This window comes from Pseudomonas sp. NBB (assembly GCF_032701105.1).
Classification (GTDB): Bacteria; Pseudomonadota; Gammaproteobacteria; order Pseudomonadales; family Pseudomonadaceae; genus Aquipseudomonas; species Aquipseudomonas asiatica.
This window is the reverse complement of sequence record NZ_CP103994.1, coordinates 2672866-2730536: the sequence shown is the minus strand read 5'-3', so window position 1 is coordinate 2730536 and position 57671 is coordinate 2672866. Positions and strand designations below refer to the sequence as shown.

General features: G+C 55.5%; 49 protein-coding genes (2 of these 49 only partly in view). 23 read left to right on the top strand and 26 right to left on the bottom strand.

The window, feature by feature from the left end:
- Positions 1 to 536, top strand: partial view of a tyrosine-type recombinase/integrase gene (locus tag NY023_RS12675; RefSeq protein WP_044047250.1) — the 3' end only. It extends 712 nt beyond the left edge of the window; 536 of the gene's 1248 nt are visible here — the last part of the coding sequence; its start codon lies beyond the left edge, outside the window; it ends in the stop codon at positions 534 to 536.
- Positions 537 to 888: 352 nt separating this feature from the next.
- Here NY023_RS12675 and NY023_RS12670 read toward each other — a convergent pair whose 3' ends face one another.
- The gene (locus NY023_RS12670) at positions 889 to 1080 is read right to left on the bottom strand and encodes a helix-turn-helix domain-containing protein (RefSeq protein ID WP_148265637.1); all 192 of its coding nucleotides are present in this window, start codon (positions 1078 to 1080) and stop codon (positions 889 to 891) included.
- Between the two features lie 203 nt (positions 1081 to 1283).
- Positions 1284 to 1970 carry a DMT family transporter gene (locus tag NY023_RS12665; RefSeq protein WP_238531267.1) on the bottom strand — a complete coding sequence of 229 codons (687 nt, stop codon included), beginning with the start codon at positions 1968 to 1970 and terminating at the stop codon, positions 1284 to 1286.
- A 68-nt stretch (positions 1971 to 2038) separates the two neighbouring features.
- Between NY023_RS12665 and NY023_RS12660 the strand changes: the two genes are divergently transcribed.
- On the top strand, positions 2039 to 3019 hold the full coding sequence (locus tag NY023_RS12660) for an IS5-like element ISPa26 family transposase (protein WP_024086516.1): 981 nt from the start codon (positions 2039 to 2041) through the stop codon (positions 3017 to 3019).
- Between the two features lie 698 nt (positions 3020 to 3717).
- Here the strand turns inward: NY023_RS12660 and ctlX are convergent.
- Entirely contained in the window at positions 3718 to 4656 is a 939-nt protein-coding gene (ctlX, locus tag NY023_RS12655) for a citrulline utilization hydrolase CtlX (protein ID WP_013972363.1), read from the bottom strand.
- Positions 4657 to 4688: 32 nt separating this feature from the next.
- The gene (locus NY023_RS12650; protein WP_013972362.1) at positions 4689 to 5741 is read right to left on the bottom strand and encodes an ornithine cyclodeaminase; all 1053 of its coding nucleotides are present in this window, start codon (positions 5739 to 5741) and stop codon (positions 4689 to 4691) included.
- Between the two features lie 183 nt (positions 5742 to 5924).
- Here NY023_RS12650 and NY023_RS12645 point away from each other — a divergent pair, with 183 nt between their 5' ends.
- The 3 genes from NY023_RS12645 (at position 5925) to NY023_RS12635 (ending at position 8351) form a co-directional block, all read left to right on the top strand.
- The gene (locus NY023_RS12645) at positions 5925 to 6347 is read left to right on the top strand and encodes an Lrp/AsnC family transcriptional regulator (protein WP_038409465.1); all 423 of its coding nucleotides are present in this window, start codon (positions 5925 to 5927) and stop codon (positions 6345 to 6347) included.
- Between the two features lie 344 nt (positions 6348 to 6691).
- Positions 6692 to 8107, top strand: coding sequence for an amino acid permease (locus NY023_RS12640; RefSeq protein WP_013972360.1), 1416 nt, complete (start codon positions 6692 to 6694; stop codon positions 8105 to 8107).
- A 10-nt stretch (positions 8108 to 8117) separates the two neighbouring features.
- Positions 8118 to 8351 (top strand): ribbon-helix-helix protein, CopG family, encoded by a 234-nt coding sequence (locus tag NY023_RS12635; protein ID WP_038409464.1) that lies wholly within the window; start codon positions 8118 to 8120, stop codon positions 8349 to 8351.
- A 49-nt stretch (positions 8352 to 8400) separates the two neighbouring features.
- Here NY023_RS12635 and NY023_RS12630 read toward each other — a convergent pair whose 3' ends face one another.
- Positions 8401 to 9378 carry a LysR family transcriptional regulator gene (locus NY023_RS12630; RefSeq protein ID WP_013972359.1) on the bottom strand — a complete coding sequence of 326 codons (978 nt, stop codon included), beginning with the start codon at positions 9376 to 9378 and terminating at the stop codon, positions 8401 to 8403.
- Between the two features lie 156 nt (positions 9379 to 9534).
- On the opposite strand from NY023_RS12630, the gene NY023_RS12625 reads away from it, so the two are divergent.
- The 8 genes from NY023_RS12625 (at position 9535) to NY023_RS12590 (ending at position 17700) form a co-directional block, all read left to right on the top strand.
- Positions 9535 to 10830 (top strand): MFS transporter, encoded by a 1296-nt coding sequence (locus NY023_RS12625; protein WP_013972358.1) that lies wholly within the window; start codon positions 9535 to 9537, stop codon positions 10828 to 10830.
- Between the two features lie 13 nt (positions 10831 to 10843).
- Positions 10844 to 11599, top strand: coding sequence for a class II aldolase/adducin family protein (locus tag NY023_RS12620; protein ID WP_013972357.1), 756 nt, complete (start codon positions 10844 to 10846; stop codon positions 11597 to 11599).
- Positions 11596 to 12525 (top strand): 2-hydroxyacid dehydrogenase, encoded by a 930-nt coding sequence (locus NY023_RS12615; protein WP_038409461.1) that lies wholly within the window; start codon positions 11596 to 11598, stop codon positions 12523 to 12525. The genes NY023_RS12620 and NY023_RS12615 overlap by 4 nt, the downstream gene beginning before the upstream one ends.
- Before the next feature lie 28 nt (positions 12526 to 12553).
- Positions 12554 to 13780, top strand: a complete 1227-nt coding sequence (locus tag NY023_RS12610) for a Zn-dependent hydrolase (RefSeq protein ID WP_038409460.1) — start codon at positions 12554 to 12556, stop codon at positions 13778 to 13780.
- Positions 13781 to 13919: 139 nt separating this feature from the next.
- Positions 13920 to 15245: an MFS transporter gene (locus tag NY023_RS12605; RefSeq protein ID WP_044047001.1), complete on the top strand. Its 1326-nt coding sequence runs from the start codon at positions 13920 to 13922 to the stop codon at positions 15243 to 15245.
- A gap of 73 nt (positions 15246 to 15318) precedes the next feature.
- Entirely contained in the window at positions 15319 to 16626 is a 1308-nt protein-coding gene (locus NY023_RS12600) for an OprD family porin (protein ID WP_038409458.1), read from the top strand.
- Positions 16627 to 16684: 58 nt separating this feature from the next.
- The gene (locus NY023_RS12595; protein WP_038409457.1) at positions 16685 to 17074 is read left to right on the top strand and encodes a RidA family protein; all 390 of its coding nucleotides are present in this window, start codon (positions 16685 to 16687) and stop codon (positions 17072 to 17074) included.
- Positions 17071 to 17700 (top strand): RraA family protein, encoded by a 630-nt coding sequence (locus NY023_RS12590; RefSeq protein WP_013972351.1) that lies wholly within the window; start codon positions 17071 to 17073, stop codon positions 17698 to 17700. The genes NY023_RS12595 and NY023_RS12590 overlap by 4 nt, the downstream gene beginning before the upstream one ends.
- 277 nt (positions 17701 to 17977) lie before the next feature.
- On the opposite strand, the gene NY023_RS12585 is transcribed toward NY023_RS12590, so the two are convergent.
- The 3 genes from NY023_RS12585 to NY023_RS12575 form a co-directional block, all read right to left on the bottom strand.
- A complete protein-coding gene (locus tag NY023_RS12585) occupies positions 17978 to 19282 on the bottom strand; it encodes an aspartate aminotransferase family protein (RefSeq protein WP_038409455.1) in 1305 nt (434 codons plus the stop codon).
- Between the two features lie 243 nt (positions 19283 to 19525).
- Positions 19526 to 21022 carry a CoA-acylating methylmalonate-semialdehyde dehydrogenase gene (locus tag NY023_RS12580; protein ID WP_038409454.1) on the bottom strand — a complete coding sequence of 499 codons (1497 nt, stop codon included), beginning with the start codon at positions 21020 to 21022 and terminating at the stop codon, positions 19526 to 19528.
- A gap of 64 nt (positions 21023 to 21086) precedes the next feature.
- Complete coding sequence (locus NY023_RS12575; RefSeq protein WP_013972348.1) at positions 21087 to 22433, bottom strand: aspartate aminotransferase family protein; 1347 nt, start codon at positions 22431 to 22433, stop codon at positions 21087 to 21089.
- A 101-nt stretch (positions 22434 to 22534) separates the two neighbouring features.
- Here NY023_RS12575 and NY023_RS12570 point away from each other — a divergent pair, with 101 nt between their 5' ends.
- The 3 genes from NY023_RS12570 to NY023_RS12560 all read left to right on the top strand — a co-directional run bounded on the left by NY023_RS12570 (position 22535) and on the right by NY023_RS12560 (position 25959).
- The gene (locus tag NY023_RS12570) at positions 22535 to 23455 is read left to right on the top strand and encodes a LysR family transcriptional regulator (protein WP_013972347.1); all 921 of its coding nucleotides are present in this window, start codon (positions 22535 to 22537) and stop codon (positions 23453 to 23455) included.
- Positions 23456 to 23696: 241 nt separating this feature from the next.
- A protein-coding gene (locus tag NY023_RS12565; protein WP_085982917.1) for an IS5 family transposase occupies positions 23697 to 24553 on the top strand; the annotation gives its coding sequence in 2 pieces (ribosomal slippage) (positions 23697 to 24038 and positions 24041 to 24553; 855 coding nt in all).
- Between the two features lie 518 nt (positions 24554 to 25071).
- Positions 25072 to 25959, top strand: coding sequence for a LysR family transcriptional regulator (locus tag NY023_RS12560; RefSeq protein ID WP_080563776.1), 888 nt, complete (start codon positions 25072 to 25074; stop codon positions 25957 to 25959).
- A 132-nt stretch (positions 25960 to 26091) separates the two neighbouring features.
- On the opposite strand, the gene NY023_RS12555 is transcribed toward NY023_RS12560, so the two are convergent.
- From NY023_RS12555 to NY023_RS12510, 10 genes are all read right to left on the bottom strand, one after another.
- Positions 26092 to 26928 carry an ABC transporter permease gene (locus NY023_RS12555; protein WP_044047000.1) on the bottom strand — a complete coding sequence of 279 codons (837 nt, stop codon included), beginning with the start codon at positions 26926 to 26928 and terminating at the stop codon, positions 26092 to 26094.
- 2 nt (positions 26929 to 26930) lie between these two features.
- The gene (locus NY023_RS12550) at positions 26931 to 28217 is read right to left on the bottom strand and encodes an ABC transporter permease (RefSeq protein WP_013972344.1); all 1287 of its coding nucleotides are present in this window, start codon (positions 28215 to 28217) and stop codon (positions 26931 to 26933) included.
- Positions 28202 to 29257, bottom strand: coding sequence for a polyamine ABC transporter substrate-binding protein (locus NY023_RS12545; protein WP_038409451.1), 1056 nt, complete (start codon positions 29255 to 29257; stop codon positions 28202 to 28204). The genes NY023_RS12550 and NY023_RS12545 overlap by 16 nt, the downstream gene beginning before the upstream one ends.
- Before the next feature lie 69 nt (positions 29258 to 29326).
- Positions 29327 to 30412 carry an ABC transporter ATP-binding protein gene (locus NY023_RS12540; RefSeq protein ID WP_080563775.1) on the bottom strand — a complete coding sequence of 362 codons (1086 nt, stop codon included), beginning with the start codon at positions 30410 to 30412 and terminating at the stop codon, positions 29327 to 29329.
- Positions 30413 to 30507: 95 nt separating this feature from the next.
- Positions 30508 to 31686 (bottom strand): acyl-CoA dehydrogenase family protein, encoded by a 1179-nt coding sequence (locus NY023_RS12535; protein ID WP_013972341.1) that lies wholly within the window; start codon positions 31684 to 31686, stop codon positions 30508 to 30510.
- Between the two features lie 62 nt (positions 31687 to 31748).
- Positions 31749 to 33086: a phenylacetate--CoA ligase family protein gene (locus NY023_RS12530; RefSeq protein WP_038409449.1), complete on the bottom strand. Its 1338-nt coding sequence runs from the start codon at positions 33084 to 33086 to the stop codon at positions 31749 to 31751.
- A 13-nt stretch (positions 33087 to 33099) separates the two neighbouring features.
- Entirely contained in the window at positions 33100 to 34092 is a 993-nt protein-coding gene (locus NY023_RS12525; RefSeq protein ID WP_013972339.1) for an MDR family oxidoreductase, read from the bottom strand.
- Positions 34093 to 34104: 12 nt separating this feature from the next.
- Positions 34105 to 34890, bottom strand: coding sequence for an enoyl-CoA hydratase/isomerase family protein (locus NY023_RS12520; protein WP_049798445.1), 786 nt, complete (start codon positions 34888 to 34890; stop codon positions 34105 to 34107).
- 20 nt (positions 34891 to 34910) lie between these two features.
- On the bottom strand, positions 34911 to 35759 hold the full coding sequence (locus NY023_RS12515; RefSeq protein WP_049798444.1) for an amidohydrolase family protein: 849 nt from the start codon (positions 35757 to 35759) through the stop codon (positions 34911 to 34913).
- Positions 35760 to 35818: 59 nt separating this feature from the next.
- Positions 35819 to 36553: an SDR family NAD(P)-dependent oxidoreductase gene (locus NY023_RS12510; RefSeq protein ID WP_013972337.1), complete on the bottom strand. Its 735-nt coding sequence runs from the start codon at positions 36551 to 36553 to the stop codon at positions 35819 to 35821.
- Between the two features lie 461 nt (positions 36554 to 37014).
- Between NY023_RS12510 and NY023_RS12505 the strand changes: the two genes are divergently transcribed.
- Complete coding sequence (locus NY023_RS12505; RefSeq protein ID WP_013972336.1) at positions 37015 to 37488, top strand: acyl-CoA thioesterase; 474 nt, start codon at positions 37015 to 37017, stop codon at positions 37486 to 37488.
- Positions 37489 to 37891: 403 nt separating this feature from the next.
- Here NY023_RS12505 and acnB read toward each other — a convergent pair whose 3' ends face one another.
- The 4 genes from acnB to prpB all read right to left on the bottom strand — a co-directional run bounded on the left by acnB (position 37892) and on the right by prpB (position 45460).
- The gene (acnB, locus tag NY023_RS12500; RefSeq protein ID WP_038410410.1) at positions 37892 to 40492 is read right to left on the bottom strand and encodes a bifunctional aconitate hydratase 2/2-methylisocitrate dehydratase; all 2601 of its coding nucleotides are present in this window, start codon (positions 40490 to 40492) and stop codon (positions 37892 to 37894) included.
- A 133-nt stretch (positions 40493 to 40625) separates the two neighbouring features.
- Positions 40626 to 43220 carry a Fe/S-dependent 2-methylisocitrate dehydratase AcnD gene (acnD, locus tag NY023_RS12495; RefSeq protein ID WP_044046999.1) on the bottom strand — a complete coding sequence of 865 codons (2595 nt, stop codon included), beginning with the start codon at positions 43218 to 43220 and terminating at the stop codon, positions 40626 to 40628.
- Positions 43221 to 43388: 168 nt separating this feature from the next.
- Positions 43389 to 44516 (bottom strand): 2-methylcitrate synthase, encoded by a 1128-nt coding sequence (prpC, locus tag NY023_RS12490; RefSeq protein WP_060483892.1) that lies wholly within the window; start codon positions 44514 to 44516, stop codon positions 43389 to 43391.
- Positions 44517 to 44572: 56 nt separating this feature from the next.
- Complete coding sequence (gene prpB / locus NY023_RS12485) at positions 44573 to 45460, bottom strand: methylisocitrate lyase (RefSeq protein WP_044046998.1); 888 nt, start codon at positions 45458 to 45460, stop codon at positions 44573 to 44575.
- Between the two features lie 1097 nt (positions 45461 to 46557).
- On the opposite strand from prpB, the gene NY023_RS12480 reads away from it, so the two are divergent.
- Entirely contained in the window at positions 46558 to 48501 is a 1944-nt protein-coding gene (locus NY023_RS12480; RefSeq protein ID WP_013972331.1) for a methyl-accepting chemotaxis protein, read from the top strand.
- Positions 48502 to 48635: 134 nt separating this feature from the next.
- Here NY023_RS12480 and NY023_RS12475 read toward each other — a convergent pair.
- Positions 48636 to 49798 (bottom strand): IS3 family transposase gene (locus NY023_RS12475; protein WP_085982910.1). Its coding sequence is split into 2 segments (ribosomal slippage): positions 48636 to 49543 and positions 49543 to 49798, totalling 1164 coding nucleotides; the frame shifts between segments, so codons are not numbered across the junction.
- 854 nt (positions 49799 to 50652) lie between these two features.
- Here NY023_RS12475 and NY023_RS12470 point away from each other — a divergent pair.
- Genes NY023_RS12470 through NY023_RS12455 form a run of 4 tightly spaced genes read left to right on the top strand, consistent with a single transcriptional unit; the run spans position 50653 to position 54073 of the window.
- Positions 50653 to 51720 (top strand): LLM class flavin-dependent oxidoreductase, encoded by a 1068-nt coding sequence (locus NY023_RS12470; protein WP_013972330.1) that lies wholly within the window; start codon positions 50653 to 50655, stop codon positions 51718 to 51720.
- Positions 51717 to 52247: a flavin reductase family protein gene (locus NY023_RS12465; RefSeq protein WP_013972329.1), complete on the top strand. Its 531-nt coding sequence runs from the start codon at positions 51717 to 51719 to the stop codon at positions 52245 to 52247. The genes NY023_RS12470 and NY023_RS12465 overlap by 4 nt, the downstream gene beginning before the upstream one ends.
- Positions 52244 to 52546 (top strand): EthD family reductase, encoded by a 303-nt coding sequence (locus NY023_RS12460; RefSeq protein WP_013972328.1) that lies wholly within the window; start codon positions 52244 to 52246, stop codon positions 52544 to 52546. The genes NY023_RS12465 and NY023_RS12460 overlap by 4 nt, the downstream gene beginning before the upstream one ends.
- A 24-nt stretch (positions 52547 to 52570) precedes the next feature.
- Positions 52571 to 54073: an aldehyde dehydrogenase family protein gene (locus NY023_RS12455; RefSeq protein ID WP_013972327.1), complete on the top strand. Its 1503-nt coding sequence runs from the start codon at positions 52571 to 52573 to the stop codon at positions 54071 to 54073.
- Positions 54074 to 54165: 92 nt separating this feature from the next.
- Here NY023_RS12455 and NY023_RS12450 read toward each other — a convergent pair whose 3' ends face one another.
- From NY023_RS12450 to NY023_RS12440, 3 genes are all read right to left on the bottom strand, one after another.
- Positions 54166 to 55176 carry an Lrp/AsnC family transcriptional regulator gene (locus NY023_RS12450; protein ID WP_080563773.1) on the bottom strand — a complete coding sequence of 337 codons (1011 nt, stop codon included), beginning with the start codon at positions 55174 to 55176 and terminating at the stop codon, positions 54166 to 54168.
- Between the two features lie 62 nt (positions 55177 to 55238).
- The gene (ribBA, locus tag NY023_RS12445; protein WP_013972325.1) at positions 55239 to 56354 is read right to left on the bottom strand and encodes a bifunctional 3,4-dihydroxy-2-butanone-4-phosphate synthase/GTP cyclohydrolase II; all 1116 of its coding nucleotides are present in this window, start codon (positions 56352 to 56354) and stop codon (positions 55239 to 55241) included.
- 41 nt (positions 56355 to 56395) lie between these two features.
- Positions 56396 to 57349, bottom strand: a complete 954-nt coding sequence (locus NY023_RS12440; RefSeq protein WP_013972324.1) for a CobW family GTP-binding protein — start codon at positions 57347 to 57349, stop codon at positions 56396 to 56398.
- Between the two features lie 239 nt (positions 57350 to 57588).
- Here NY023_RS12440 and NY023_RS12435 point away from each other — a divergent pair, with 239 nt between their 5' ends.
- Positions 57589 to 57671: the 5' end (the start) of an amidohydrolase gene (locus tag NY023_RS12435; protein WP_013972323.1), read on the top strand. It continues 1576 nt past the right edge of the window; only the first 83 of its 1659 coding nucleotides appear in the window; its start codon is at positions 57589 to 57591; its stop codon lies beyond the right edge, outside the window.

The window sequence follows — 57671 nt, the reverse complement described above, 5'->3', positions numbered from 1 at the left end:
CAACTGCGGTGAAGTTAACCGTACTGTGCGCTTTACGCACAAGCGAAGTGATAGGTGGGTATTGGGAAGAAGTTGACCTGGACGAAGAAATTTGGACTATTCCGTCTTCCCGAATGAAAGCCGGGCGCCAGCATCGAGTACCGTTATCTAAAGCCGCCCTTCATACGCTCAGATGCCTGAAGGCTGAAAGCAAAAGCGGGTTGCTTTTCCCAGGTCGGAGCATTGGTCGACCGCTCTCGAACATGGCAATGCTACAAAAAATACGCGGTATGGATGAGAAATCCTTAGCCAACGACGGACCAGGCTGGCGCAACGAAGCTGGCGAAGTCATCACCATGCATGGTTTTCGATCAAGTTTCAGAGACTGGGCCGCCGAGACAACTAACTTCGCCAACATCGTTCCTGAAATGGCCTTGGCGCACAAAATCAGTAATGCGACTGAAGCAGCGTATCGACGAGGCGATCTGCTAGAAAAACGAAAACAGCTTATGGAGGAATGGGCTCGCTATGCACTGTCAGGTTGCAAAGAAACCTGACAAAGGCAAGGTGCTGCCCGAATTGAATTAGGGGATGGAAACGAGACTCGCATCGGGCTTGCGAGCTGTTGAAATCTAAGAGCTTTCAGCCATCCCAAAATTGGGAATGGCCTTAATTCTGGACTCATTCTTTAAGGGTTGCAACAGGAGCGCATATGGTGCAGGGGAAGCTCAGGACTGAATACCCGTCTCACGGCTCAAAGGGCGCTTACCCCAGTGACTGGAATCATCGGATACCCTGCAATAACTGATTTATCACTTGCTGAACCAACTCATCCGACATAGTGCAAGGACGGCTAGAACGCGGCTCATCGTTCAAACGTAGCAGTCCCTATATTGAGAAGCATTGTCATCAGCGTAACACCACATCCTTGCTGGCACCCAAGCGCTGAGCAATGTCTTTGTCTGACCTGCCAGCCGCATACGCAAGGATTATCTCAGCACGCAGGCGAGTATCTTGGGCGCCCCTGCGGAGCTTTACCCGGCGTAACAGGTCCGCTTTTTCGGATTTAGAAAGAACAATAACAATTGCTGGTCGACCCATGTCGATACACAAATCTTGATGAATTATTATCTACAGAGCCCAGCTAAAAATTTTCAGCAGTATTTCTGAAACACCACATTAGGGTTTGGAAAGCTTCACCGCATTGGCGAGCATGTATACGAAGGATATGCCGAAGTTCCCAACGACAATAGATGACCATGGCCTTGAAACCCTAACAGAGTCAAGCTGCCGTAAGTTCAGCCTCAACTTGGCAAACGGCGCTTTCGACCAGGTACCAACCCCAGAACCAGAACACAGCCCAGCAGAATTACTAGGCCGCCTACCATTTGAAGCAGGTTCAGTGCTTCGTTGAGGAACAGTGCACCAACCAAGACCGCAACCAGTGTTACAACGAACTCGACGCTGATTGCCCGGGTGGCGCCGATGCGCTCTACCAATCCGAAATACAGCACATAAGTGGTGGCACTCATCAAGCAGCCACTGACCAATAGATACAGCCAGTCAATAGTCTGAGGCACCTGCGTAATGGGCACCAACAGTAATAGTGGCAGCGTCAAAACCCCTCCGCAGAGGAAAGCTCCGCCCGTCACCGTCCACGGGTCATCACCCCGCAAGTGCAGGCTTGCATAGTTACTACCGTATGCCGCGCTGACACAACCGAGAAGTAAAGCAATGCAGCCGTGAATGAAATCAGCGGTGACTGCTTGGGCCGGAAAACCGACCAGCATGACGATTCCTACTAAACCCAAAAGCAACCCTACTAGGCCTTGGGAAGAAATCTTCTCCAACCCCCATATGCGGCCGATGATCATCGAGAATAGCGGAATGGTTGCCACAAAGATTGCCGCCATGGCTGTACCAACACGTGGAGTACCATAGGACAGGCCGATCAGTTGCCCTGCCACAGTGGTTGCTCCGACTACCAGCAAGGGAAATCCTGAAAAAGACTTCCTGATTTGGCAAAATCCCCGGACACCAATCGCCGAGCTTTTCGATGATGAAACAAATGACCTTCGCCGATGCCGAGTACGCCGGTAAGCGCAAGCAGACCCGCAAGGAGCTGTTCCTGATAGAGATGGATCGGGTCGTACCCTGGGAGGGTTTGATTGCTCTGATCAAACCTCATTACCCAAAGGGCGAAGGGGGCCGTCCAGCCTATCCGCTGATGGCGATGCTGCGGATTCATCTAATGCAGAACTGGTTCGGTTACAGCGATCCGGCGATGGAAGAGGCGCTGTACGAGACGACGATCCTGCGCCAGTTTTCCGGTCTGAGCCTGGAGCGAATCCCGGATGAAACCACCATCCTCAACTTCCGTCGCCTGCTGGAAAAGCATGAGTTGGCCACCGGTATTCTCGGCGTGATCAATGGCTATTTGGGCGACCGTGGCTTGTCACTGCGACAAGGCACCATCGTCGATGCCACTCTGATTCATGCGCCCAGTTCGACCAAGAACAAGGACGGCAAACGCGACCCGGAAATGCATCAGACCAAGAAGGGCAACCAGTATTACTTCGGTGCCAAAGCTCACATTGGTGTCGACGATGAGTCCGGGCTTGTGCACAGCGTGGTGGTCACTGCGGCCAACGTCGCGGACGTAACCCAAGTCGACAAACTGCTGCACGGTGGTGAGAACGTGGTCTGCGCTGATGCGGGCTATACCGGTGTAGAGAAGCGTGAAGAGCATGAGGGGCGCCAAGTCATCTGGCAGATTGCAGCCCGGCGCAGCACTTACAAAAAGCACGGTAACCGCAGCGCGTTATACAAAGCGATACGTAAGATCGAAAGAGCCAAGGCCCAGGTTCGCTCCAAGGTTGAGCATCCATTTCGGGTGATCAAGCGCCAGTTTGGTTATACGAAAGTGCGCTTCCGAGGCTTGGTGAAAAACACTGCTCAGATGGTGACGCTGTTCGCCCTGTCGAACATTTGGATGGCGCGTCGACATTTGCTCTCCAATGCAGGAGAGGTGCGTCCGTGAAGAGTGAAGTGACTGCTGCGAGGTGCTTGCAGCGGCAAAAAAGGCTGAAATAGACGGCAGGTTTGACCGGGATTTGAGCGGCTACCGTTTTTTGAAAGTGTCGATGGCGAAGTAGCCGGAAAACAGGGGCTACTTCAGACCATCCCAAGGGTTTGAGCAGCGCTCGCAGGCGCAATGCTCGTCCAAATAGGAACCCGATGATCGCCAAAGTGCTGCCGGCAATCAGCGCACGTAAACTGACCGCACCAACCCATCCGAACGCATGCACGACCTTCAATATAACCAGAAAGGAAAGTCCCCAGGCGATGGCTAGGAACATGTAGGTGGCGATATCGCGCTGTTGCATTAAAAAGAGCCTATACGGTGGAAAAAACGCGTAGTTTACCACGATTCGCTTTTTGGGGTTGCCAGTCGGTTGGGATGTAGGCAGAGATCCCTGCAGAATAACCTTCTACGCATCGAGCCTTTTCTCGCACCGTACTGACCATCGGATTAGGGCAGGCAGTACTATTTCGGTATAAAGGCCCATATCGGCACCAGTGTCGGTGCCGATGCTCAGTCAGATTGAATGAACCGCACAATGGCTGCTTGGACTCCGGAGTTCCGCCCCAATTTCGGAGAGTTTTGGCGACAGCCCACTTCAGGGCTACGAAAACCTAGTGCGGCGCTCAAAAAAACACCTCGGCGTTTTTTGTGGATTAGTCACGAGGAGAAAGATGAATTCCAGCGATCATGCATCGTACCGAGCCGCCAGCCATCTCGATGGTAGGCACTTGTAAGGGAACCAACCTGGCCGAGTGTTCGATTCGCTGCTTCTGTGCATGCGTGAGGCTGTTGAACGCCCTGCGTGACAGAGCCAGGATTCGGCCGTCACGCCCTGAAAGCTCGATAGCGTTACCAGCAAACTCGCCGATCTGCTGGTGAGTCAGGTCGATGACATCTCGCCCTGATTCCATCAGTCGCATGCGCACTTCTTCAGCACGTGCTTTGTTTGTGAACGTCTCGAAGCCCACCAGCGCGAACTCGGTCGCCACGCACATCAGCACGTTGGTGTGGTAGATCGGCGCCCCCTTCACGTCCGCGGTATCGAACACCATCGGCTCGAAATTGAAGTGGGTGCTGAACCGTTCCAAGGCAATCGGGTCAGCTCGGTTCGAGCGAGCAGTGTAAGCGACCCTGGACATGTGGTCGAACACCATGGCCCCAGTGCCCTCAAGGAACAGTTCATCCTGCTCAAGCCCCGAGTAGTCGATCACATCCTGAACCCGGTACTCCTGCTTGAGCATCTCAATGACGTCCACTCGTCTTTCCCTTCGACGATTCGGGGAGTACATGGAGTAAATCGCCACATGGCCGCCTGGGTGGGTCGAGAACCAGTTGTTCGGGAACACGGAGTCAGGGGTGTCGTTCTCGCCAAAGTCATCAAACAGGTGAACCCGCACACCCTCAGCTTCAAGTCGGCGAGCGGCCTGCGTGACTTCGTCCCGAGCGATCTCGGAGAGTGTTTGAGCGGCGATATCTGAGTTGATGCTCTGGAACGAGTTATCTGCTGCCGTTTCCGGGTTGGGGGTGAAGGCATGTGGCCTGACCATCACCACCGCTGCAGGTGCTTGAATCGAACGCGTAGGAAATGCCATCTCGAAATTCCGATGTGTGTCTGATCTTGGAGTTATGCAACGCGTCGGATGCGTTTCTTGGCAGCGCGACCGCGGGTGTGGCTGAACAGATCCTTGGGGTCATCCTCAACCCAAGGCACGAGATCGATCTTCGCTCCCGCACCACGCTGCTCAGCCTGCTGCAGCACGTAGCGCAGTACCGAATAGTCCTCGAGCGCAAAGCCCACGGAGTCGAACACCGTCACCTGTTCAGCGCTCTGGCGCCCTTCCTGTTCGCCCGTTAGCACTCGCCACAGGTCGACGACAGGCGAGTCCGCTTCAAGTTGCTGGATATCGCCTTCGATACGGGTCTGGGGCTCGTACTCCACAAAAACCCTGGCCTTGCGCAAAACGTCGGCATGGAGCTCGGTCTTACCGGGGCAGTCACCACCTACGGCGTTCAGGTGCATGCCCGGTTCAAGCATCTCCGGCGTGATGATTGTTGCATAGGCCTTATCTGCAGTCACAGTGGTGACGATGTCCGCACCCCGCACTGCTTCAGCAACGCTCTGGGCACGCGTGATTTTGAGCTCTGGGTATTCCTGAAGGTTGCGAATCAGCTTCGCGGTGGCGAGAGGGTCGGTGTCGAAGGCGACGATCTCCTGGATGCCGAGATGCTTATGGAACGCCAAGGCCTGGAATTCGCTCTGGGCACCATTCCCGATCAACGCCATCTTGCGAGCGTTCGGGCGAGCGAGAGCCTTGGCCGCCATCAGCGAGGTCGCAGCGGTACGCAGAGCCGTTGCAATCGTCAGCTCGGACAGCAACACCGGATACCCCGTATCGACATCGGCCAGCACCCCGAATGCCATCACCGTGTGGAGATCCTTGAACGTGTTGGATGGGTGCCCATTCACATACTTGAAGGCATATTGGCTGGTATCAGCCACAGGCATCAACTCGATCACCCCAACATCAGAGTGGCTGGCGACACGGGCAGATTTATCAAAGTCCGGCCAACGCTTGAAATCGTCGCGGATAACCTCGGAAAGCTCTCCCAGAAACTGGACTACGCCAATGTCATGAACCAGGTCTGACATCGTTGGAACGTCGATGAAATGCGTCATTGTTATGCACCTTGTGAGTGCGCCCGCTTTCAATCAGTGCATAGCGAGCGTCGAGTGTAAATTCTTGCCACCTCCAAAAGTCTGATGAAATAGTGGTACAAATTGAAGCATACAGGTTGCCATATTTATCGGTTTTTTAGACACTTTGCTCACCCAATCTAGCAGTATGGATAGCGTAGTATCATGGATAGCATTGATCGAGAGCTCATCGCCCTCCTGAGGGACAACGCTCGAACCCCCGTCATGACCTTGGCCAAGAAACTCAAGGTCGCTCGCGCGACTGTTCAAAACCGCCTCACCAGACTGGAAGAGAGCGGTATTATCATGGGCTATACGATTCGCCTGCAGTCAGATGCGATTGAGCGCGGGGTCAGGGCAATCACAAGTATCGGTATCAGTGGCCACCATGCTTCCGAGGTCAAGCACGCGCTGCGCGGGCATCCCAACGTGGTCGCCATCCACACCACCAATGGCCGCTGGGATCTCATGGCAGAGCTTCGCGCCGAGACGCTCGAGGCCTTTGACAAAGCGCTGAACACCATCCGATCCATCCCACACATCGAGAACACCGAGACCAGCATCCTGCTGTCGACCTTCAAGATGTAGGGGAAAGACCTGGCTTTTGCACCATGACTGTGCACCCAATCAAAATGCTCCATAGGGTGCGCAAAGTGCTAAAAGATGCCCTGATAGCTGACATTTTGTAACGTTCCTGTTGACAACTACGGCTGGCAAAATGGCAACTTCCATACCGCCAAGGTGGATGCCAACAAGAAAGACAACCATATAGCGCTTCCAAATTTATTATCTGACAACTTGGTCAGATTATTCTTTCTGGATTTACTTTTCCTCGTCTGCGTATCAACCGACCCATCCGCCTCGTGCCTATAAACAACCTTCCATTAGGAGGGATGGGACAGGTTTCACAGAAAAAGAATAAGAGGTCATTTATGAATCAATCGTGCAACTCGCAAGACGCGACTCATGGCGACGGTCGAACACTTAAGCGACGGCTGGAAAACAGACACATCCAGCTGATTGCCATCAGCGGCGCCATCGGCACAGGCCTGTTCATGGGATCCGGGAAGATGATTGCCCTCTCCGGATCGTCAATCATCCTGGTCTACGCGATCATTGGATTCTTCGTTTTCTGCATCATGCGAGCGATGGGCGAGATGCTCCTCGCCAATCTTGAAATGGGCTCCTTCGCTGAGCTCGTCCACCACCACCTGGGCCCACGCGCCGGCTTCATCCTCGCCTGGTCATACTGGCTCAGCTGGGTGGTCACCGCAGTCGGTGATGTGGTGGTGGTCGCCGGATTTCTTCAATACTGGTATCCAGATCTTCCCACCTGGATTCCGGCATTCGGCGCGATGTTCATGCTCTTGGCGCTCAACATGCTCGCCGTCAAAGCATTTGGCGAGGTGGAGTTCTGGTTCGGCCTGATCAAGATCATCGCCATCGTTGCCCTCGTGCTCACCGGTCTCTACATGGTTGCCACCTCCTACACCTCTCCAGGCGGTGTGACTGCGTCGTTCAGCCACCTGATTGAGCCGGGCGTGATGATGCCGCACGGCGTGCTGGGCTTCCTGGCCGGTTTCCAGATCGCCATCTTCTCGTTTGTAGGCACCGAGCTCATCGGTACTGCTGCAGCTGAGGCCCACAACCCCGAGAAAACGCTCCCCAAGGCCATAAACACCATCCCGCTGCGGATCCTGCTGTTCTACGTCGCTGCGCTCGCCTGCATCATCAGCGTGATCTCTTGGGCCCACGTACCTGCGAACCGAAGCCCTTTCGTCGAGCTGTTTCTGCTGGGTGGCTTGCCAGCTGCAGCCGGGATGATCAACTTCGTGGTGATGACATCTGCGGCCTCCTCGGCCAACAGCGGCGTATACTCAGGTTCTCGCATGCTCTACGGCCTGTCGCACAACAAGCAGGCTCCCCAGTCCTTCGGACGTTTGTCAGGTTCTGGCACTCCCATCCGGGCACTGATGTTCTCCGGCCTGTGCATGACTATCGCGCTGACGTTGCTGTTCGTGATCCCTGACGTCATGGCGGTCTTCACCCTGGTCTCTACCATCTCGGCGGTCATGGTGATCGTGACCTGGTCATTAATCTTGCTGTCGTACCTCGCCTACCGCCGCAGCAGCCCTGAAGCCCATCAGCGATCAACCTTCAAGCTCCCCGGCGGTAAGCTCACTGCGGTGACGTCACTGGTGTTCCTGATGTTCGTCCTGTGTCTGCTGGCACTTGAAGCAGATACCCGCACCGCCCTGTATGTGATGCCTGTCTGGTACATCGGCTTGCTGCTGGCCTATCAGCGCAGCGCGAAGGCATCCGGCCCTGTAGCCGTATCGGCGTTGTGAGGGGGCGCCCGTGAGTTCGACTACAGGCATCAAACTTGACGCGCCGACCAAGGAGCGCATCAGGGAAGCAGCAGGCTCGCTTGACCGGACGCCTCACTGGTTCATGAAAAAGGCCGTGATGTACTGGCTGGAGCGAGTTGAAGCAGGAGCCAGCGTTGCTGACATGCTGAACGAGGTCGAGCTCAAGGACGATCATCGGCTGAACAGCGTACTGACCCGGCAGCGATTGCTGAACGCCGACTAGCAAAAGGTAACGACCGCAGCCAGTGCTGCGGTCGTCTCACTTGGACCCCTCAAACGAGCGAGGCCTGAGCGAGACAGTGCTGAAAGCTCTCCAAGAACACCGTCTCCGCCATGGTCATCCTTTGCTCCCTGTTCCAGAGCAGGTGCAAGTCCACATCGACAATCCCTTCGTAGGGCGGCAGCCGCCAGAGCAAGCCTTTCTCCAGATCCTCATGGAGAAGGTGCTCAGGCATGCAACCCACTCCGTAGCCGGCACACACCAGCCTCTGGACTTCCTCAACGCTCGGCGAGGAAGCAACGATGCGCCCGGTGAAACCATGCTGATCGCGGAACATCGCAAGCGGCGAAAGGTTGCCGCCCAATTGGTCGCTTACGAAGCTCACAAAGTTCTCCCCACGCAGAGACTCGAGGCTGACATCGGTGCGCCCGAACAGCCGATGTCGCACACCACAGAAGAACGCATAGCGCTGATTGAGCAACAGGCGCTGCTCCAGCTTGGGCTGGGGTATACGACACAGGCCAACACCTGCCGTGGCGGTCTTCTGCAGCAGAGAACTGATGATGTCGGCACTGCGCATGACATCAATCTCCAGCTCGACTCGTGGGTGGGCCTCGTGGAAATCCCCCAGAAAATCGTCATATACCCGCGACTGCACGCGACTGACGCTCAGGATCCGCACCTTCCCGACGACCTCATCGCTCTCTTTTTCAACAGCCGCACTGATGCGCGACACGTCGCCATAGATATCGATGGCGATACGCAGCACCTCCTCCCCGGCAGCCGTCAGGTCGAAGCGCGGGCCACCTCGAAGAATGAGGGCACAGCCAAGCTGCTCTTCAAGACGCCTGAGCGCCTGGCTAACCGCTGACTGGGTCACGTGCAACCTTGCTGCAGCCCTGCTGATGCTGCCCTCTTGGCCAATCGCAAGGTAGGTACGCAGCAGGTTCCAGTCCAGGCGGTCGTTCAGAAATCGACGCCCTTCCCATTTGTTGACCAAAGCATCAGATCTTGAAGTTGGCGGATTCATTTACGGGCCCATTAGTAGCGCTGCTAATACGACGGATAAGAATTAGCAAATTGACTAATCATAGCCCCAAGGCGATAAATCTCGAAAGCGCCGAACAGAGCGCGACCGGTTTAGCCAACCCTGCCCACCTGCCTATAACTCTAAGAAGGGCCTTGCATGCATACGTCAAACCAGCCGCGTCGTGCTGCGGCTGCCGCATTTGTCGGCACCACCATCGAGTTCTACGACTTCTACATCTACGCCACGGCGGCTGCACTCGCACTGGGTCAGGTGTTTTTCCCGAGCAGCAACCCCTTGCTCAGCACCTTGGCGGCATTCGGCACGTTCGCCGTAGGCTTCGTTGCCCGACCAATGGCAGGCATGGGCTTCGGCCATCTGGGCGACCGTCTGGGTCGCAAAAAAATGCTGCTGGTCACCATGGTGCTGATGGGCCTGGCCACCACAGGCATTGGCCTGCTGCCCAGCTACGCCACTGCTGGTATCTGGGCCCCCATCGGACTGATTGCCCTGCGGATTGTCCAGGGGATCTCCGTCGGTGGTGAGTGGGGAGGTGCCGTCCTGATGGCCAGTGAGCATGCGCCGGCCAAACGCAAAGTGTTCTACGCCTCGTTCGCTCAGCTCGGCAGCCCGGCTGGCCTGCTGCTCGCGCTGATCGCATTCCGCCTAGTGTCTTCCTTAGAGCCCGAAGAGTTCCTGAGCTGGGGTTGGCGTCTGCCGTTCCTGGCCAGCGGCATCCTGATGCTGGTAGGTCTGGCTATCCGCTTCGGGGTCGAGGAAAGCCCTGAGTTCCAGGCAGCCAAGGCCAAGCAAGAGGTCGTCAAATACCCGGTGCTGGAAGTGGTACGTGACTGCTGGAGACAGATCCTGTTCGCCGCCCTGGCGGTGACCATCGGCTCCGCCGGCTTCTTCTTCACGAACACCTTCATGATCACCTACGTCACCACCTACCAGGGTATCCCTCGAGCAACCATCCTCGACTGCCTGTTCCTGGTGACCATCCTGCAGTTCCTGACCCAGCCACTGGCCGCGCTGCTGGCTGAACGCATTGGCGAAGGCCGCTTCCTCAAGCTGGTAGCCCTGCTGTGCATGGCTGTGCCCTACCCCATGTTCATGCTGGTCGGCACCCATAACCTGGTGTTGATGACAGCCGGCATCGCGATGGCAGTGGTCACGCTCTCGGCACTGTATGCGGTGATCGCCGGCTACATGACCCAGGCCTTCCCTGCTCACTTGCGCTACTCCGGGATCTCTCTGGCCTACCAGTTGATTTGCGCCATCGCGGGGGGCAGCACGCCGATCATCGGCACGTTGCTGGCCGACCGCTTCGCCGGCCAGTGGCTGCCACTCGCCGTGTTCTTCACCGCGCTCTCCACGCTTTCCTTGATCGGCGTCTGTGGCCTCTCTCGCCTGCGTGGCGAGCAGCAGCAACCCACCCCCGCCATCGCTCGTTAAATCAGGAGTTTTCATGAGCAAGCCGCACAACATTAGCGATGTCGAATGGCAGGCACGCTGCGAACTGGCCGCGCTGTACCGGATGGTTGCACACTTCCGCATGACCGATTTGATCGACACCCACATCACCCTGCGTATTCCTGGGCCTGAGCATCACTTCCTGATCAACCAATACGGCGTGATCTTCGACCGGATGCGCGCCAGTGATCTGGTACGCATCGACCAACATGGCAATGTGGTCGACCAGGCCAATGGCGAGCGCCGGGTGAACGCAGCTGGCTTCGTAATCCACTCGGCGATCCACATGGCACGACCGGACATGCACTGCGTGATCCACACCCACACCGCAGCCGGCATCGCCGTCTCGGCTCAGGAGCACGGGTTGCTGCCGATCAGCCAGCACGCGCTGAAGTTCTACGGCAAGCTGGCCTACCACCAGTACGAAGGCATCGCCCTGTCTCTGGATGAACGCGAGCGCCTCATCGCCGACCTCGGCACGCACAAAGCAATGATCCTGCGAAACCACGGCCTGCTGGCCGGCGGAGCCAGTGTTGCCGAGGCCTTCCACGAGATTCACTTCCTGGAGCGCGCCTGCCAGGCGCAAGTACAGGCATTGGCCAGCGGCAGCAAGCTCATCTACCCCAGCGAAGAAGTCTGCCGCCACACCGCCGCGCAGTTCCAACGCGACGAGTCAGCGCAAATCATCAGCCTGAGCTGGAACGCCGCCCTGACCTTGATCGAACACCAACGCGAGTCGTACTGCTCATGAAACCGCTGGTACTACTTTCAACCGACCAGGCACTTCTGGGCCAACTGCAGTCTGCCTTCGCTCGCAGTGCTCCCCAGTTACGCGTAGTGCTGGCCAACGATCCCGCAGCTCAGGAGGCACAGGTAGCCGCTTGCTGGTTCCCTCCCGTAGGCAGCCTCAGCGCATTACCCAACCTGAAGCTGATCCACTCAGTGGCTGCTGGTGTTGATCACCTGGCCAACGACCCGAGCCAGCCAGCATTGCCAGTGTGCAGAGTCGTAGACCCAGCTCACCGCCAAGGCATGGCGGAGTATGTTCGCTGGGCGGTCATCCACTACCACCGGGACTTCGACCGAGCACTTGCCCAACAGCAGCAACAGGTATGGCAACGTCATCCTCAACGCCTCGCTGGTGAATACCGCATCGGCGTCATGGGGCTCGGCTCCCTTGGAGGGGCTATTGCCGGCGAGTTGGCCGAGGCCGGATATGCTGTCCGAGGTTGGTCGAGGAGTGCCAGGCAGCTGAGCGGCGTGCGCACATTCTCGGGCCCAGCGGAGTTCGATCAGTTCCTGGATGGCCTCGACCTGTTGATCAACCTGCTGCCATTGACCGATGCCACTCGCGGCATCCTCTGCCAGAAGACCTTTGAAGCCTTGGCGCCAAACGCGGCAGTGATCAACTGCGGACGCGGGCAGCACCTGCAGGTGGATGATCTGGTCAACGCCGTCAACAGTGGCCGACTGCGCGGTGCGCTTCTCGATGTGTTCGAGAAAGAGCCGCTGCCATTGGACAGCCGCCTCTGGAACACGCCGGGAATCGTCGTCACACCCCACATGGCCTCATGCGCTTCCCACGACTGTATTGCCCAGCAAGTAGCCGAGAACGCTCGACGTCTGGCCTGTGCTGAACCACTCCTGAACCAAGTAGACCCCGCGCTCGGATACTGATCCCACCGCCTGTTTGAGGATTCACATCATGCATACATGCAATGGCACACGGCTGTGGGACAGCCTCATGGACATGGCCAAGGTCGGCCCAACCGCCAAAGGCGGCAACTGCCGCTTGGCACTGTCGAAAGAAGACCGAGACGGACGCGAGCTGTTCGCAAGCTGGTGTCGCGAGGCCGGAATGAGCATCCATGTTGATGCCATCGGCAACCTATTCGCACGCCTGCCAGGTCGGAATGACGCCCTGCCCCCGGTGGTCATGGGCAGCCATTTGGACACCCAGCCGAAGGGCGGTCGCTTCGATGGCATCTACGGCGTACTTGCCGGCCTGGAAGTGGTACGTAGCCTTCAGGACAAAGGCCTGCAGCTCGAGCGCCCATTGGAAATCGCGGTCTGGACGAACGAAGAAGGCGCTCGTTTCACTCCTGCCATGCTCGGATCGGCGGTGTTCACGGGCGAGCTGCCCCTCGAGCAAGCGCTGTCCAGCCGCGATGCTGAAGGCGTCAGCGTTGCCGAAGCGTTGGAGCAAACCGGCTACGCAGGTGAGCTACCTCTGGGCCGTGAGTTCGACGCGTACTTCGAAGCACACATCGAGCAAGGCCCAATCCTGGAAGACGCCGGCCTGCCCGTAGGGTTGGTCACGGGTGGGCAAGCGATCTGCTGGCTGGACATCGAGATCAGTGGCCAGGCCGCTCACGCAGGCACCACGCCAATGCCTCTACGCCGCGACTCCTTGTTCGGCGTAGGGGAAATGATCACCGCACTGGAACAACTGTCACGCGACTTCGCGCCCAAAGGCCTTGTTACCGTTGGCCAATTGCAGATCGCTCGCTCTTCCCGCAACACCATCCCTGGCCACGTGGCGTTTACCCTCGATCTTCGCCACCACGAAGATGCCGCCATCGCAGACATGGAAGCCAGCGCCCGTGCACTCATCGACCAAATCGCCACCAAGCGTGGCTTGGAAGTCCAGATCAATCGTCACTGGCTGAGCCCGGCCACGCCTTTCGACCCGGCCTGCATCGATGCAGTACGCAAAGCCATCGAAGGCCTGGGCTACCCGTACCAGCCAATCGTCAGCGGCGCCGGCCATGATGCGATTCATCTCGCCCGCCACTGCCCGACCACCATGGTGTTCATCCCCTGCGTCGGCGGCCTGAGCCATAACGAAGCCGAAGACGCCTTGCCCCACGACGTGACCATGGGCTGCGACGTACTGCTCAACGCCGTGCTGACCCGCGCCGACAGACGCTGACTTAACCCGATCCACCCAGGCGCCCAGCCAATTCAAGAAAGCTGGGCCCACGGGAACGCTTTGCCCAAAAACAAGAAATAGCCGCTCCGCCTTCAGCTGCCAACAACAACCAGAACCCATCTTTCGGGAGAAAATGGCAATGACCAGCCCTGCGTACACCGAGGTTGCCAGCGCGCAACCACAACGCACCGCCGACATGAAAAAAGTCGCGGTCGCCAGTGTGATCGGCACCACCGTTGAGTGGTATGACCTGTTCCTCTTCGCCACGGCCTCGGCCCTGGTATTCAACAAGATCTTCTTCCCAGGCTTTGATCCCCTGGTAGGCACCCTCCTCGCTTTCGGCACCTTTGCTTCAGCCTATGGCGCCCGGATGATCGGCGCCGCGATTTTCGGTCACTTCGGTGACCGCCTGGGCCGAAAGTCGATGCTGCTCATCTCGTTGCTGACCATGGGTGCGGCCACCTTCGCCATCGGCCTGTTGCCGAGCTATGAGTCGGTCGGCATCTGGGCACCGATCATGCTGCTTACACTGCGCATCATCCAGGGCCTGGCTCTGGGCGGAGAATGGGGCGGCGCCGTGCTGATGGCGGTGGAACATGCGCCAAAGCATCAACGCGGACTCTATGGCTCGTGGGTTCAGATCGGCGTACCGGCGGGGACGATGCTGGCCAACCTCGTGTTCCTGATGTTCGCCACCACGCTGACCAACGAGCAGTTGCTGGACTGGGGCTGGCGTGTGCCGTTCCTGCTCAGCGTTCTGCTGATCGGATTGGGCTTGTACATCCGCCTCAACATCCATGAGACACCGTCGTTCAAAGCGGTGGAAAATAAAGGCACGCAGGTCAAAGTGCCGCTGTTCGAAGTGTTCCGCAAATACTGGAAGCAGGTAGTCCTGGGTGGTGTGGCAACTATGTCCACTGGCACCTCCTACAACCTCATCGTGGCCTTTGGCCTGACCTATGGCACCCAGACCTTGGGCTTCACACGTGGAGAAATGCTCACGGTAGTGCTGGTTTCCTGCGCTGCCTGTATCGCTATGCTGCCGTTCTTCGGCGCCCTCTCCGACAAGGTTGGCCGCAAGCCGATCATTATCGGCGGGATCATCGCCGAGGCACTCGTAGCCTTCCCGATGTTCTGGCTGATGGATTCCAAAGTTCTCGGCCTGGCGTTTGCCGGTTACATGCTGATGATGACGGCATTCGCGGCCAACTACGGCCCCATTGCCACATTCCTCGCGGAGTTATTCGGCACTCGAGTTCGCTACTCGGGCCTGTCGATCAGCTACATGCTTTCCGGCCTGCTCGGAAGCGCCGCAACGCCTCTGGTTACCACCGCATTGCTGTCGTGGACTGGCAAAGGCTCATCGATTGCCTGGTACATGATCGGCTCAGCCGTTGTTTCTCTGATCGCGCTGCTGCTACTCACTGAGACCTTCAAACGGGATATCGACCAAGCACGGCAGTAATTCCGTGCTGTACCCCCGAGTTTCTCTCGCCAACCAGGCGAGTGTTTCCTACTTCCGTTTGAAGAGTTTCCAGATGAAAAAATACCTGATGAGTGCAGGCGTTTTCGCCTTGTCCCCTTTCGCTCAAGCCGATCTGGTGGGCGACAGCCATGCGAACCTTGGCCTGCGCAATTTTTACTTCAACAACGACTTTCGCGACCAAGCCGGTAGCCTCGGCCAAAGCAAAACCGAAGAGTGGGCCCAGGCCTTCGTGCTCGACTTCAAATCCGGCTACACCGAAGGGCCAATCGGAGTCGGCCTGGATGCCCTAGGCTTGATGGGCGTGACGCTTGATAGCGGCGATGGTCGCCACCGGGGCAGCAGCATGATCCCCGACGAAGGCAGTGGCGCGTCCCAACAGTGGAGCCGCCTGGGCCTGACACCTAAGCTGAAAGTCGCCAACACCGAACTGCGATACGGCACGCTGATGCCCAAGCTGCCGGTGCTGACCTACAACGATGGTCGCCTGCTGCCCCAAACGTTCGAGGGGGCCCAGATCACCTCAACCGACCTGGATGGCCTGACCCTTACCGGCGGGCGCCTCAATCGTGCTACGGGCCGTGCCTCCAGTGACCGTACTGGATTGGCCGTAGCCGGCGGCACCCGTGAGAGCGACCAGTTCCTCTTCGCGGGTGGCGACTACCGGATCGGCAAACAACTCACGGCGCAATACTACGTTGCCAACCTCGAGGACTATTACACCCAGCACTTCGTTGGTCTCACCCACACGCTTCCACTCTCCGAAGGGCAATCGCTGCGAACTGATCTGCGCTACTTCCGCACCTTCGCCGATGGAGCCAACGACTCTGCTGCTGGTCGCGCAAGTGGATACCGCGTGGGCGGTTACACCGAGGACGGTGACGGCAAGATCGATAACCACACCTGGAGCGCAGCGCTGACCTATTCCGTCCAGGGCCACGCGCTCATGGCCGGCTATCAGGAGGTGTCGGATGGAAGCAACTTCGTCCAACCGAACCAGGGCTCCCTCAGCGGCAAGGGCGCAGGTGGTGCCAGTGTCTACCTCTACACCGACCGGATGCTCGCGAGCTTCAACCGAGCGGGCGAGCGTACCGCGTTTGCCCAGTACAGCTATGACTTCGCCGCTGCCGGCGTACCTGGCCTGAAATTCTCCCTGATGTACCTGAAGGGTGAAGACATCCGCACCACCAGCGGCAATGACGCGTCCGAGTGGGAACGGGATGTGGGCCTGGACTATGTCGTGCAGGACGGTGCGCTCAAAGGCCTCGGCCTGTCTTGGCGCCATGGATTGCTGCACTCCGAAATCGACCCCAACCAAGAGCAGAACCGACTCATCGCCAGCTACACCCTGGCGCTCTTCTGATCTCTGACCACGTGCTGCCGGCGAGCCGGTGGCACATCTTCGCTTCAAGGAGCTCTCAATGAAACGCATCCACAGCGCCCCTGGCACCATCAGCCCAGTAGGCCCGTATTCTCAAGCCGTGGTCAGCGGCCACCTGGTGTTCACCGCCGGCCAGATCCCATCGCTGGGCAGCCTGGAAGAGCAGCCCGACAATTTCAAAGACCAGGTCAGGCAGACGTTCGCGAACCTGGCCGCGATCCTCGAAGCGGCGGGCTCCAGCCTTTCCCACATCGTCAAGGTCAACGCCTACCTGACAGACCCCGATCAACTGGTGCCCTTCAACGAGGCATACAAGGAAATCCTCGGCCATGCACCACCCGCTCGTACAACCGTCTGCGTGCAGCTGTGGGGCGTGAGCTTGGAAATCGACTGTGTGGCCGAGCTGATTGACATGGAGGTAGGGAAATGAACGACGACCTGATCGCAAAACTACAGAAGGTGAGCTTCGCCACGCTGGGCCACTTCCTCGAGCGCGGGTTCGTCAGCCATGAAGTCCGCGCAATGGTGCCTGGCGGTCGCATTATTGGGCGCGCCGTGACGCTTCGCCTGGCCGAGCCCGATGCCATCGCCGTCAACCGCGCCCTTATCGCCCTTCAGCCAGGCGATGTCCTGGTGATCGACATGGCGGGTGACCATGCCCACGCTTGTGTCGGGGCGGTCACGCAGTTTGCGGCTCGCTGCGCGGGTGCCGCCGGCATCATCGTCGACGGCGTAGTAACCGACATCAACGAACTGCGTACCTGCCAGTTGCCGGTGTTCGCTCGTGGCACCACTCAGCTGACGACCAAGCTGATCGGCGGCCAAACAAGTCAGGTGAACGTGCCCGTGAATTGCGCTGGAGTAGAGGTGCACCCCGAAGATTTTGTCCTGGCCGATGACAACGGCATCTTGATCTTGCCGGCACAAGAACTCACAACGGTGATCGACAAAGCGTTGCAATCGGACCTTTACGAGCCTGAGTTGATGGCGCGATTACTCAGTGGCGAACCGCTGCCGGAAGTACTGACCATACGCGCTCAAGCCAGCCAACCCTAAGAAAGCAAACTAATAAACTGTTCTACCGCCCCACAAAAACTGGGTATCCAATAAAAATGTTTAGCAACCAAAACACGACACAAATAAATCAGCTTCCATTAAGCCCAAGACTCGCAGCCCACACATCTAAACCTGGCTGAAAACTTGACTTAAACCTCAATCGTAATAGTTTACGCCTACATAGAAAAATAATACGGGGGAAAAATTTGTAGTGAGATCTGCCTCCAAGCGCTGCAAAATCTGCAGCGCCTTCCTGCACCTAATTATATCGATCGTATCAGCCCAACACCGCTTCAATCACTTCGTCGAGAATTGCAATACCCGCTTCCACCTCTTCAGCGCTGACTATGCAAGGCGGTACCACATGGATGCGATTCTCGACAACAAACGGCAGTAGTCCACGTTCGATGAGCTTGGATTTCAACAACTGCATCTTGCCTGCGGCAAGCGGCGCCCGAGTTTCCCTATCTTCGACAAATTCCATAGCCCAGAAGACGCCAGCACCACGTACCTGACCAATGACTGAATGACGTTTCTGGAGCTCCCTTAGACGTGGGCCCAGGCAGTTAATCCCAATATCTAGCGCATTCTCTACGACACGCTCTTTACGCATAGCGTCAATTGCAGCGACAATCGAGGCCATAGCAAGCGGATGCCCAGAGTAAGTCAAACCACCTGGGAAGAAATGAGTATCAAAGTAAGCACTGAGTCTCTCCGAAATCACCACGCCACCAACAGGTACATAGCCCGAGTTCACGCCCTTGGCAAAAGTGATCAGATCAGGCACCACGCCATAATGCTCTAGAGCGAACCACTTGCCGGTCCTACCGAAACCAGACATGACTTCGTCGAGAATGAGCAGGATCCCAAACTCATCCGCCAACTGGCGAACGCCCTGGATATAAGAGGCAGATGGCATCAGGATACCGGCAGTACCAGGCAGGCTTTCGAGCAGAATAGCTGCAATCGAGTTTGAACCTTCACTCTCGATGACCCGACGAAGATGGCGCAACGCGCGTTCTGTTTCTTCGAGCTCAGTCTGAGCACTAAACTCGCTGCGATACAGATAGGGCGTAAAGAAATGTACGTGACCACGTGCATATTCATTCGGCACACGACGCGGATCACCAGTGGCGACAATCGCAGAGCCAGTATTGCCATGGTACGACCGGTAAGACGACAGCACCTTATCTCGCCCGGTGAAAATCCTTGCCATACGAATCGCGTTTTCGTTCGCGTCAGCACCGCCGTTAGTAAAGAAAACTTTCTTGAAGCCCTTCGGTGCCTGCTCGATGATCCGCTTGGCGGCTTCGCCTCGCATCAAGTTAGCTGTCGCTGGAGCGATAGTGGCCAGCGTAGCTGCTTGCTCTTGAATCGCAGCGATGACAGCAGGATGCTGGTGACCCAAGTTGGTATTGACTAGCTGGCTAGAAAAATCCAGATAACGTTTTCCGTCGTAATCCCATACTGTGCACCCTTCCCCTCCTGCGATAACCAGAGGATTGAGCAAACCTTGAGTCGACCATGAGTGAAACACATATTCGCGATCAAGACCTTTAACGTATTCGTTTGTAATTGCCATGATTATCAAAGACCTCTTTATTAGCCAATAACTGAAACTTCATCCAGAGCTTGCAGAGAAAATGCTTGCGCGAGTTTGAAAAGAAATGCCACCAGTGAGATGGTGGCGAGGTCTCCAGCATGCGCTTTCGACAAGTGGTGAGAAATCGAATTCTTTACATACGTGATTTTCCTGCCACAGCGGCATCGACTCTTACAGCTACTTAAGGGTCGATGACGCTGCCGCCTGAGCAGAGATAGTTAGTTAACTATTGCTCGGGAATGCGAACTGCGCAGCTTCATGGCTAGTGCGCTTCGGCCAACGCTGGGTGATGGCTTTCTTGCGGGTGTAAAATCGGACGCCATCAGGACCATAAGCATGTAGATCCCCAAACAGCGAACGCTTCCAGCCGCCAAAACTGTGGTAGCTCACTGGCACTGGCAGCGGTACGTTGACACCAACCATCCCCACTTCGATCTCGTCGCAGAACAGACGTGCTGACTCGCCGTCACGGGTGAAGATGCAGGTGCCATTGCCGTACTCGTGGTCGTTGATCAGCTTGATCGCTTCTTCCAGGCTGTTCACGCGAACTACGCACAGCACTGGGCCAAAGATCTCTTCCTTATAGATACGCATCTCTGGAGTGACGTGGTCGAACAAGGTGCCACCGACGAAGAAGCCATCCTCATTGCCACGAACCATGAAGCCACGACCATCCACGACGACCTTGGCACCTGCAGCAACACCGTCATCGATATAACCCAGCACCTTGTCACGGGCGGCAGCGGTGACAAGCGGGCCCATGTCCAATCCGGTTTCTGTACCGGCGCCAATCTTCAGCGCTTTGATTTGCGGCTCCAGCTTCGCAATCAACGCATCGGCCACTTGGTCACCAACGCATACCGACACAGAGATAGCCATGCAGCGTTCGCCGCATGAACCGTAGGCAGCGCCCATCAACGCGCTGACGGCATTGTCCAGTTCCGCATCCGGCATCAGTACCGCGTGGTTCTTCGCGCCGCCCAGGGCCTGGACCCGCTTGCCACGCTTAGTGCCCTCAGAATAAATGTACTCAGCGATCGGAGTCGAACCAACAAAGCTCAATGCTTTCACTTCCGGCGCTTCGATCAGAGCATCCACAGCTTCCTTGTCGCCATGCACCACATTTAGCACGCCTTTAGGCAGGCCAGCTTCGTGAAGCAGTTCGGCAATCAGCAGCGTGGAGCTCGGGTCACGCTCTGACGGTTTGAGAATGAAGCAATTGCCGCAGGCGATAGCAAGCGGGTACATCCACAGTGGCACCATGGCCGGGAAGTTGAAAGGGGTAATGCCGGCGACAACGCCGATTGGCTGTAGATCACTCCAGGCGTCAATATTTGGACCGACGTTGCGACTGTAATCACCCTTGAGCAACTCTGGGGCAGCTGACGCGAACTCTACGTTGTCAATACCACGCTTAAGCTCGCCGACGGCATCTTCGATAGTCTTACCGTGCTCTTCACTGATGAGCTTGGCGATACGAAGCTCATTAGCCTCCAGCAGTTGTTTGAAGCGGAACATCACTTGAGCACGCTTAGCTGGAGGAGTGTTGCGCCAAGCAGGAAAAGCAGCTTGAGCAGATTCGATGGCCTTCTGCACCGTGGCACGACTTGCCAAACCAAGCTTGTGAATCGCTTGACCGGTGGAAGGGTTGAATACGTCAGTGGTGCGAGCATCGTCTGCGACGTGTTCACCATGGATCAAGTGCTTAATACTGGTCATCTTCTTTCCTCAAAGCATTATCTAAAGCTGCGGATTGATATGAAGTTCAAAGGCGGTGAGCCGATCAGCTGATACCCTGCAGTACCTCCCCGACGGCATCGAACAGGCGATCCAGATCCTGGATTTTTGTGTTGAAAGTTGGGCCGAACTGAAGGGTGTCACCACCGAAGCGGACATAGAAACCGGCCTTCCAAAGCGCCATGCCGGCCTCAAAGGGGCGGACCATGCCATCGCCGTCACGAGGTGCGATCTGCAGCGCACCAGCCAACCCGCAATTGCGTATATCGACGATGTGCTTCGCACCTTTGAGGCCGTGTATGGCATTTTCAAAGTGAGGAGCCAGCTCCGCGGATTGCTGAATAAGGTGTTCCTTCTCTAACAGTTCCAGGTTGGCTAACGCGGCTGCACAAGCGACTGGATGGGCAGAGTAGGTATAACCATGGGCGAATTCGACCGCATATTCAGGTGCGGCCTGGTACATGAACGCATCATAAATTCTGCTGCTGGCAATCACTGCCCCCATTGGGATGGCACCGTTGGTGATCTGCTTCGCGACGTTCATCAGGTCTGGAGTGACTCCGAAGTAATCGGCACCGGTGACGGTGCCCATCCGGCCGAAAGCAGTGATAACTTCGTCAAAGATCAGCAGTATGTCGTGCTGGTTGCAGATTTCACGCAGTCGCTCCAGATATCCTTGAGGTGGCACTAACACCCCTGCCGAACCGGACATAGGCTCGACGATGACTGCCGCGATGTTCGAGGCGTCGTGGAGTTCAATCAGTTTCAGCAGCTCGTTGGCCAGAGCTACACCGCCAGTCTCAGCAGCGCCCTTGGTGAATGCCAGGTCGGGTTGCAGGGTGTGCGACAGGTGGTCGACATCCATCAGTTGCCCGAACATCTTGCGGTTGCCGCCGATGCCGCCCAACGAAGTACCTGCGACGTTCACACCATGATAGCCACGAGCCCTTCCAATGAGCTTTGTTTTTTGGGGCTTACCATTCAGCCTCCAGTAGGCTCGCGCCATTTTGATGGCGGTATCGGCACACTCAGAGCCGGATCCGGTGAAGAAAACATGATTGAGATCACCCGGCATCATGCCGGCAAGCTTCTCTGACAGCTTGAACGACAGCGGATGGCCGTACTGAAAAGCCGGGGAATAGTCCAAGGTCATAAGCTGCTGTGCTACAGCAGTGGCAATTTCCTGACGTGAATGGCCCGCTCCGCAGGTCCACAAACCGGATAGGCTGTCGAAGACCTTGCGCCCATGCTCGTCGATTAACCAGTTGCCTTTGGCGCCAACGATAAAGCGGGGGTCCTTGCGGAAATTACGGTTCGAGGAGAACGGCATCCAGTGGGACTCAAGCTTAAGTTCGCTGGCCAGGGGGGTTCTTGTCTGCACGGCCTGATTCATGGCGGTGATCCTGAGCTGGGTTAATGAGGTCTAGCTTGAACCCAATCGTCATATGCGTTAAATCTGAACTTCCTTTAATTCGGTTATCGGAAAACTCACGCATGAGCCCGAAAAAAAACCTTCACCAGGTGAGTGATTTCGACCTGAGATTGCTGCGCATATTCAAAACCGTAGCCGAGTGCGGCAGCTTCTCCGGCGCAGAGAGCGCGCTGGGAATTACCCGCTCGGCCATCAGCTTGCACATGGGCGATCTGGAGAAACGGCTGGGCATGCGTTTGTGTCAACGCGGTCGGGCTGGCTTTGCGTTGACCGATGAAGGCCGGGAGGTACTGCGTGCCAGCGAAACCGTACTCGTAGCCATTGAGGGGTTTCGAACTGAGGTGAACCAGATGCACCAGCAACTGCGTGGCGACCTGAACGTGGCTATCGTCAATAACCTAGTCACGCAGCCTAGAATGCGCATAACCAACGCCCTTAAGGCGGTGCGAGCTGAAGGCAGCGGTGTGCGGATCAATCTTAGTATGAGCACACCGGGAGAAATCGAACGCGGCCTGCTGGATGGCCGATTACACGTTGGTGCCGTGCCACTCATTACTCCTTTGTCGGGCCTGGACTACAGCCTGCTGTATGAAGAGCGGTCTAGCTTGTACTGCAGCCATGAGCACCCGCTCTACAAGCATCCGACCTCAGTGACAGTGGAACAACTATCGCAGGCAGATGCAGTCATACCCGCCTACCGAATGCCAGCCGAAGCTATTGGCCTACACCAACGGCTCAGTTTGGCTGCGACAGCAACTGACCGAGAAGGTATCGCTTTTTTGATTTTGACAGGTACATACATTGGGTTCCTACCTGACCATTATGCCGCAGCATGGGTGGAAAAAGGCCTAATGACCGCCCTAGACCCTGGCAAGCTCTATTTTGACTCGAAGATCGCCATCGCCACGCGAAAAGGGCGCAGACAAAATCTGATACTCGAACGCTTTTTAAAGGAGTTGCAACTCAACGTAAACGGCGACTGACCCTTTTTGCGACGCATTCTCGAACAACCTATCACCATTTATAACAAATTCCTAATATGCATTAGCCGCATGACAACTGAGCGACAAACAGAGTTGACGGGCACCAAAAAAATTCGATAGTCAATGCATAAACCCTATATCAATACTAGGTTCTGTACGAAATCCCGAGAAACTGAATCGACGCCCCTCGGAAGCTGAAATTCTGTAGGGTTCCCCGCCATCTACGGAAAGGAATTCTGTGATGGCGAAGCGTTACGAACTCTCGGATGAGGCCTGGATTGTGGTTGCTGATCTCTTCACCGAAACACATGGCCGGGGGCGGCCCCGCCTGAGCGACCGCCTGATGCTCGACGGCGTGCTCTGGGTGCTTTGCTCGGGTGCTGCGTGGCGAGATATGCCTGAGCGCTTTGGGCCGTGGTCAACGGTGTATCAACGCTTTCGGGGTTGGCGAAACCAGGGGACATTCGATCAGATGCTCAAACGCTTGCACCTGAGATTGAATGAGCAAGGCTTGATCGATTTGCAAACCTGGATGATCGACTCAACTGCTGTGCGCGCAACCCGAGCCTCTTCCGGCGCCGGGAAAAAAGGGGGCCTGACGAGCCTGCCGATCACGCTCTAGGCCGCAGTCGCGGTGGCCTGACAACCAAGATTCACATGCTCTGCGACGCCAACGGGACACCGTTGCGCTTCCTCCTCTCTGGCGGTCAAGCCAGTGACATCAGCTACGCGCAACCACTGCTGGACGAAGTCAGCATTCCATCGGCCCAACGTGGCCGCCCGCGTAAACGCTGCAAGTGGTTGCTTGCAGACAAGGGCTACGACGCTGAAGCGCTGCGCCGCTACTGCGACCAATATCGAATGCAACCCGTCATCCCGATGCGCTCGATGAAGCGCAAGCCCAAGCCTGGCTTACCCAGACTGTTTGATCGGCCCAAGTATCGGCAGCGCAACGTCATCGAGCGCATGTTTGGCTGGCTGAAAGAGAACCGTCGGATCGTGACACGCTTTGACAAGCTCGCGAAAAGCTATGCCGCCATGGTCTCGCTGGCTTGTTCCATGCGGTGTTTGCGACATCTCTTTTCGTACAGAGCCTAATGCTACCCTACGCGAACGAGCCTGCAGGGAAATCCTTGCCCCATCAAACTCGCAAGCTTAGCTAACCAAGCGAGATGCACCCTAGAACTGCTCAACAATATCAAGTAATCCACGAGGTTAGCCACATTATCGAGCAGCAATGGATAAAAGTAGCACCATGCTGCCTTCAGATAGCCAAATGCGCACCAAAAGAGGTCAGAATGGTTTGCAAAATGCTATCAAAATCATAAGAGTGATCTTTTCACGCTATCAAGCAAAGGACCACCTGATGTTACAAGTTATTGTGCGATACGATTAATCACCCGATAATGTGGGAAGATCCGTAACGTTTTGATCGCGACTCACAGTCAAGCGGCAGGCATGAATACTACGCGCAGAAACGAGCAGCAAGATACCCCAAACATCTATCAATGCCGCATCCTTGAGCGGCCATTCGTTATTACAAAAGAAATCTTCAAGCAACCATTAAAGGCACAGAACTTGCTTAAGCATTTACTTCGCTCATGGTGTAGGTGTCTATGAACAGAAAGCTTCCATCGCTTTTGGCAGTACGATATTTTGAGTCCGTCGGACGTCATCTAAGCTTTACGCTGGCGGCCCATGAATTGAATGTCACTCAAGCTGCAGTTAGCCATCAAGTAAAACAGCTAGAAGAAAAAATAGGTGTCTCGCTACTTACACGGCTACACCAGCGAGTGGAACTAACCCCAGAAGGAGAAGAGCTACTTAAAACAAGCATAGAATGTCTAGACATGCTAGCTGGAACTTTCGACAAAATAACTTCCAGCAAGTCAAATCGAAAAATCGTGCTGAGCGTTACCCCATTACTTTCTGCACACTGGCTACTACCCAGGCTGAATAGGTATCTTGCTGATCACACCAGCGCCGATATCGTGTTGCACAACTCACTAAAAACCCCAACAAAGGACACAGACGATTTTGACCTAAAAATATTCTATTCTGCCGATCAACTGCATGATAGCAACTACGAACCACTTTTGACTGACGAATTATTACCCACCTGCAACGCTTCTTTGACTCATGGCGTTACCTCTCTTGCCCTCAGCGAATTTTCAAAATTTAACCTTGTACATGAGTTCGACCATAGCTGGTGGGAGGCATGGTGTAGGTTAGCAAACATTGATCCAAGCTTAGCTCATCGCGGAATGGTTGTTGATGACCCAGTTGTTCTTGAGAAAGCCGCACTAGTTGGTCACGGGCTAGTTCTCGGATCCGCCTCATTCATGAGGGAAAAAATTGAATCTGGAGAGTTAATCACCCCATTTGGGGACTTTCCTACTTTCAAGATCTACTATTACCTGTACACAAAGCCTACCGCAAGAGAAAAATCCATCAGCGACTTCAGGGAATGGATAATATCGGAATTCCAACAATCGGCAAAATAATAAAGTCATACGCAAAAAGGCGGCAAGCACAAATATGCATCCGCTGCATATCTGCACTTGCCGCCGTCCCAGAAAAAGGTCACCGCAACTAAAGGCTCTGGAGCAACAAAAGAATAATTATTCAGCGCTGAATCAAATTACCTCACTAGCGAATTTTGCCGACCGCCTTGCTGCACGACCTCTCAGCCACTGCACGGTAAGTTGAAGCAAAATCGAGAAAGCCACAACGCACGTTGCCACAGCCAAGATAGTTGGAGTAATTTGCTGCTTGATACCTGACCACATTTCTCGGGGCAGCGTGCGCTGCTCAGGGCCCGCCAAGTAAAGAGCAACCACGACCTCTTCTAATGAAGTAACGAACGCAAAGAGTGCGCCAGAAGCAATACCTGGAGCTATCAAAGGCAACATTACCAACCGAAAAGCCCGTAGAGGACTTGCGCCCAAGCTCGCTGCCGCTCGAAGAAGATTATTATCAAAGGAGGCTAACGTTGCCATTACAGTCACCACCACAAACGGGGTACTTAACACCGTGTGTGCAACGACCAGGCCCGTAAGACTGTTGATCAATCCGACATCGGCAAATGCATAATACATCCCCACCGCACTTACAATAACAGGGATGATCATCGGAGAAATCAGGACGGCCATCAATATACTTTTGAATGGACAGTCACGACGGTTCACACCAAGCGCCGCCAAAGTCCCCAACGTACAAGCACAAACAGTCGAAAACACTGCAACTATGAAACTATTGCGCAGAGCCAACTGCCACTCCGGGGAGTTAAAAAACTCCTCATACCAGCGGAACGAGAAACCTGCCAAAGGGTAACTGAAGAACGGTTCCGAATTAAACGAGAGAGGAATAACCGAAAGAATTGGAGCCACTAGAAACACCATGGCTACCCCGCAGAACACCCATACCAGGCATTTTGCTAACCGGCCAAGCACGTAATCATATACTGTGTTCATAATCAACCCATCTTCAATTTTTCGATGCCAACTATGCGAGCATAGAGAAAATAAAGCACAAGCACGGAGATGACTAGGACTAGACTCAGAGCTGCAGCCATACCCCAGTTTATCGTTCCGCTTGTAAACTGATTGATATATCCAGCAATCATTTGATCGCTAGGCCCGCCAACTAACGCAGGGGTAATGTAGTACCCCAGGGCCAAGATGAACACCAACAAACAACCTGCACTCACACCTGGGAGTGAAAGAGGCAGATAGACCCTGAGGAACGCCTTAAATGGTGGAGCCCCCAAAGACAAAGCTGCCCTCATGTAATTCGGCGACATCGACCTCATTGCGCTATAAATCGGCAAGACCATGAACGGTAAGAGCGTATGCACCATCGCAATAAGTACACCTACCCGATTATGCACAAGTTCTAGCGGCTCTGAGGGAGATATAATTCCTATTAATGCAAAGAACGAGTTCAATACTCCATTACTCTGCAATACAACAAGCCAGGAAGTATTCCTCACCAACAGTGGAGTCCAGAAAGACAGTAGGACCATGAGCAAAATAAAATTAGCACCACGCGGAGTCGCTTTGCTAATTATATATGCTAGCGGGTATGCCACAAGCAGGCATATCATGGTAGTCAGGAAGCTAATATAGAACGTTCTATAGAGCACCTCGCGATACACCGAACTTTCAGGGGATGCGGCAACAATGTCACCCACTGCATTACGTTTCAGGTCTAAAGCTGCAAGCAGGTAGAAGTCAGTAAAGCGAGGTAACGCCTGCTTAACAGCCCCCCAGGTCTCTACATTCCCCCACGCTGCATTTGCGCTCGGTAGATAATCAAGCGCGTTTCCTGAAGGATTCGCTCGCGCAGACCTTGCAGCCGCCATAACGGCAGTTCTCAAGCCTGATTTATGATAATTGAGCGTTTTGGCAACAAGCGCGACCTGCTCGGGCTTTCCTGCCCTCAGATCCTCAGCAAGCGCTTCAAAAAGAGCAGAATCGGGAGGAGTCTCCCCTCCCCAACTCGCAATGGCCGCTGAGGTCCTAGGCATGATCTCTGCCACTTCCCTATTATCAACACTCCGCGCGAGGAGCAAAACAATGGGAATCAAGAACGCGAAAATCAGTAACAACAAGAGAGGTGCAACTAATGGAAGAGCCATAATTTGGCGCTGCAATTTGGCTCGGCGTATTTTGGCCTCTAGGTCTGCCAGACTGCCCTGATTGGAGACCGCCACGGCCTGGTCTCCCTTCACAGCGGGCAACTCCATCATTTCGCTAGCCATTTGTTAAACCGCTCAGTCAATTCTTGTTCGTGATCAGCCCAGAATTCAGCCGAGAGAGTAAACGAATTCGTCATATTCTCGGGGGCATTCGGCAAGTCATTGACAATGCCAGGTTTCACGAAAGGCATGGCACTTGGAATAGCGGGCCCATAAGCAATGTAATCGGAGAGGCCAGCAGCTACCTTAGGCGTTGTTGTAAATTGAAGAAACTTTTCTGCAGCGGCCAGGTTTTTTGCGCCCTTAGGGATTACCCAGATATCGAAGTCGAGAGCTTGACCATCTCGTACGATCTGAAGGTTCTTTCCGTATTCCTTAATTGCGGCTTGGATACGACCGTCATAAGAAATAGCCATTGAGACCTCACCATCTGCCAACAGCTGAGGCGGCTGGGCTCCGGCTGTCCACCACACTTTGATGCTGGGCTTGATACTATCAAGCTTTTTGAATGCTCGATTCACGCCCTCTTCGGTCGCGAGAACCTTGTACACTTCACTTGGCTTAACACCATCGCCAATAAGGGCGAATTCCATGGTGTACTTCGGCCCTTTGTATAGCGCCCTTGGGCCTGGGTATTTGTTAACATCAAAAAAGTCTGCCATCGTGGTTGGGCCACCACCAGGATATTTGTCTTTATTGTAAGCAAAGACGATACCATAGTTATCAATTGCGACACCGCACTCCATTGCGGCGCCTGGCATGAATTTTTCCTTGCCACCGAGCTTGGAATAATCAATTTTCTCCAGCCAGCCTTCTTCACAACCTTGCAGTGCCACGTTGGTTGTGGATGACACAAGATCCCAAGTAACTTGCTGGGTGTCCACCATCGCTTGGATACGCGCGGTTGAACCATCCCACTGATCTTCACGAATTTTTATATCTGAGTTTTTACCGAAGGGCTCAAAAAATGCCTTCTGCATTGCAGTGGTATAAGACCCGCCCCATGTTGTAATAGTGACCACATCACTTGCCGCATGTGCTTGCGAAAGGTTAATGGCCATAGCCAGGGAGGCTGCGAACGCAACTTTAGTAGATCTGCTCATTTATTTTTCCTCTTTTCAATCTTCGTGCAGCTTGTTAAGGGAAATTTCTATTTGTCGAACAGGCAGTTTCTATACAGCAAGGGCGCGGCAATCCTCAGGACGCCAGCCGACAGTTACTTCTGAATTAAGCTGCAACGGAAGCGCGGACGCACCACTCTTCAGTTTCAGCATAATATTATTATTGCCACACCCTTGAGCCAAAAGGCGAATGTGGTCACCGTGATAAATCACGTCTTTCACAACAACCTTGGCCAAATTCAGGCCAATATTTTCAGCCGGTGCTAGCTCGATACATTCCGGTCGAAGGGACAGAGACACACGATCCCCAGTGGACAGATTAGATGTGGAGGTAGCAAAGATCGTTACTCCATCATCAGTTAGAGTTCTACATATAGCACCGCTGCGATCAAGAACCCTGGCTTGAATTGAGTTATTCTCACCAATAAATTGAGCAACGAAAGCAGTGGACGGAGATTCGTATATTTCACGCGGAGGAGCCAGTTGCTGCAGTACGCCATCATGGAATACACCAACTCGATCCGACATGGTCAGTGCTTCATCCTGATCGTGAGTAACAAAAACAATCGTTACTCCCAAGCGTGCATGCAATTGCTTGATCTCGACCTGCATGTGCTCACGCAACTGCTTATCCAGCGCCCCCAAGGGCTCGTCCATCAAGACCAATTGTGGTTCGAAAACAAGTGCTCGAGCGAGCGCCACACGCTGTTGCTGGCCACCCGAGAGCTGAGATGGCATACGATCGATCAGGTCGCCCAGGCGAACGTTTTCTAGTGCTTTCTTAGCCGCGCTCAATGCATCACGAGAATTAACACCGCGCATCTTCAAGGGGAAAGCAATATTCTCGCCTATCGACATGTGTGGGAAAAGTGCGTAGTTCTGAAATACCACTCCAATTCCACGACGATGAGGCGACATCTTATCGATGCGTTTTCCATCTAGATAAATAGCCCCACTGGTTGGGTTTTCAAAACCAGCGAGCATCATGAGTGATGTAGTCTTTCCTGAGCCAGAAGGCCCGAGCAAGGTGAGGAATTCACCCTTTTGAACGCTCAAGTTTAGATCACGAACCACGAAATTCTGGCCGTCGTATGTTTTCTTGACCGACTCGAATTCAATAAAGCTTCTACTCTCCATTTCTAACTCCGCATTCTTTTTATAGATGTGTTCTGTGAACACATCAACGAGCTACCACGGTAAGCTTCGCGCAATTTGGATCATGAACACGCTAGTCAGTCGTTGCTAATTGGCGAAGCAAGATTGAGACCGCGCTTCTGCAAATCACGCGCGATCAGCCACTTTTGAATTTCGTTGGTGCCCTCGAAGATCTGAAGTGCCTTGCTATCTCGAATAAGCCGCTCGATCGGATAACTTTTGGTAAGACCGTAGCCACCGAGGACTTGAGCGGCATCAATTGCTGCTCGCATTGAAAGATCAGAACATTTGACCTTTGCAATGGCAGCGTAAACGCTGCACTTTTCGAGATCACCACTTTCGAGCAACTCTACTGACTTGGCCACAACCTCTTGCGCGCAGGCCAGTTCGATCAGCAATTCTGAAAGCAGGAAGCCAAGGCCCTGATGCTCAATGATTGGCTTACCAAACTGAATTCGCTCTCTAGCATAATTTACCGCAATTTCAATCGACTTGTTTGCCGCACCCAAGGCTACAGCTGCGATCTGGATACGGGACTCATCCAGTGTCGACATGGCAAGCTTGAACCCCTCTCCTTCTTGTCCCAGCAGAGCGCTTGCTGGTACACGCACTCCGCTGAAGGAAACCTCGGCAGTTGGGCTGGCCCGGGTACCCAGGAGCTCTTCTGCCTTGCCAACTTCAAGCCCAGGCGTATTGCGAGGCACCAGGAAAGCACTAATCCCTCGATGGCCTGCAGTGAAGTCTGTTTTTGCAAAAACCACAAAGAGATCCGCGACGGTGGCGCTGGTAATCCACATTTTGCGACCGGTGATCACATACTCATCACCATCCCGCACTGCTTTAGTCCGAATGGCGGCAACGTCCGAGCCACCAGAAGGTTCAGAGAGACAGAACGCCGGAACGATTTCCCCAGATATAATCTGGGGAACGTACTCTCTTTTCTGCGCCTCTGACCCTTTGGCCAGAATCGGTGCGGCACAATCGCTGCAGTTAGCAATGCTCACCGCAAACGAAACACTCTCTGCGGCAATCGCTTGAAGCAACTGCACCATCGTTACCGCGCCATCATCGAATCCGCCGTATTCCTCTGGGCAACACAGGCCCAGGGCTCCCAGCTCTGCAATTTCTCGATAGAGCGCTAATGGAAACTCACCCTTCTCATCGATCTCGTCCGCGATAGGCGCGAGTCGATCAGCAATAAAACGAGCTACAGGGCCTTCTAAGAAGGCTTTTCGATCAGCGCTGCTGAGAGCCATGACAAATTCCTTAGATATTTATAATACTTAGTAACCGGCGCGGTAACACTTCAGGGAGCAAACTAATCGCGATTACGCAGGTCTTTCCAGCGGCGAGCCTTGTAATCGCTTACCTCGATAAAGTCTACGAAAGCCACATTAAAGTTTATCCCCAGCCGCTCCTTGAAGAGTGACCTGATGCGGGCTCCGCCATCAGAGGGCATGACAGCAACCGAGTCCCGACATTGAATATTTACAAGCACCTGATCCGTAAAATCTGCGGTCGAACTCAAGATCACTTCATACTGCTCAACTTCAGGAAGCGAGAACAAAATGTCATCTACTGCCTGGGGATACACATTGATCCCTTTGATTTTCTTTACATCGTCAATGCGAGTAATCGATCCCACTTGGATGCCACTGAATTGGCGCTGAACCCCACCCATACCGCCTTTGCGGAAGATGCCGCCATCCTTAAGCCTATTCCGTATGACCGGGTTATCAAAGTGATAGAGGCTCGTAACCACCAGTTCACCAAACTCGCCATCCGCAACGGGCAGGCCGGTGTTGACATCAAGCACTTCCAAATAAACAAACGGATCCGTATTAACCAAAACGCCTGGATCAGACGGAGTGCCTACACCGCGCTCATCGGTGAACATGAAGTCCGCCCGCATCTGAGCGCAACCGAAACGATCTGCCGCTCGGGCGCCCCACTGATCCTGCAGACGTTCAAAGAATGAAGGGCCAACACCTTCAAGACCTGTCAGCAGAACCTCAACACCACATTTCTTGGCATCTTCACCCAACTGAGTAGCAAGGTGTGCAAAGTAGGAGGTGCTCCCGAACAGCGACTTAGGCTTGAATCGCTTGATCAGATCGACCTTCTGTTGTGATGCGTAATTGCCGATCGGATAGGTGGTGAGACCATGTGCCACCGCGCCTTGATACTCGGCACGCCCCCCTGCCAGCATCGTGATAGGCAGTGTCAGCATCGTTGAGTCACCAGGTTTCAAGCCTGCCCAGGTCAGATAGTAGCCATACAGCTGCTCCATCACGGCCAATTCACGCATGCTCTGGATATGGACTTCTACGCCTTGGCCGCTAGTGCCACTGGTGGTGTAGATCTCCACACGATCGCCCTCGAAGGACGAGCTGGCCATCCGCTTGCCAAAAGGCGGGAAGCTTAGCTGATCTTCTAGGAAATCGGATTTTTCAACAGTTGGTACATACTTGCGAAAATCCTCAAAACTTTGGATTTTCTGAACATCCACCCCCGCAGCTTCCCACTTTGAACGGTAGAACTCGTTTGTTTCATTCACGTGGATCAACATTGCTTTCAGCTTTTCCAGCTGCAGCTTGTCGAGTTCCGAGCGAGAGAGCGATTCTGTGTTACGGTCGTAAAATCTGGCTGCGCTCATTTCCAATTCACCCTCAGGAGAGATCGTCAGATACAGTCACAACTGACCGACCGCGAACCTTTCCTTCTAGAATGTCTTCACAAACACTGAAAACGTCCGACAGGGAGTAGGTGTTGGTCAGGCTGAGCAGCAGTTCTTTATCCAAAGAACGAAGCAGTTTCCAAGCTTCGATTCGCTTCGCATTGGGAGCATTTACCGAATCAACGCCCAGCAACGCTACACCACGAAGAATAAACGGAGCCACAGTGGCCGGCAGAGGCATACCACCCGCCATGCCGCAAGCAGCGACCGCCCCGCCATACTTGATAGAAGCGAGAACGTTGGCCAGGGTCTGCCCACCAACCACATCAATCGCAGCTGCCCAACGCTCCTTACCGAGAGCCTTGCCAGGGGCTGCGAGTTCGTCGCGGCTAATGATTTCAGCGGCACCCAGTTCGCGCAGATAGCTTTCTTCTTCGGCGCGACCAGTTGATGCGACAACCCGCCAGCCAGCCTTCGCCAGGAGGCTTACAGCAATCGATCCAACTCCGCCGGCAGCGCCAGTAACCAGTACATCACCGGATTCAGGACGAATACCCGCTTGGTTGAGCGCATTTACACAGAGGGCAGCGGTATAACCAGCTGTACCAATCGCCATTGCTTCCCAAGCATTGAAACCTTCAGGCAGTGGAAGTAGCCATTCACCACGAACACGTGCTTTTTCAGCAAACGCACCATGATGAACCTCACCCACACCCCAGCCGTTCAGAATGACTTGCTGCCCCTTGTGCAGGCCTGGGTGAGTGGTCTCCTCGATCACGCCGGCCATGTCGATACCGGGAATGAGAGGGAATCGGCGAACCACAGGGCCCTTACCGGTTACGGCCAAACCATCTTTGTAGTTGATGCTGGAGTGTGACACTCGAATCAGAGTGTCACCTTCCATCAAATCAGCTTCATCAAAGCTGGCGAGACTTGCTTTGTAACCTGCTTCGGATTTATTAACTACTACTGCTTTAAACGCCATGATCAAGTTCCTTTATGCCTTAGGAGATGTCGAGGCTTGAGGCGTTTCGCCAAAACTCGACACGCCTTGTTTGAACGATTCGGAGCGAACTAGTGAAACGTCGGCTAGGTAGGCCATGAGATGGCCGGCTTTCGCGGAAACTCCTGCGCCTCCAACAAGAATGGCCTTCAACAACTTCACGCTGTCTCGGTTGGTTTTACTCGCAAGTTCCTTAGCCCGCTCCAGAGCGATACTCCGGGTCTCACCAGGTGGTGCGAGAGAGCTAATGAGCCCAATCGACTCTGCACGCTCGGCAGGGATTCGATCACCGAACAACATGAGTTCACGAGAGCGGCTCAGACCAATTGCACGAGGAGCCCTGACGGTGCCGCCACCAGTGGGTAGCGCGCCAACGGTGATTTCAGGGAAGCCGAAGGTTGCATTGCTAGCAGCAATTCGATAATCGCACGCAAGTGCGATTTCCAGACCGCCTCCGAGACACGCCCCCTCGATCGCCGCGATTGTTGCACACGGCATCTCATCCAACGTCTCAGCGAGCTTCTGGAACAGGTACGTATGGTATTCCGCATCCGCGGCCGAATAAGAAGCAAGCGCTTTAATATCGGAGCCGGCGCAGAATGCTCGATCACCCTCGCCAGTCACAACTAAGCAAACGGTCTCAGAGCGCCGAACCTCTTCCAAAAGTCGGAGGAACTCGATGATTGTGGCATTATCAAGTGAATTGCGTCGGCTCTCTCTATTGATTCTTATATAGGCAATTGCGCCTTTCCACGTCAATTCTACTTGTGTAGACGACATACGAATTCCTCCAACAAACATCACGAGTACTTAAAGATTTTTTCAGCGTTTTTCCAAAGAAGCTTCTCTTTTGCAGCTTCCTTGAGCCCAAGCTCTTCTACTTGCTGAAGTGCCTCATCATGTTTGACCAGCGGGAAGTCCGAGCCCCACAGGACTTTATCTTGGCCCCACGAGTTGATGAATTTCACCATCTCAGGCTTCCAGTACTTCGGCGCGTAAGCCGAGGTGCCGAGATAGACATTCGGGTGCTTCGAAGCAAGCGCAATTGCCTCTTCCACCCAAGGCCAGCCAGTATGAGTACAAACGATGGTCAGTTCAGGGAAGTAGAGAGCAATCTTATCGAGCCGTGCCGGACGACCATTTTCGATAGGCATGAAGTCAAGTGTATGACCCATCGAGAACACTGCAGGGATCCCCAGTTCCACGCACTTGGCATAGTAGGGGAAATAGAACGCGTGATCAGGGCCGAGATCGAAGCCATGCGGGTGCACATGGATACCGATGAACCCATACTCACGGACTGCCTTCTCCAGGTGACGAACACCGTCCAGCATATCGAAGGGGTTAACACCGAAGAGGCCATATGCAACGCCAGGGAGTTGCTTAGTAACTTCGTATACTTCTTCAGGGGTTACGTGCAAATACGGATGTTGCTTACGGTAGCTCCAACCGTAGAACGATGCGATATGAGTACGACCCAAACCAACCCGCTCCGCGTAGGCTTTGAACTCTTCTACGGTGATCCCCTTCAGAGAAGATGCCCTACCGACGTTCTCAAAGACTGCACGTTCCTCCTCATCCTCCAGAAAGTGCTTCTGGATTGATTCAGGCGTAAACAGATGCCCCAGAATATCAATTGGCTTACTCATTATTTGACTCCTAATTACTAATTCTGAATGTACGACCACTAACCAAGCTTGTTAGGTGCTCAGGACATCGTCAGACCGCCACTCACACTCAGGACCTGGCCAGTGATATAATCCGAGCTATCGGACGCAAAGAAAGAAACTGCAGCTGCTTGTTCTTCTGGCTTGGCCCAGCGACGGAACGGGATAATTTTAATCCTGCGAGCTACTACTTCCGGATCTTGATCATGCTCAAGTGGGGTATCGGTAGGGCCAGGCGCAGTGCAGTTAACATTAATATTGTAGCGGGCAAATTCACGCGCCACGCTTTTCGCAAATGCCACAACACCGCCCTTGAGGCCTGCATATACAGCTTCACCGCCCGAGCCTACTTTTGCCGCATCGGAAGTGACGAAGATGATTTTTCCACCGCCGTTCTCAATCATGATTGGAGCCACGGCATGCGTCATGAACAGCACAGGGAAGAAGTTAATCCCGACAAGCTTCTCCCAGTAGTCCCGCTTCTCTTCGAGGAATTTAGACGTCAACGTCCAGCCAACCAGATTGACCAGCACGTCAATTTTTCCAAAGTCACGAACAACTTGCTCGACGACCTGATTGCAGTTTTCTTGCTTGCTGGCATCGATACGATATGCCTTCCCATCGATACCAGCCTCAGCAATCAGCTCCTCCACTGCGGCAGTATTCAGATCAAGCGCTGCAATCTTGAAGCCGTCAGCCGCCAGTCGCTTTACTGTTGCAAGGCCCATACCGCCTGCCGCTCCAACGAGTACAGCTACTTTTTTTTGTTCGCTCATTTCAAACCCTCACTCGTTTGCTCTTACTTGAATTCACGGTTCGCTACCGCGTCTCTGTGTCAAACGTATCGAGTGGGTGCTGACATGACACACTATATTTTTTGCGCCACCGATTAGATTTTTTGCAGCACCAGACTAATACCCCATGCATCTACCCGTTCAAGCGTGCTACTGCAGCCCGGAAACCGTGGCCTTGAGCCTTCTAACGTGGTGGCCGTGGTGCTCATAAGTTGTCTCGAAAGGCAGGTTTTCGGCCTTGATAAACCCAATAATCCGGCAAGGATTGACTGATTCGTTAACCCCAACATGTCGTTCGAGTGCTAATTCCATGTTCGAACAGAGCGGCAGCATTCGCCCTTAATGAAAACTAATAGGCTCATTAGTTATATTCGCTTGTGCCTTTTCCTTTGTACCCACATCGTGACACGATCCGCATAGTAACCGATCGAGGACGGATCAATATGAGCAACCTTTTAGAGTTTCGTTTTTTTGTCGAACCCAGCTGGATGGATAATTACGGCCACATGACTGCCACACGTTATGTGACAGTGTTTGATGACTGCTCAATTAAACTACTTAAGTTTTACGGCCTAGGCAAAGACTACCAACAAAAGTCCAACTGTGGTTTTTTCACGGTAGACCTCAGAACTCAATTTCTTCGAGAACTTAAAGAAGGTGAACCGCTGGTCGTGACCGCAAGGATAGTCGAGGTGGGACATAAAAAAGTGATCACATACTACGAAATGATCCGCCAGAGCGACAATACCCTAGCGGCTACCCATGCCCAAATTACGGTTCACGTTGACCTTCAAACACGAAGATCGATCCCAATGCCAGAAACAGCGCGAGTAACACTCGAGGAGGCGCTCCAGGAGCATTCTGAGTCACCATTGCCCGGCGATATTTTCTCATCAATGCTTTCAGAAAAATCCTGATACTTCCTACATCCCACCTTATAAGGGGCTTAACTAGATCTCAGTTTGATTTTTATAATCAAGGCTATTTAACCCCTGTTTCATACCTGCTTTAGCTTTCAACGCGGATCATCCCCGAGGCGCAGATGAGATGGCGCTTAGTGACCGCGACCAAAACCTCGCATGCATTCACTGATTTCTGATGCTCATTACGACTATCCTGCCGTGCGCTACAGAACAATCCCCTCCACGACTGCAGTTCTATTTCATTGCGCCGGGACACAGCACGTAGCCCCGGAGTCGCTGTCAGTTCATCCATCTGCACCAACGCAAAGGACGTCGCCCCTATCACCACGTAGCGCGTAATAAAGCGGCACTGCTTCAGGCCCCCCTTCTGCGGTGCCGCTTGCGTCCTTTTCCAGAGCTAGACCGAAACGGCTGCGATACGCGCCCTTTCAGCGGCGATTTTAAAGCTCGCTATCTGATCGAAGCTGAGATATTTGTAGATGTCACCAGACATTTTTTCGATCATTTCTGCGTAATGCATGTATTCATCCAAGCTGGGTAGCTTGCCAAGAATAGCGGCAACGGAGGCTAACTCCGCTGAAGCCAGATATACGTTTGCCCCATCGCCGAGGCGGTTCGGGAAGTTGCGCGTTGAGGTCGACACCACAGTGGAGTTCGACGCAACTCGAGCCTGGTTCCCCATGCAAAGCGAGCAGCCAGGGATCTCAGTGCGCGCGCCGACACGCTTGAACACCCCATAAAAACCCTCTTGAATTAGTTGATGCTGATCCATTTTGGTCGGCGGCGACAGCCAAAGTCGAGTCGGAATTGAGCCAACCACCCTATCCAATAGACGACCTGCGGCACGGAAGTGACCGATATTAGTCATACACGAACCAATAAACACTTCATCAACTCTGCCACCAAATACATCTGACAGCAGCCTGGCATCGTCTGGGTCGTTTGGGGCACAAAGGATGGGTTCTCGAATAGCGTTCAGATCGATCTCGAGGACAGCTGCGTATTCGGCATCGGCGTCAGCTGACATCAGAGCAGGCGCACGCAACCACTCCTCCATAGCTTTTGCCCGGCGCTCCAGTGAACGGGCATCACCGTAACCTTCAGTGATCATCCACCGCAGCAGGGTGATGTTTGAGCTCAGGTATTCCGAAATAGCCTTCTCGGGGAGCTTGATCGTACAGCCGGCAGCAGAGCGCTCCGCGGAGGCATCAGACAACTCGAATGCCTGCTCGACGGTCAGGTGGTCTAGCCCTTCGATCTCTAGAATGCGTCCCGAGAAGACGTTCTTCTTGCCTTTCTTCTCGACGGTCAACAGCCCTTCCTTGATTGCGTAGTACGGAATGGCATGGACGAGGTCACGCAAGGTGATCCCGGGCTGAAGCTTACCGGAGAAACGCACCAGGACGGACTCAGGCATGTCCAGTGGCATCACTCCGGTAGCCGCTGCAAACGCTACAAGGCCGGAACCTGCTGGGAATGAAATGCCCAGGGGGAAGCGGGTATGCGAGTCACCGCCCGTGCCCACAGTGTCGGGCAGGAGCATCCGGTTCAACCAGCTATGGATGATGCCGTCACCAGGCTGCAATGATACGCCGCCTCGGTTCTTCATGAAGTCCGGGAGCGTGTGGTGAGTCACCACATCCACAGGCTTGGGGTACGCTGCGGTATGGCAAAAGGACTGCATCACGAGATCTGCTGAGAAGCCTAGGCAGGCTAGATCTTTCAGCTCGTCACGCGTCATCGGGCCAGTGGTATCCTGCGACCCAACCGTCGTCATCTTAGGTTCACAATACGTGCCTGGCCGTATGCCTACAACACCACAAGCACGTCCCACCATTTTCTGTGCGAGAGTGAAACCCCTCCCCGTATCAGCAGGGTGCTCTGGCATATGAAACAGCGTCGATGGATCCAGACCCAACTCCACGCGCGCTTTCTCAGTCAATCCTCGACCAATGATCAACGGAATGCGGCCTCCAGCGCGCACCTCATCCAGCAGAACTGGGGTCTTCAGGCTAAACTTTGCCAATACTTCATCGGAACCATGCTGGCAGACTTTGCCCGCCAGCGGGTACACGTCGATGATATCTCCCATGTTGAGACCCGATACATCAAACTCGATCGGCAACGCCCCAGCATCCTCCATGGTGTTGTAGAAAATTGGAGCGATCTTGTTGCCGAAGCAGAACCCACCTGCCCGCTTGTTAGGCACGTACGGAATGTCATCGCCGAAGAACCAAAGAACAGAGTTTGTGGCGGACTTACGAGAGGACCCCGTACCTACTACATCCCCCACGTAAGCAACCGGATATCCTTTGGCTCGAATTCTCTCAATTTGCTGCAGAGGGCCGACTTCGCCGGGTAGTTCAGGCTCAATACCGTCTCTACTCATCTTGAGCATTGCCCGGGCATGCAACGGGATGTCAGGACGCGACCAAGCATCAGGGGCCGGAGACAAATCATCGGTGTTAGTTTCACCAGGTACCTTGAACACCGTCAGCGTGTACTTTTCCGCGATAGAAGGACGTTTGGTAAACCACTCGCCATCGGCCCAAGATTGAAGCACCTCCTGCGCAGCACGGTTGCCTGCCTTCGCGCGTTCGGCGACATCATGAAATGCGTCAAACATGAGCAAGGTGTGCTTCAGCTGCCCAGCAGCGGTCTCTGCCAGGTCTCCATCATCTAGAAGCTCAACGAGCGTTTCGATGTTGTAGCCACCTTGCATGGTACCCAAGAGCTCTACTGCTCGCTTTGGCTCAATGAGCGGCGAGTTCGCTTTGCCTTTCGCAATGGCCGAGAGGAAGCCAGCTTTTACATAGGCGGCCTCATCGACTCCTGGTGGCACTCGATGAGTGATCAGATCCAGTAGCTGTTGCTCCAGACCTTTAGGGGGTGATTTCAACAACTCTACCAGGTCTGAGGTTTGCATCGGGTTCAGCGCCAATGGAGGCAAACCGTCTACAGCTCGTTCACGCACATGATTCAGGTATTGTTCTAACACGGTCAGTTTCCTGATGAGGATCGCTGGGTCATCAAACGCCAAAGGTCAAGTCAAGACTGCCGAGGCGTTCAGTACGGGCATCAACAATTTTTAAGCAGCATTTCACGAGCTCTCATGACGCTACTCACTCAATTTACGAGGCCGTCGCGGCCTCAAGGAAATCCTGGGCAAAGCGCTGCAACACCCCACCCGCTTCGTAGATCGACACCTCTTCAGCGGTATCCAGACGGCAGGTCACCGGCACTTCCAGGCGCTCGCCATTGGCGCGGGTCACCACCAGCGTCAAGGTCGCACGCGGCTTGCGCTGGCCGAGCACGTCATAGGTCTCGCTACCGTCCAACCCCAGGGTCTTGCGATCGGTGCCGGCCTTGAACTCCAGCGGCAGCACACCCATGCCGACCAGGTTGGTGCGGTGAATACGTTCGAAACCTTCGGCGACAATGGCCTCGACACCCGCCAGACGCACACCCTTGGCCGCCCAGTCGCGAGACGAGCCTTGGCCATAGTCGGCCCCGGCGACGATGATCAGCGGCTGCTTGCGCTCCATGTAGGTCTCGATCGCTTCCCACATGCGAGTCACCTTGCCTTCCGGCTCGATACGCGCCAGCGAACCCTGCTTCACACTGCCGTCTTCCTTGCGCACCATCTCGTTGAACAGCTTGGGGTTGGCAAAGGTGGCACGCTGGGCGGTCAGGTGGTCGCCACGGTGGGTAGCGTAGGAGTTGAAGTCCTCCTCCGGCAGGCCCATTTTCGCCAGGTACTCACCCGCCGCGCTGTCGAGCAGGATGGCGTTGGACGGCGACAGGTGGTCGGTGGTGATGTTGTCCGGCAGCACCGCCAGCGGACGCATGCCACGCAGGGTGCGCTCACCGGCCAGGGCGCCTTCCCAGTAAGGCGGGCGACGAATGTAGGTGCTCATCGGGCGCCATTCGTAAAGCGGCGCCACTTTCGGGCCACGGTCTTCCTCGATGGCGAACATCGGGATATAGATCTTGCGGAACTGCTCCGGCTTGACCGCAGCACGCACGACCGCGTCGATTTCCTCATCGCTCGGCCAGATGTCCTTGAGGCGGATTTCCTTGCCATCGACTACGCCCAGCACGTCCTTTTCGATGTCGAAGCGGATGGTGCCAGCAATCGCGTAAGCCACCACCAGCGGCGGCGAAGCGAGGAACGCCTGTTTGGCATAAGGGTGGATACGCCCGTCGAAGTTGCGGTTACCCGACAGCACGGCGGTGGCGTACAGGTCGCGGTCGATGATTTCCTGCTGGATCACCGGGTCCAGCGCACCGGACATGCCGTTGCAGGTGGTGCAGGCGAAGGCGACGATGCCGAAGCCCAGTTGCTCCAGCTCCTTTTCCAGCCCCGCTTCTTCCAGGTACAGCTGCACGGCCTTGGAGCCCGGTGCCAGCGACGACTTGACCCACGGCTTGCGGTTGAGGCCGAGCTTGTTGGCATTGCGCGCCAAGAGGCCGGCGGCAATCACGTTGCGCGGGTTGCTGGTGTTGGTGCAGCTGGTGATGGCGGCGATGATCACCGCGCCGTCGGGCATCTGCCCCGGCACTTCTTCCCAGGCACCGGCAATGCCTTTGGCCGCCAGGTCGCTGGTGGCGACGCGGGCATGCGGGTTGGACGGGCCGGCCATGTTGCGCACCACGCTCGACAGGTCGAAGCTCAGGGTACGCTCGTATTCGGCCTTGGCCAGGCTGTCGGCCCACAGGCCGGCGACCTTGGCGTAGGTCTCCACCAGCTGCACCTGCTGGTCATCGCGACCGGTCAGCTTGAGGTAGTCGATGGTCTGCTGGTCGATGGCGAACATCGCGGCGGTGGCGCCGTATTCCGGGGCCATGTTGGAGATGGTGGCACGGTCGCCCAGGGTCAGGGCGCGTGCGCCTTCACCATGGAACTCGAGGTAGGCGCCAACGACTTTCTGTTTGCGCAGGAACTCGGTGAGGGCCAGTACCAGGTCGGTGGCGGTGATGTTCGGTGCCAGTTTGCCGGTCAGTTCGACGCCAACGATTTCCGGCAAGCGCATCCACGAGGCACGGCCGAGCATGACGTTTTCAGCTTCCAGGCCACCGACACCAATGGCGATCACGCCCAGGGCGTCGACATGCGGGGTGTGGCTGTCGGTGCCGACGCAGGTGTCCGGGTAGGCCACACCGCGGTCGCTGTGAATGACCGGCGACATCTTCTCCAGGTTGATCTGGTGCATGATGCCGTTGCCGGGCTGGATCACGTCGACGTTCTTGAACGCCTTCTTGGTCCAGTTGATGAAATGGAAACGGTCTTCGTTACGGCGGTCTTCGATGGCGCGGTTCCTCTCGAACGCCTGTGGGTCGAAGCCACCGCACTCCACGGCCAGGGAGTGGTCGACGATCAACTGCACCGGCACCACCGGGTTGACCTGGGCCGGGTCACCGCCCTTGTCGGCGATGGCATCGCGCAGGCCGGCAAGGTCGACCAGCGCGGTCTGGCCGAGGATGTCGTGGCACACCACGCGGGCCGGGAACCAGGGGAAATCGAGGTCGCGCTTGCGTTCGATGAGCTGCTCGAGGGACGCGTCGAGGGTGGCTGGGTCGCAACGGCGTACCAGGTTTTCGGCCAGCACGCGGGAAGTGTATGGCAGGCCGTCGTATGCGCCGGGCTTGATCGCCTCGACCGCCGCGCGGGCGTCGTAGTAGTCCAGGTCGGTGCCTGGCAGGTGCTTGCGGAATGCGGTATTCATATCGTTATCAGGCTCGGTCACGGTACGGTCAACAGCCCTGCGCTGCCTGTTCTGGCCTCATCGTCGGCAAGCCGGCTCCCACAGGAACTGCACAATGCTCAGCGGCGGCGATGAACCTGCGGGAGCCGGCTTGCCGGCGATGGGCCCACAGGTGCATGGCCTGCTGTATCAGCGCTGCTCGATCGGCACGAACTGGCGCTGCTCGACACCGACATACTCGGCGCTCGGGCGGATGATGCGGTTGTTGGCGCGCTGCTCGAACACGTGTGCGGCCCAGCCGGTCAGGCGCGAGCAGACGAAGATCGGGGTGAACAGCTTGGTCGGGATGCCCATGAAGTGGTACGCCGAGGCATGGTAGAAGTCGGCGTTGGGGAACAGGCGCTTCTGCTCCCACATGGTCTTGTCGATGGCTTCGGAAACCGGGTACAGGACCGTGTCACCGACCTGGTCGGCAAGCTGCTTCGACCAGCCCTTGATCACCTCGTTACGCGGGTCGGACTCTTTGTAGATCGCGTGGCCGAAGCCCATGATCTTGTCCTTGCGCTCGAGCATGCGCAGCAGCTCGGCGGTGGCCTCCTGCGGGCTCTGGAAGCGCTCGATCAGTTCCATCGCCGCTTCGTTGGCACCGCCGTGCAGCGGGCCGCGCAGCGAGCCGATGGCGGCGGTGACGCAGGAGTACAGGTCGGACAGGGTCGAGGCGCAGACCCGCGCAGTGAAGGTCGAGGCGTTGAACTCGTGCTCGGCGTAGAGGATCAGCGACACGTTCATCACCTTGACGTGCAGCTCGCTCGGTTTCTTGCCGTGCAGCAGGTGCAGGAAGTGGCCGCCGAGGGTGTCTTCGTCGCTGGTGCAGTCGATGCGCACGCCGTGGTGGGTGAAGCGGTACCAGTAGCACATCACCGCCGGGAACAGCGCCAGCAGGCGGTCGGTCTTCTCGCGCTGGGCGTCGAAGGTCAGCTCGGGTTCCAGGGTACCCAGCACCGAGCAACCGGTGCGCATCACGTCCATCGGGTGGGCATCGCGCGGGATGCGCTCGAGCACTTCCTTCAGTGCCTGCGGCAGGTCACGCAGGCCCTTGAGCTTGCGCTTGTAGTCGGCCAGTTCCGCCTTGCTCGGCAGCTCGCCGTACAGCAACAGGTAGGCGACTTCTTCGAATTCGGCACCGGCGGCCAGGTCACGGACGTCGTAGCCACGGTAGGTCAGGCCGGCACCGGCCTGGCCCACGGTCGACAGTGCGGTCTGCCCAGCCACCTGACCACGCAAGCCTGCGCCACTGAGTACTTTTGCTTCGGCCATGAGTTACTCCACCCTTGAATTTCCTGTTGAAGGCTAATCATTAGTCCTGAAGCCACTCAGCCCTTTTTCTGGGCAAACAACGCATCGAGGCTCTGCTCGAAGGCGTGGTAACCAATGGCATCGTAGAGCTCCATGCGGGTCTGCATGGTGTCGATCACGTACTTCTGCGTGCCGTCGCGTCGCAGTGCGGTATAGACGTTCTCGGCAGCCTTGTTCATGGCACGGAACGCCGACAGCGGGTACAACACCAGCGACACGTCGACCGAGGCCAATTCTTCGGTGGTGTACAGCGGCGTGGCGCCGAATTCGGTGATGTTGGCCAGGATCGGTGCCTGCACCCGGTCGGCGAAGGTCTTGTACATCGAAAGCTCGGTGATGGCTTCCGGGAAGATCATGTCGGCGCCAGCCTCGATACAGGCGGCAGCGCGGTCTAGGGCCGCGTTCAGGCCTTCCACCGCCAGAGCGTCGGTACGCGCCATGATCACGAAGCTGTCATCGATGCGGGCATCCACCGCTGCCTTGATACGGTCGACCATCTCCTGCTGGGTGACGATCTCCTTGTTCGGGCGATGGCCGCAGCGCTTGGCGCCGACCTGGTCCTCGATGTGGATCGCCGCGGCACCGAACTTGCACATCGAACGCACGGTGCGGGCGACGTTGAAGGCCGAAGCGCCGAAACCGGTGTCGACATCCACCAGCAAGGGCACGTCGCAGACGTCGGTGATGCGGCGCACATCGGTCAGCACGTCATCCAGGCCACTGATGCCCAGGTCTGGCAGGCCCAGGGAGCCTGCGGCCACACCGCCACCGGACAGGTAGATGGCCTTGAAACCGGCACGCTTGGCCAGCAACGCATGGTTGGCGTTGATAGCGCCGACCACTTGCAGGGGATGTTCGGCGGCTACGGCATCGCGGAAACGCTTACCAGCAGTAAGTAAAGTCATTCGTACCTCCATCGTTGTTGAAAATAGCGGTCAGCGAACAACATTCGGCAACACTGAGCGAACATCGATGTAGCGCCGCACCGGTAAAGCAGCCCGCAGACCGTTAAACCTCGTCTTGAGGGGCTGAAGTATCGTTTGCAGAGCTCAACAAAGGGGCCGGGGTAATAACACCTGCCACTACAAACTCATAGTTATCTCGCAATGCGCACCTCTAAAAATCATGACGACAAACAAGCTCATTGCTGGCACATAACAGAGTGAGCCCAATGCATTAATGAAACCGCCCATTATTTATGGCTACTGCAGCGCTTGAGCACTTCACCTTCACTGTCGAAATCTTGCATCAGAAGGCTCCGCCTGCTGACCGCCACTCCCGCACACTACCACATTGTCGACACATTATTGCAAGCAAAAAAAACTCCGAACAACGCATAAATACGATAGACGAATTCAGCAGCAGTAAAATTCTGATATAAATCAATGAATTATGTGAATAAATGAAAATTTCACGCATGCCAAGCGTGAGCCTCCCAGCTAAAAAATCTACAAGCTGATGAGAAAAATCACAGATTGTCGACAATCAGCCCGAAACCCTGGCCCTGACACGCAGCCAAAGAAGCCCCCCCCTTCCATTCGACGTTGTCTTCAAGCACAAGCCGACGCGCACGCCAATAAATCTAATGCGCGCATAAATTCTATTGACTTGCACACCATAATCGCACCGCTGCATCATTCATGAACATATCATTAGTTAAAATCAGAAAAACAGAAAACAAAAACCATCACCCTACACCCACCCAACAAAACTAGCACCTCTAAAACCTGAAGAGCCAAAGCCAACAAATTTAAAACCATTGAGACCATGAAAACATACAGCCTTAATCGATAACACCCCAAAGGCATAATTAGGGCTCATAGGCACGCACTCTAAAATTAAAAACAGTAGAAGACCGCACACGGCTCGCCAAATTAGACAATCGTCAAAAAGCACGCACTCCTTGTTATAATCAAGTTTACTTTTAAAAACAAAAATTGAACACTATCGATACCATCGACATCTGCCGCACGTATGGAAAATAACAATTTGGGGAGCATCAATGAACATCAAACAGAAACTAACCTGGGCATTTGCGGTTATTGCATGCCTGCCCGTCGTCCTTGTAGCCACCCTAGTAGTTCTCAACCTACGGGGCGAAGCCCGTGAAGAGTTCATTGATGGCAGCAGTCGCGAAATGCGCCAGGTCAGCAACGCGATGAGCATCTTCTTCCAGAGCATCCAGCAGAACGTCGACTACCTAGCGGCACAACCCTTAGTCGGCGTCACTGGTAGCGATTTGAACAAGTTCATGAACGCTAACCCGTCGTACGAATTGGGCGAGCAGGACAAAAAATTACTTACCGTTTTCACTCGCCTAGCAGAAACACACCCTAATTATGCCTATATATCCTATGGAACTAGCGACGGTGGTTACGTTGGCTGGCCAGCCGGCCAGAAGGTAAGCAACTACGATCCTCGCGTACGCCCATGGTATCAGCTGGCTATGTCAAACCCTGGCAAAACCCTTCGTACGGGAGCTTATTATTTTGCCGTAGATGATGCGGTGTTAGTCAGTACCGTACGAACTGTAGCCAACCAGCTTGGTAACCCCGGGGGCGTAATCAACATTGATGTATCTCTCAAAGGGCTTACCAAAATCGTCAAAGAGATAAAATTGGGCGAGAAGGGCTATTTGATGCTGATGGAAGGGAACGGCAATGTGTTGGTTGATCCACGTGACGCCAACCACAACTTCAAGCAACTGGCCAGCTTCGGTGACGGCTACGCCGAACTGGCCAAGGCCGGCAAAGGCTTGGTGGAGATCGAACTCAATGGCGTACGTTACATGGCCAACGTCTACCCCGACGAACAACTGGGTTGGACCTTCATCGGCCTGATCGAACAAAGCGAAGTGATGCAGACCACCACACGACTGACTTGGCTGATCGGCGCCATCGCCGTGGTGCTGGCCGTGCTGTTCGCCGTGGTCGGTGCGGCCTTCGCCAAGCTCATCGTGCGCCCGATCAACAGCGTCACCAACGGCCTGGAAGACATTGCCCAAGGCGAGGGTGATCTGACCCGCAACCTGGAAATCCGTGGCCGCGACGAAACCGCGCAACTGGCCAGTTGGTTCAACCAGTTCCTGGGGTCCATCCGCACCCTGATTCAGCACATCGGTGCCGCCGCCGGCAAAATCCTCAGCACCTCCAACAGCTCCACCCGCGTCTCCAGCGACATGGCTGAAGCCGCCGGTCGCCAGCGTGAAGCCGTAGACATGGTGTCCACCGCCTTCCACGAAATGGTTGCCACCGCCAACGAAGTGGCACGCTCTTGCAGCCAGGCAGCACAGTCGGCCGACAGCGGCCAACAACAGGCCCGCGAAGGCCAGCAACAGATCGATGCGGCGGTAAACAGCGTGGACCGCTTGAGCCAAGAGATCGAGCAGTCGGCGCAGTCGATCCAGCAACTGGAACGTGACAGCAACGCTATCCAATCAATCCTCGGCACCATCCGCTCGATTGCCGAACAGACCAACCTGCTGGCGCTCAACGCCGCCATCGAAGCCGCCCGTGCCGGTGAGCAAGGCCGTGGCTTTGCCGTGGTCGCCGACGAAGTGCGGGCCTTGGCCAAGCGCACTGCCGACTCCACCGCCGAAATCGACGGCCTGCTCGGCAACTTGGCCAGCCGCACGGCCGAAGTGGCCGATCAGATGCATGCCAGCCTGGAAGTGTCGCAGCAGTCGGTAAGCCGAATCGGCCTGGCCCGCGACAGCTTCGGGCAAATCCGTGAGTCGGTGGATGTGATCCGCGACATGAACACGCAGATCGCCACGGCCGCCGAGGAACAGCACCAAGTGGCCGAGGACATCAACCGGCACATCAGCCAGATTCACGGGGACGCCCAACTGGTGGCCGAACTGGCCCAGGCCGCACGGGTGGATTCGGAGAGCCTGGCCGGATTGTCCAATGAGTTGGATGCGCTCGTGCGCAGGTTCCGAACATGATAGCACCGTGCATGTAACTTCCTGGTAACAGTTGCCCTCTCAGAGGGATCGCTTCTTTAGGGACGAGGCAGGTCGAAGGAATCGACTAATTTGGGATGCCATTCCTTGCCGAGGTCTCAGAAAACTTGTAGTGGTCAACTAATCCCGGACACCGGATTAAGTTTTTCCTCGGCAATCGCCGGAGGTAACCCACCGTTGAACTGATGCGGTCGCTCCCAGTTGTAGCGTTGCATCAGAAACCTGCCGATGTCCTGCTGTGCCTGCGCAGCACTCATGTAGCCCACACTTGGCACCCACTCCGTTTTCAGGCTGCGGAACAAACGCTCCATAGGCGCATTGTCCAGGCAATTACCTCTGCGGCTCATGCTTTGCTTGAAGCGGTAACGCCACAACCGCTGACGAAAAGCTCGGCTGCCATACTGGCTGCCCTGATCACTGTGAAACAGTACATTCTGCGGCCGCCCGCGGTGCTCGTACGCCATGTCCAGCGCCTTGATGACCAATTCGCTGTCCGGTTTGGGTGAAAACGCCCAGCCCACCATGCGACGTGCAAAAAGGTCGATAACTGCCGCCACATAGTGCCACTGGCCTTGAGCCCACACATACGTGATGTCGCCGCACCATACTTGATTCGGTGCCGTAACATCGAATGCGCGCTCCAGCACGTTCGGGATGTCAGGGCGCTCTACTGTGGCCTTCTTGTAGGCATGTGAACCCGGTTGCTTACTGATCAGCTTCATTTCGCGCATCAACTTGCGCACCTTGAAGCGGCCGATCTGAATGCCTTCTTGGCGCATCATGCACATGATGGTTCGACTACCTGCGGCACTACGGCTCTGTGTAAATAGCTCGTTAACCCGAACGCGCAGTGCCAGTCGCGCAACGTCCGGAGATCGCCGTTTATGGCAATGCGCGTAGTAACACGAGCGAGTGACTTCAAACACCGAGCAGAGTAATTCGACAGGCTCCTCGCGGCGGAGCTGATCAATCAACGCGAGCGCTCGTGTTCCTCGGCCATCAAGAGCGCGGTAGCCTTTTTTAAAATCGATTTCTCCCGTTCCAGCCGGTTGATCCGAGCTTCCAACTCTTGGATCTTCTGCTGCTCGGGGGTCAGCGCCTTGCTCGTTGGCGTAGCACCGCCACGTTCTGACTGGAGTTGATTCACCCAGCGGCGCAGCGCCGATTCAACCAAGTCGAGCGACCGGGCGGCTTCAGTAAGGCTATAGCCCTGGTCGAGCACCAGGCCGGCTGCCTCGCGCTTGAATTCGGGGGTGAAAGTACGTCGTTGTCTGCTCATCGAACACCTCTGTGTGGCGACCATTTTCGCCTAAAAAGGTGTCCGGGGTTAGTAGACCACTACAAACTTAACCCTAGTACGTTCAGCCCATTTAATGAATGCACCGCGTAGAGCCTTACTGACCTCGGACACCTTTAGGGGGAAATGACCGCCACCCAAGGGTGCTTGATAAGCAGGCAACGACGCACCTCCACACCCGAGCTTAAGCGCAAAACTAGCAAGCTAGTTCTCGATCAGGGCTACAGCCACTTAAAAGCCGCACGGTCACAGGGCCTGATCGAGTCGGTGCAATGCCGCCGGATGAGTCAACCCCTATCAGAGCGCGGCTTTACTTAGCCAACGAGCAAAGTGCTGACACCCAAGCAGCAGAGGACTTACGGGCTGAAGGCTCGGATCAACAGCTTGCCATGGGAAAATCTAGTTAAAAAGCCACTGCGCACTTGATGACCAAGGAGCATGAGCGCTTGCGCTGATTGATCAGCTCCGCCGTGAGGAGTCGATCGAGTTACAAGCTTGACGTTTGACGTGTACCCAGGAAAAGCCTGGCACTTTCCGCCCAAAATCCGCAGGGGATGAACTGGACAGGTAAACGCTGAGTCGATCTCCCGCAATTCCCCACCTCCTCAGGCCAAGAGTATGGGGTTGTCGAACGCCCATCCGAATCCAGCCTCCCCTCCCCCCCATTCCCCCTCTCTCATCCTGCACCCCGCACTGCACTGGGCGGCAGCCAGGCAGCGAAAACAGAAAACAGAAAACAGAAAACGCCAAAAAAAAACACAAAAAACTTGAAACAGGACATATTTCAAGACTAATCTGCGGAAACCGGAAAACAAAAACCAACCTGGAGACGAAAAATGAAGATCAGCCTGTTGCAAGAAGGCGAAACCATCCAAGGCGTCAGTGTTGCACAGCGTTATCAGGAAATGATCGCTGAGGCATGCCTAGCCGATAAGCTTGGCTTCTACGCTTGGGGCACATCTGAGCAACACTTCAACCCTCCAAAATTCACGGTTTCCGCACCTGAAGTGCTCTATGCAGCCATCGCCGCGCAAACCAAGGACATCAAACTGCGCACCATGTGCGCGGTCATGCTGCAGTGGAACCATCCAATCCTGGTGGCCGAGCGCACTTCGACACTGGATATTGTCTCCAACGGCCGCGCCGAAATTGCAACTGCTCGCTCCAACAACCTGGTTACCCTTGAAGCCTTTGGCGTCGATCCAAGCACCACCCGCGCGCAGTGGGAAGATGGCATGGAAGTGCTGGTCAAGGCCTTTGCCGACGAAACACTGCAACATGAAGGGCCGATCTGGAACATTCCTCCTCGCACCATCGTTCCACGCCCACTGCAAACTCCACACCCGCCGATCTATGTCTCGGCTTCCAGCGTCCAGACCCACAGCAACGCGGGTGAGCGCGGTATCGGCGTACTGAGCTTCGAGAACTACTTCGGCTTCGACTACCTCCAGGAATGTATCGATGCCTATCGTGCCGGCCTGGCCACCAACAAAAGCACCATTCCACGCCGCACGGAGCAAGCCGGGCTGTATGTTGCCACCGCCTTCTGCGACACCACGCGTGCTCGTGCGGTAGACATCGCCCGCAATGTCACCACCAGCTACTTCAAGTTCATCATCGACCTGTATGCCCCGCTCGGTAAGAAGGGCTCTTACGAGTACCTGGATGGCCGCATGCTGCGCTTGCTCGAACACGAAGGCGACATGGACTTCCTGATTTCGGAAACGCCTTCGGTAATGGTTGGCGACCCGGATGACTTCATCAAGCGCATCCGCCAACTCGAACAAATGGGCATTGACGAAATTCTGCTGCGCATCGATGGCATTCCACACGAAGACATCATGCGTTCCATCGAACTGATCGGTCGCGAGGTCATGCCTGTCATCAATGGGGGTGGCAAATGAGCCAAGTCCAACTGAAAGCGCCAATCGAGGCGGCAGGTATCGACCTTCAGGTATTCAAGGATGCCATGGCCGACTTTCCGGCAGCGGTCACGATCATCACCACTTGGGACGATAATGGCCAACCGGTCGGTGCGACGCTCTCCGCCGTCTCGTCGCTGTCTGCCTCCCCACCAATGATGCTGGCGTGCTTCGATCGCAAGTCGAAGACCCTTGAATACCTGAAAGCAGGCAAGCCCTTTTTGATTCACGTGCTGGGCGAAGGCCAGGAAGAACTGGCCATGCTGTTTGCGGGTAAGTCCACAGATAAATTCGCTGCTGTCAGCTGGCACCGAGGTGAACTTGGCCTGCCAACACTGAGCGACGCCAATTGCGCGCTGGCGTGCGAGGTCGCAGATGTTTTGCCAGGCGGTGATCACCTGATAGTGACCGGACACATCCGCCATATCGACCATAACCGCGAGCAGCTACCGCTTCTGTATCACCGCCGCAAAATGTTCGGCGTGCCACAACAGGCAGCGCAAGCATGAAGCGGGTGGTGGTGGTTTATGGCATTCCCCAAGACACGTGCGCATTCGAGCGCCACTACCGCGACGTGCACGTGCCGCTGGTAAAGCAAATGCCTCTGCTGGCCGGCTTCGAAGCCAGCCTCAGTGATGCAGGCGCCGATGCCGAGAACTGGCATGCCATCGCGATCTTGACCTACCGCAACCAGGCCGATCTGGACACTTCACTGGCATCCCCCGAAGGCGTTGCCGCCGTTCAGGACGTTGGCAATTTTGCTAGCGGCGGCTGCCAGATCTACACCTGCGAATTTGAAAGCTTCTAAAAACAATCAGAGTGAGGCCTTGCCATGAATCTACCACTGGACCCTTTGAAACACCTGAGCGTCAACGCTCGGGCCTTTTTGAAGCAGCCAATGAAGCTGATGATTGACAATCAGTTCGTAGACGCTTGCGAAGGTAAAGTATTTCCTACCTATGACCCTGCGACCAGCCAGCTGATCGCTAATGTTTCCGAAGCAGGGATCGCCGATGTAGAAGTAGCGGTTGCGTCCGCCAACCGTGCACTGGTTGGGCCTTGGGCGAAAATGCTGCCAAACGAGCGAGAAGCGATTATCCGCCGGCTGGCCGACCTTATCGAAAAACACGCCGATGACCTCGCCCAGATCGAGAGCCTGGACAGCGGCAAACCTGCCGCCCAAATCCGCGCAGTAGACATTGAACTTTCGATTGGCGCACTGCGCTACAACGCTGGCTGGCCAACCAAACTGCACGGTCAGACAATTCCGGTCAGCGCTCCGGAAATGCACGTCTATACACGTCGCGAACCGCTGGGGGTAATTGCGGCCATCGTGCCGTGGAACTTCCCACTCTGCCAAGCCTGCTTCAAGCTGGCTCCTGCATTGGCAGCCGGCTGCACTGTCGTACTCAAGCCTGCCGAGCAGACTCCTCTGTCCGCTCTGTTCCTGGCTAATCTGGCAATCGAGGCGGGCCTTCCACCTGGTGTACTGAACGTGCTGCCTGGCTTCGGAAAAGTGGCAGGACAAGCACTTGTGGAACACCCTGGCGTAGCAAAGATTGCCTTCACCGGCTCCGAAGCCGTGGGCAAGCACATCGTGCGCACTGCCGCCAGCGATCTCAAGCACGTGTCCATGGAACTGGGCGGCAAGAACCCCAACGTCATCTTTGCCGATGCTGATCTGGACAAGGCTGCAGCAAGCGCTGCGATGGCGATTTTCTTCTACTCCGGCCAAGTTTGCGCCGCCGGCTCACGGCTGATGGTTGAGCGCAAGGTCTACGAGCGGGTGCTGGAAATCGTCATGGCTGAAACAGCGAAGCTCAAAGTTGGGCATGGCCTTTCTCCAGATACGTTCCTTGGCCCACTTATTTCGGCAGATCAGTTCTCCAGGGTCAGCGGCTTTGTCGAGCGCGCAAAAGCACAAGGCATTGAGTGCGTGATGGGCGGCAACAAAGCAGGTGGTGCACTGTCCGACGGACACTTCCTGGAGCCAACCATCCTGCTGAATGCTTCCGATAACCAGGAGGTCGTGGCCGACGAAATTTTTGGCCCGGTATTAGTGGTCCAGACATTCGACTCGATCGACGAACTCACCACCCGCGCCAACAACACCGGCTTTGGCCTTTCGGCCGGTGTCTGGACGCGCGACGTCGGCAAAGCACATAAGGTGGCTGCCGCGCTGCAGGCTGGTACGGTCTGGATCAATACCTACGGCAACTTCGACTGTGCTGCGCCGTGGGGGGGCTACAAGCAGTCTGGTTATGGCCGTGACAACGGAGCGGAAGGCATCGAGAAATTCCTTCAGACCAAGACTGTATGGACCAACTGTAATTGATACCGTGCTGGAGCCATTCCCACGAATGGCTCCGATACGTCTTCGCAGGAGCTTGAATCACCCTTTTAGCCGACCACCTGGTCGGCTTTTTTTCAGACTCGATCAGACCCTAGCCGCTTGTACAGAAGATCGATGTACGGGAAGCTTTCGATTCGTTCGATACCCTCCACCATCCGTAAGGAGTCGTCAATCAACTCGAACAGGGACGCCCGCGACGCACACACCACTTCAACAAATAGGTCGAATCTGCCGGCACAAATCGTGATGTAGGAAACATTATCGAGCGCCCGCAGACGCTCAGCCACATCCTTGACACGCACCCCGGGGCGTACGGTAATCGCCACCCAAGCCAGCGCTCTCTGCTCAAGGTTCATTGGGCTGGTGATCGCCATGATATTGAGCAACCCCGATTCGAGAAGCGCATTCAGCCGCCCCCGAACCTGGGATTCAGAGATGTCCAGCGCGATCGCGATGTTCTTCAGGGGGGCTCGACCATCGAAACTGAGCTCTCGCACAATCTTGCGGTCAACCTCATCCATCTCCCTGCTCAAGACGCCCGGCGTCTGCGAAGTCGGCGCACGGCCGAAGAACTGCGCCCTCTGGTAAAAAACGCTGTAATAGGGAAAGACCTCAATGCCCTTAACGCCTTGTAATACGGCGACCTGGCTATCCAGAATCCGCTGCATCCGCCCCATGTCTGAACAGATGATTTCCACGAAAAGCGGAAAACGACCAGTGGTGGTAACAACGTAATCGACCTCGGCAATTCCTATCAGCGCCTCCGCCACGGCGGAGACCGGTGCTGTCAGGTCCAAGCTAATACCCATCAGCGCACCTGCCTGGAACCCCAGCGAAGCGGGATCCGTCAGTGCCACGATCTGAATGACGTTCTGCTCCAGCAATTGGTGCACTCGATTGCGGACTGTCCGCTCGGAAATGTTCAGTTCACGTGCGATGGCGACAAAGGGGCGGCGTCCATCTTCTTGCAGATGTGCAATGATTTCTCGATCGGTCGCGGACAAGGGCTGCTCTGAAAGCGGCCCATGCCCCGTCGGCTGAAGTCGTGTAACGGAAGGTGCTTCTCGCAGATCGGCTATGTTCATGTCGTTGACGGTCTAGAAGGCAGATGGCGGTATTATCCACCGCCACCTCTATCGGGCAAGTGTTAACACTCGGCCTCTACAGCCAATACCTCGACCACTTCAAGGTCGTAACCCGCCAACCCCAGGAATTTGGCAGGAGACCCCATGTTTCGCAACTTCCTTACCCCCAGATCCTGAAGGATCTGGGCTCCAGTGCCCAGTTCCGCATAGGTGCGCGAATGACTGCGCTGGCACGATCGGTTAGGTTTGGTCAGTTGTGGAACGCGCTCGAGCAGCGCTTGCGAAGATTCGTGCGTTGCCAGAATCACGACGACCCCATGCCCCACGGATGCCACCTTTTCCAGCGCACCCCAAAGCGTCCAACTGCTGGGCGTCACGCAATCAGCACCAACGAGGTCACACAGTGGGTCAATCGCGTGCACCCTTACCAACGTCGCCTCGTCACCACAAACATCGCCCATGACCATCGCCATATGAACGCCGCCTTCAATCACATCTTCATACGTCACAAGGCGGAAGGTGCCGTGAACCGTGGGCAACTCCCTCTCGCCGATCCGCACAACGGTGTGCTCGGTCGCAAGCCGGTGGTGAATCAGGTCAGCAATGGTACCCATCTTGATGCCATGCTTTTCGGCAAATCGTTCCAGGTCATTGCGTCGAGCCATGGTTCCGTCATCATTCATGACCTCGACGATCACGGAGGCCGGCGTGAGTCCAGCCATGCGGGCGAGGTCGCATCCCGCCTCGGTGTGACCTGCCCTGGTCAGAACCCCACCTTCACGTGCTCTCAGCGGAAAGATATGACCAGGCTGCACCAGGTCATCAGAGGTAGCACCAGGACGAACCGCAGTGAGCACCGTATGAGCCCTGTCAGCCGCGGAAATCCCCGTGGTTACTCCGTGAGCCGCCTCAATCGAGACCGTGAACGCGGTTGAAAATGCAGCACCGTTACTCGGCACCATTTGCTCGAGCCCAAGGCGCAGGCAATGCTCGTCAGTCAGGGTAAGACAGATCAACCCACGCGCCTCACGGGCCATGAAATTGATGACCTCAGGGGTGCATTTCTCTGCGGCGATCAGTAGATCGCCCTCATTTTCGCGATCCTCGTCATCGACCAACAGGACCAGCTTACCTTGGCGATAGTCCTCGAGGATCGATTCGATTGTATTAAAAGGCATATTGTTGTCTTCTTTGGCCTGTACGTGTATGCCTGCCTGCGCTAGCGCAGGCAGGCTTCGAAGGAAGTGCGCAGTGCCTGGGCGTCGAGATTGCGCCCTATGAACACAAGCTTGCTGGCGCGCGGTTCGTCATCCGCCCAACGGCGCTGAACATCGCCATCGGCCATGGCCTGGACGCCTTGGAAAACGAACCGGCGAGGTTCGTTGGTAAGAGACAGTACGCCTTTGTAGCGCAGGAGATCTTCACCGTAGGCTTGTTGCAGCGTCTGTATGAACTTCATGAACCGATCTGGGACTACATCTCTGTCTGTAGCCAACGAGACACTCACGACTTCATCATCATGCCGATGCAAGAGAACAGGCGTCTGCGGCAATGCGGCGTCGAACCGAGTATCGTCCAAGCTGTAGGCAGCGCGCCCTGCCAGAGCGAGCACATCAAGATCACAGTGACTTGTGCGGATAAGCTCAGCCCTGGGGCTTAAGCGGCGCAACAAGTCTTCTACCAGCTGGGCCTTGCTGCCAGACAGCAGTTCTGCCTTGTTCAGCACCACCGTGTCTGCAAATGCCAGTTGGTGAACGATTTCCGGGTGGCGTTTCCAATACCCCTGGATATGCGCACCGTCCACGACGCACACGACGGAATCAAGGATCAGCTCATCATTCAGGTCGTCATCCAGCATGAACGTCTGGGCAATTGGCGCAGGGTTAGCCAACCCGGTGGTCTCGATAATCAACGCATCGAAGCCCCCTTTTTGCACCAAGAGCTCCAAGCTTCTCAGTAGGTCTCCTCGTACGGAGCAGCACAAACATCCGTTGCTGAGCTGGATGACCTGTTCATCGCTGCTCTCGATCAGCTCCGAATCAATCCCCAGCTCGGCAAATTCATTGACGATGACTGCAAATTGCTTCCCGCCTGGATTTGCAAGCATGCGCCTGAGCAGCGTCGTCTTCCCTGCCCCCAGATAGCCCGTCAATACAGTGACTGGAATTTTCATCGTGTTTGCTCCATCGGCAGATTACAGCAACGGTGTCGCCCGGCGGAAACCAGGCATGACCGGGGAAAAAGACGTTGACATCTACTTTCGTTGCTGATTATGTATCATCTCGCTAAGAAAAAAAACAAAAGCGGAAATTTTCAAGACGGAAAGCACGTTTTCCGAACCTGATAGACGGCTGCTGCAGCGCGACGTCTGTAGCGTTAGTTTCTTGAGAACTCCGCAATGGAGAAGCAACGATGATCGAAAGAGAAGCACCGGCCGAGAGAATTCTTTTGGGCGGGAAGGTGATTGCCATGAGCCCCGATGCAGATCCGCAAGC

Coding starts and splice junctions, on each gene's coding strand:
- NY023_RS12560 (WP_080563776.1), top strand. CDS start 25,072: ATGAACAGAAAGCTTCCATCGCTTTTGGCAGTACGATATTTTGAGTCC.
- ribBA (WP_013972325.1), bottom strand. CDS start 56,354: ATGCCTTTTAATACAATCGAATCGATCCTCGAGGACTATCGCCAAGGT.
- NY023_RS12465 (WP_013972329.1), top strand. CDS start 51,717: ATGAGCCAAGTCCAACTGAAAGCGCCAATCGAGGCGGCAGGTATCGAC.
- NY023_RS12550 (WP_013972344.1), bottom strand. CDS start 28,217: ATGGCTAGCGAAATGATGGAGTTGCCCGCTGTGAAGGGAGACCAGGCC.
- NY023_RS12575 (WP_013972348.1), bottom strand. CDS start 22,433: ATGAATCAGGCCGTGCAGACAAGAACCCCCCTGGCCAGCGAACTTAAG.
- NY023_RS12670 (WP_148265637.1), bottom strand. CDS start 1,080: ATGGGTCGACCAGCAATTGTTATTGTTCTTTCTAAATCCGAAAAAGCG.
- prpB (WP_044046998.1), bottom strand. CDS start 45,460: ATGACTTTACTTACTGCTGGTAAGCGTTTCCGCGATGCCGTAGCCGCC.
- NY023_RS12480 (WP_013972331.1), top strand. CDS start 46,558: ATGAACATCAAACAGAAACTAACCTGGGCATTTGCGGTTATTGCATGC.
- NY023_RS12625 (WP_013972358.1), top strand. CDS start 9,535: ATGCATACGTCAAACCAGCCGCGTCGTGCTGCGGCTGCCGCATTTGTC.
- NY023_RS12520 (WP_049798445.1), bottom strand. CDS start 34,890: ATGTCGTCTACACAAGTAGAATTGACGTGGAAAGGCGCAATTGCCTAT.
- NY023_RS12450 (WP_080563773.1), bottom strand. CDS start 55,176: ATGAACATAGCCGATCTGCGAGAAGCACCTTCCGTTACACGACTTCAG.
- NY023_RS12620 (WP_013972357.1), top strand. CDS start 10,844: ATGAGCAAGCCGCACAACATTAGCGATGTCGAATGGCAGGCACGCTGC.
- NY023_RS12630 (WP_013972359.1), bottom strand. CDS start 9,378: ATGAATCCGCCAACTTCAAGATCTGATGCTTTGGTCAACAAATGGGAA.
- prpC (WP_060483892.1), bottom strand. CDS start 44,516: ATGGCCGAAGCAAAAGTACTCAGTGGCGCAGGCTTGCGTGGTCAGGTG.
- acnD (WP_044046999.1), bottom strand. CDS start 43,220: ATGAATACCGCATTCCGCAAGCACCTGCCAGGCACCGACCTGGACTAC.
- NY023_RS12455 (WP_013972327.1), top strand. CDS start 52,571: ATGAATCTACCACTGGACCCTTTGAAACACCTGAGCGTCAACGCTCGG.
- NY023_RS12645 (WP_038409465.1), top strand. CDS start 5,925: ATGGATAGCATTGATCGAGAGCTCATCGCCCTCCTGAGGGACAACGCT.
- NY023_RS12540 (WP_080563775.1), bottom strand. CDS start 30,412: ATGGAGAGTAGAAGCTTTATTGAATTCGAGTCGGTCAAGAAAACATAC.
- NY023_RS12510 (WP_013972337.1), bottom strand. CDS start 36,553: ATGAGCGAACAAAAAAAAGTAGCTGTACTCGTTGGAGCGGCAGGCGGT.
- ctlX (WP_013972363.1), bottom strand. CDS start 4,656: ATGGCATTTCCTACGCGTTCGATTCAAGCACCTGCAGCGGTGGTGATG.
- NY023_RS12570 (WP_013972347.1), top strand. CDS start 22,535: ATGAGCCCGAAAAAAAACCTTCACCAGGTGAGTGATTTCGACCTGAGA.
- NY023_RS12555 (WP_044047000.1), bottom strand. CDS start 26,928: ATGAACACAGTATATGATTACGTGCTTGGCCGGTTAGCAAAATGCCTG.
- NY023_RS12615 (WP_038409461.1), top strand. CDS start 11,596: ATGAAACCGCTGGTACTACTTTCAACCGACCAGGCACTTCTGGGCCAA.
- NY023_RS12650 (WP_013972362.1), bottom strand. CDS start 5,741: ATGACGCATTTCATCGACGTTCCAACGATGTCAGACCTGGTTCATGAC.
- NY023_RS12460 (WP_013972328.1), top strand. CDS start 52,244: ATGAAGCGGGTGGTGGTGGTTTATGGCATTCCCCAAGACACGTGCGCA.
- NY023_RS12535 (WP_013972341.1), bottom strand. CDS start 31,686: ATGGCTCTCAGCAGCGCTGATCGAAAAGCCTTCTTAGAAGGCCCTGTA.
- NY023_RS12600 (WP_038409458.1), top strand. CDS start 15,319: ATGAAAAAATACCTGATGAGTGCAGGCGTTTTCGCCTTGTCCCCTTTC.
- NY023_RS12515 (WP_049798444.1), bottom strand. CDS start 35,759: ATGAGTAAGCCAATTGATATTCTGGGGCATCTGTTTACGCCTGAATCA.
- NY023_RS12595 (WP_038409457.1), top strand. CDS start 16,685: ATGAAACGCATCCACAGCGCCCCTGGCACCATCAGCCCAGTAGGCCCG.
- NY023_RS12590 (WP_013972351.1), top strand. CDS start 17,071: ATGAACGACGACCTGATCGCAAAACTACAGAAGGTGAGCTTCGCCACG.
- NY023_RS12605 (WP_044047001.1), top strand. CDS start 13,920: ATGACCAGCCCTGCGTACACCGAGGTTGCCAGCGCGCAACCACAACGC.
- NY023_RS12640 (WP_013972360.1), top strand. CDS start 6,692: ATGAATCAATCGTGCAACTCGCAAGACGCGACTCATGGCGACGGTCGA.
- NY023_RS12505 (WP_013972336.1), top strand. CDS start 37,015: ATGAGCAACCTTTTAGAGTTTCGTTTTTTTGTCGAACCCAGCTGGATG.
- NY023_RS12660 (WP_024086516.1), top strand. CDS start 2,039: ATGAAACAAATGACCTTCGCCGATGCCGAGTACGCCGGTAAGCGCAAG.
- NY023_RS12440 (WP_013972324.1), bottom strand. CDS start 57,349: ATGAAAATTCCAGTCACTGTATTGACGGGCTATCTGGGGGCAGGGAAG.
- NY023_RS12525 (WP_013972339.1), bottom strand. CDS start 34,092: ATGGCGTTTAAAGCAGTAGTAGTTAATAAATCCGAAGCAGGTTACAAA.
- NY023_RS12530 (WP_038409449.1), bottom strand. CDS start 33,086: ATGAGCGCAGCCAGATTTTACGACCGTAACACAGAATCGCTCTCTCGC.
- NY023_RS12585 (WP_038409455.1), bottom strand. CDS start 19,282: ATGGCAATTACAAACGAATACGTTAAAGGTCTTGATCGCGAATATGTG.
- NY023_RS12470 (WP_013972330.1), top strand. CDS start 50,653: ATGAAGATCAGCCTGTTGCAAGAAGGCGAAACCATCCAAGGCGTCAGT.
- NY023_RS12610 (WP_038409460.1), top strand. CDS start 12,554: ATGCATACATGCAATGGCACACGGCTGTGGGACAGCCTCATGGACATG.
- NY023_RS12580 (WP_038409454.1), bottom strand. CDS start 21,022: ATGACCAGTATTAAGCACTTGATCCATGGTGAACACGTCGCAGACGAT.
- NY023_RS12545 (WP_038409451.1), bottom strand. CDS start 29,257: ATGAGCAGATCTACTAAAGTTGCGTTCGCAGCCTCCCTGGCTATGGCC.